The sequence below is a fragment of the Bacillus sp. T2.9-1 genome (assembly GCF_950097965.1).
Taxonomy (GTDB): domain Bacteria; phylum Bacillota; class Bacilli; order Bacillales; family Cytobacillaceae; genus Niallia; species Niallia hominis.
The window spans coordinates 1-57,671 of the sequence record NZ_CATNHG010000076.1 but is presented as its reverse complement, the minus strand read 5'-3'; the positions used below and the strand labels follow the sequence as shown (position 1 = coordinate 57,671).

57 protein-coding genes and 2 pseudogenes (1 of these 59 running past the window's edge) are annotated in these 57,671 nt (G+C 35.2%); 12 read left to right on the top strand and 47 right to left on the bottom strand.

Features of this window, described 5'->3' with window-relative positions:
* Positions 1-1,176 carry the 3' portion of a transketolase C-terminal domain-containing protein gene (locus QQZ16_RS07250; protein WP_031538375.1) on the top strand. 1,122 nt of this gene lie to the left of the window's left edge, so the window shows 1,176 of its 2,298 coding nt (coding positions 1,123-2,298); the start codon falls outside the window, past its left edge; the stop codon is at positions 1,174-1,176.
* 359 nt (positions 1,177-1,535) lie between these two features.
* Positions 1,536-1,862 carry a hypothetical protein gene (locus QQZ16_RS07245; RefSeq protein WP_031538376.1) on the top strand — a complete coding sequence of 109 codons (327 nt, stop codon included), beginning with the start codon at positions 1,536-1,538 and terminating at the stop codon, positions 1,860-1,862.
* Between the two features lie 49 nt (positions 1,863-1,911).
* Here QQZ16_RS07245 and QQZ16_RS07240 read toward each other — a convergent pair whose 3' ends face one another.
* Positions 1,912-2,160, bottom strand: a complete 249-nt coding sequence (locus QQZ16_RS07240; RefSeq protein ID WP_031538377.1) for a YqkE family protein — start codon at positions 2,158-2,160, stop codon at positions 1,912-1,914.
* 29 nt (positions 2,161-2,189) lie between these two features.
* Positions 2,190-2,636 carry an OsmC family protein gene (locus QQZ16_RS07235; RefSeq protein WP_251628771.1) on the bottom strand — a complete coding sequence of 149 codons (447 nt, stop codon included), beginning with the start codon at positions 2,634-2,636 and terminating at the stop codon, positions 2,190-2,192.
* 129 nt (positions 2,637-2,765) lie between these two features.
* On the opposite strand from QQZ16_RS07235, the gene QQZ16_RS07230 reads away from it, so the two are divergent.
* A complete protein-coding gene (locus QQZ16_RS07230; protein ID WP_269320386.1) occupies positions 2,766-2,897 on the top strand; it encodes a hypothetical protein in 132 nt (43 codons plus the stop codon).
* Between the two features lie 261 nt (positions 2,898-3,158).
* A complete protein-coding gene (locus QQZ16_RS07225; protein WP_251628773.1) occupies positions 3,159-4,070 on the top strand; it encodes an alpha/beta hydrolase in 912 nt (303 codons plus the stop codon).
* A gap of 44 nt (positions 4,071-4,114) precedes the next feature.
* Here QQZ16_RS07225 and QQZ16_RS23225 read toward each other — a convergent pair.
* The 3 genes and pseudogenes from QQZ16_RS23225 to msrA form a co-directional block, all read right to left on the bottom strand.
* A pseudogene (locus QQZ16_RS23225) lies at positions 4,115-4,753 on the bottom strand (methyl-accepting chemotaxis protein); the annotation flags it as partial.
* 309 nt (positions 4,754-5,062) lie between these two features.
* A pseudogene (locus tag QQZ16_RS23220) lies at positions 5,063-5,827 on the bottom strand (MCP four helix bundle domain-containing protein); the annotation flags it as partial.
* A gap of 206 nt (positions 5,828-6,033) precedes the next feature.
* A complete protein-coding gene (msrA, locus tag QQZ16_RS07215; RefSeq protein ID WP_031538385.1) occupies positions 6,034-6,546 on the bottom strand; it encodes a peptide-methionine (S)-S-oxide reductase MsrA in 513 nt (170 codons plus the stop codon).
* A gap of 142 nt (positions 6,547-6,688) precedes the next feature.
* On the opposite strand from msrA, the gene QQZ16_RS07210 reads away from it, so the two are divergent.
* Positions 6,689-6,889: a YqzH family protein gene (locus tag QQZ16_RS07210; protein ID WP_031538386.1), complete on the top strand. Its 201-nt coding sequence runs from the start codon at positions 6,689-6,691 to the stop codon at positions 6,887-6,889.
* Between the two features lie 5 nt (positions 6,890-6,894).
* Here the strand turns inward: QQZ16_RS07210 and QQZ16_RS07205 are convergent, their stop codons facing one another.
* Together QQZ16_RS07205 and QQZ16_RS07200 are read right to left on the bottom strand one after the other, a co-directional pair.
* The gene (locus QQZ16_RS07205; RefSeq protein ID WP_031538387.1) at positions 6,895-7,689 is read right to left on the bottom strand and encodes an SDR family NAD(P)-dependent oxidoreductase; all 795 of its coding nucleotides are present in this window, start codon (positions 7,687-7,689) and stop codon (positions 6,895-6,897) included.
* A 175-nt stretch (positions 7,690-7,864) separates the two neighbouring features.
* Positions 7,865-8,974, bottom strand: a complete 1,110-nt coding sequence (locus QQZ16_RS07200) for a DUF1835 domain-containing protein (RefSeq protein ID WP_031538388.1) — start codon at positions 8,972-8,974, stop codon at positions 7,865-7,867.
* Positions 8,975-9,385: 411 nt separating this feature from the next.
* Between QQZ16_RS07200 and proC the strand changes: the two genes are divergently transcribed.
* On the top strand, positions 9,386-10,222 hold the full coding sequence (proC, locus tag QQZ16_RS07195) for a pyrroline-5-carboxylate reductase (protein ID WP_031538390.1): 837 nt from the start codon (positions 9,386-9,388) through the stop codon (positions 10,220-10,222).
* Between the two features lie 160 nt (positions 10,223-10,382).
* On the opposite strand, the gene rnz is transcribed toward proC, so the two are convergent.
* A complete protein-coding gene (gene rnz, locus QQZ16_RS07190; RefSeq protein WP_031538391.1) occupies positions 10,383-11,297 on the bottom strand; it encodes a ribonuclease Z in 915 nt (304 codons plus the stop codon).
* A 418-nt stretch (positions 11,298-11,715) separates the two neighbouring features.
* Here rnz and zwf point away from each other — a divergent pair, with 418 nt between their 5' ends.
* Together zwf and QQZ16_RS07180 are read left to right on the top strand one after the other, a co-directional pair.
* Positions 11,716-13,188, top strand: coding sequence for a glucose-6-phosphate dehydrogenase (gene zwf / locus QQZ16_RS07185; protein ID WP_031538393.1), 1,473 nt, complete (start codon positions 11,716-11,718; stop codon positions 13,186-13,188).
* Between the two features lie 93 nt (positions 13,189-13,281).
* Positions 13,282-14,391 (top strand): metallophosphoesterase, encoded by a 1,110-nt coding sequence (locus QQZ16_RS07180; protein ID WP_031538395.1) that lies wholly within the window; start codon positions 13,282-13,284, stop codon positions 14,389-14,391.
* A gap of 351 nt (positions 14,392-14,742) precedes the next feature.
* Here QQZ16_RS07180 and gndA read toward each other — a convergent pair whose 3' ends face one another.
* The 4 genes from gndA to QQZ16_RS07160 all read right to left on the bottom strand — a co-directional run bounded on the left by gndA (position 14,743) and on the right by QQZ16_RS07160 (position 19,376).
* Complete coding sequence (gndA, locus tag QQZ16_RS07175) at positions 14,743-16,155, bottom strand: NADP-dependent phosphogluconate dehydrogenase (protein WP_048717795.1); 1,413 nt, start codon at positions 16,153-16,155, stop codon at positions 14,743-14,745.
* Between the two features lie 143 nt (positions 16,156-16,298).
* On the bottom strand, positions 16,299-17,564 hold the full coding sequence (locus QQZ16_RS07170) for a DNA polymerase IV (RefSeq protein ID WP_284561216.1): 1,266 nt from the start codon (positions 17,562-17,564) through the stop codon (positions 16,299-16,301).
* Between the two features lie 63 nt (positions 17,565-17,627).
* Complete coding sequence (locus tag QQZ16_RS07165) at positions 17,628-18,095, bottom strand: chemotaxis protein CheW (protein ID WP_048717790.1); 468 nt, start codon at positions 18,093-18,095, stop codon at positions 17,628-17,630.
* Positions 18,096-18,254: 159 nt separating this feature from the next.
* The gene (locus QQZ16_RS07160; RefSeq protein WP_048717788.1) at positions 18,255-19,376 is read right to left on the bottom strand and encodes a tripeptidase T; all 1,122 of its coding nucleotides are present in this window, start codon (positions 19,374-19,376) and stop codon (positions 18,255-18,257) included.
* Between the two features lie 943 nt (positions 19,377-20,319).
* Here QQZ16_RS07160 and prli42 point away from each other — a divergent pair.
* Positions 20,320-20,421 carry a stressosome-associated protein Prli42 gene (gene prli42 / locus QQZ16_RS07155; RefSeq protein ID WP_152910842.1) on the top strand — a complete coding sequence of 34 codons (102 nt, stop codon included), beginning with the start codon at positions 20,320-20,322 and terminating at the stop codon, positions 20,419-20,421.
* A gap of 236 nt (positions 20,422-20,657) precedes the next feature.
* On the opposite strand, the gene QQZ16_RS07150 is transcribed toward prli42, so the two are convergent.
* From QQZ16_RS07150 to spo0A, 14 genes are all read right to left on the bottom strand, one after another.
* The gene (locus tag QQZ16_RS07150) at positions 20,658-21,167 is read right to left on the bottom strand and encodes a L,D-transpeptidase (protein WP_031535202.1); all 510 of its coding nucleotides are present in this window, start codon (positions 21,165-21,167) and stop codon (positions 20,658-20,660) included.
* 150 nt (positions 21,168-21,317) lie between these two features.
* On the bottom strand, positions 21,318-22,040 hold the full coding sequence (locus QQZ16_RS07145; protein ID WP_031535204.1) for an amino acid ABC transporter ATP-binding protein: 723 nt from the start codon (positions 22,038-22,040) through the stop codon (positions 21,318-21,320).
* Positions 22,033-22,692 (bottom strand): amino acid ABC transporter permease, encoded by a 660-nt coding sequence (locus QQZ16_RS07140; RefSeq protein WP_235252237.1) that lies wholly within the window; start codon positions 22,690-22,692, stop codon positions 22,033-22,035. The genes QQZ16_RS07145 and QQZ16_RS07140 overlap by 8 nt, the downstream gene beginning before the upstream one ends.
* Positions 22,693-22,805: 113 nt before the next feature.
* A complete protein-coding gene (locus QQZ16_RS07135) occupies positions 22,806-23,591 on the bottom strand; it encodes a transporter substrate-binding domain-containing protein (protein WP_031535207.1) in 786 nt (261 codons plus the stop codon).
* A 365-nt stretch (positions 23,592-23,956) separates the two neighbouring features.
* Complete coding sequence (locus QQZ16_RS07130) at positions 23,957-24,397, bottom strand: BrxA/BrxB family bacilliredoxin (protein ID WP_031535210.1); 441 nt, start codon at positions 24,395-24,397, stop codon at positions 23,957-23,959.
* 123 nt (positions 24,398-24,520) lie between these two features.
* Complete coding sequence (locus QQZ16_RS07125; RefSeq protein WP_235252238.1) at positions 24,521-25,771, bottom strand: dihydrolipoamide acetyltransferase family protein; 1,251 nt, start codon at positions 25,769-25,771, stop codon at positions 24,521-24,523.
* A 25-nt stretch (positions 25,772-25,796) separates the two neighbouring features.
* On the bottom strand, positions 25,797-26,780 hold the full coding sequence (locus QQZ16_RS07120; protein ID WP_235252239.1) for an alpha-ketoacid dehydrogenase subunit beta: 984 nt from the start codon (positions 26,778-26,780) through the stop codon (positions 25,797-25,799).
* Positions 26,781-26,793: 13 nt separating this feature from the next.
* The gene (locus tag QQZ16_RS07115; protein ID WP_235252244.1) at positions 26,794-27,786 is read right to left on the bottom strand and encodes a thiamine pyrophosphate-dependent dehydrogenase E1 component subunit alpha; all 993 of its coding nucleotides are present in this window, start codon (positions 27,784-27,786) and stop codon (positions 26,794-26,796) included.
* Positions 27,787-27,864: 78 nt separating this feature from the next.
* Positions 27,865-29,289: a dihydrolipoyl dehydrogenase gene (lpdA, locus tag QQZ16_RS07110; RefSeq protein WP_235252240.1), complete on the bottom strand. Its 1,425-nt coding sequence runs from the start codon at positions 29,287-29,289 to the stop codon at positions 27,865-27,867.
* Between the two features lie 4 nt (positions 29,290-29,293).
* The gene (buk, locus tag QQZ16_RS07105) at positions 29,294-30,385 is read right to left on the bottom strand and encodes a butyrate kinase (protein ID WP_235252241.1); all 1,092 of its coding nucleotides are present in this window, start codon (positions 30,383-30,385) and stop codon (positions 29,294-29,296) included.
* A 22-nt stretch (positions 30,386-30,407) separates the two neighbouring features.
* Entirely contained in the window at positions 30,408-32,018 is a 1,611-nt protein-coding gene (locus QQZ16_RS07100) for a sigma 54-interacting transcriptional regulator (protein WP_235252242.1), read from the bottom strand.
* Positions 32,019-32,292: 274 nt separating this feature from the next.
* Positions 32,293-33,015, bottom strand: coding sequence for a glycerophosphodiester phosphodiesterase (locus QQZ16_RS07095; protein WP_235252243.1), 723 nt, complete (start codon positions 33,013-33,015; stop codon positions 32,293-32,295).
* Between the two features lie 100 nt (positions 33,016-33,115).
* Complete coding sequence (locus QQZ16_RS07090; protein ID WP_016203255.1) at positions 33,116-33,316, bottom strand: cold-shock protein; 201 nt, start codon at positions 33,314-33,316, stop codon at positions 33,116-33,118.
* A gap of 601 nt (positions 33,317-33,917) precedes the next feature.
* A complete protein-coding gene (spo0A, locus tag QQZ16_RS07085; RefSeq protein WP_031535228.1) occupies positions 33,918-34,703 on the bottom strand; it encodes a sporulation transcription factor Spo0A in 786 nt (261 codons plus the stop codon).
* 474 nt (positions 34,704-35,177) lie between these two features.
* On the opposite strand from spo0A, the gene QQZ16_RS07080 reads away from it, so the two are divergent.
* Entirely contained in the window at positions 35,178-36,095 is a 918-nt protein-coding gene (locus QQZ16_RS07080; RefSeq protein ID WP_031535230.1) for a 1,4-dihydroxy-2-naphthoate polyprenyltransferase, read from the top strand.
* Between the two features lie 77 nt (positions 36,096-36,172).
* On the opposite strand, the gene spoIVB is transcribed toward QQZ16_RS07080, so the two are convergent.
* From spoIVB to spoIIIAA, 21 genes are all read right to left on the bottom strand, one after another.
* Positions 36,173-37,465 carry a SpoIVB peptidase gene (spoIVB, locus tag QQZ16_RS07075; protein ID WP_031535232.1) on the bottom strand — a complete coding sequence of 431 codons (1,293 nt, stop codon included), beginning with the start codon at positions 37,463-37,465 and terminating at the stop codon, positions 36,173-36,175.
* 304 nt (positions 37,466-37,769) lie between these two features.
* Complete coding sequence (tnpA, locus tag QQZ16_RS07070) at positions 37,770-38,255, bottom strand: IS200/IS605 family transposase (RefSeq protein WP_235252072.1); 486 nt, start codon at positions 38,253-38,255, stop codon at positions 37,770-37,772.
* A gap of 173 nt (positions 38,256-38,428) precedes the next feature.
* Positions 38,429-40,117: a DNA repair protein RecN gene (gene recN / locus QQZ16_RS07065; RefSeq protein ID WP_031535234.1), complete on the bottom strand. Its 1,689-nt coding sequence runs from the start codon at positions 40,115-40,117 to the stop codon at positions 38,429-38,431.
* Positions 40,118-40,133: 16 nt separating this feature from the next.
* Complete coding sequence (gene ahrC, locus QQZ16_RS07060) at positions 40,134-40,583, bottom strand: transcriptional regulator AhrC/ArgR (protein ID WP_031535236.1); 450 nt, start codon at positions 40,581-40,583, stop codon at positions 40,134-40,136.
* Between the two features lie 284 nt (positions 40,584-40,867).
* Positions 40,868-41,698, bottom strand: coding sequence for a TlyA family RNA methyltransferase (locus QQZ16_RS07055; protein ID WP_031535238.1), 831 nt, complete (start codon positions 41,696-41,698; stop codon positions 40,868-40,870).
* Between the two features lie 7 nt (positions 41,699-41,705).
* Positions 41,706-43,598 carry a 1-deoxy-D-xylulose-5-phosphate synthase gene (dxs, locus tag QQZ16_RS07050; RefSeq protein ID WP_031535240.1) on the bottom strand — a complete coding sequence of 631 codons (1,893 nt, stop codon included), beginning with the start codon at positions 43,596-43,598 and terminating at the stop codon, positions 41,706-41,708.
* Positions 43,599-44,020: 422 nt separating this feature from the next.
* Positions 44,021-44,914: a polyprenyl synthetase family protein gene (locus tag QQZ16_RS07045; protein WP_031535242.1), complete on the bottom strand. Its 894-nt coding sequence runs from the start codon at positions 44,912-44,914 to the stop codon at positions 44,021-44,023.
* A 3-nt stretch (positions 44,915-44,917) separates the two neighbouring features.
* On the bottom strand, positions 44,918-45,157 hold the full coding sequence (gene xseB, locus QQZ16_RS07040; protein ID WP_031535244.1) for an exodeoxyribonuclease VII small subunit: 240 nt from the start codon (positions 45,155-45,157) through the stop codon (positions 44,918-44,920).
* Between the two features lie 3 nt (positions 45,158-45,160).
* Complete coding sequence (gene xseA / locus QQZ16_RS07035; RefSeq protein WP_031535246.1) at positions 45,161-46,507, bottom strand: exodeoxyribonuclease VII large subunit; 1,347 nt, start codon at positions 46,505-46,507, stop codon at positions 45,161-45,163.
* A gap of 187 nt (positions 46,508-46,694) precedes the next feature.
* Positions 46,695-47,090, bottom strand: a complete 396-nt coding sequence (nusB, locus tag QQZ16_RS07030; protein ID WP_031535248.1) for a transcription antitermination factor NusB — start codon at positions 47,088-47,090, stop codon at positions 46,695-46,697.
* A gap of 273 nt (positions 47,091-47,363) precedes the next feature.
* A complete protein-coding gene (locus QQZ16_RS07025; protein ID WP_031535250.1) occupies positions 47,364-47,771 on the bottom strand; it encodes an Asp23/Gls24 family envelope stress response protein in 408 nt (135 codons plus the stop codon).
* 15 nt (positions 47,772-47,786) lie between these two features.
* Positions 47,787-49,145 carry an acetyl-CoA carboxylase biotin carboxylase subunit gene (accC, locus tag QQZ16_RS07020; RefSeq protein WP_031535252.1) on the bottom strand — a complete coding sequence of 453 codons (1,359 nt, stop codon included), beginning with the start codon at positions 49,143-49,145 and terminating at the stop codon, positions 47,787-47,789.
* Positions 49,146-49,163: 18 nt separating this feature from the next.
* A complete protein-coding gene (accB, locus tag QQZ16_RS07015; RefSeq protein WP_235252678.1) occupies positions 49,164-49,634 on the bottom strand; it encodes an acetyl-CoA carboxylase biotin carboxyl carrier protein in 471 nt (156 codons plus the stop codon).
* Between the two features lie 484 nt (positions 49,635-50,118).
* On the bottom strand, positions 50,119-50,679 hold the full coding sequence (locus tag QQZ16_RS07010) for a SpoIIIAH-like family protein (RefSeq protein ID WP_235248086.1): 561 nt from the start codon (positions 50,677-50,679) through the stop codon (positions 50,119-50,121).
* Between the two features lie 13 nt (positions 50,680-50,692).
* A complete protein-coding gene (gene spoIIIAG, locus QQZ16_RS07005; RefSeq protein WP_031535258.1) occupies positions 50,693-51,346 on the bottom strand; it encodes a stage III sporulation protein AG in 654 nt (217 codons plus the stop codon).
* Positions 51,339-51,971, bottom strand: a complete 633-nt coding sequence (spoIIIAF, locus tag QQZ16_RS07000) for a stage III sporulation protein AF (protein ID WP_031535260.1) — start codon at positions 51,969-51,971, stop codon at positions 51,339-51,341. The genes spoIIIAG and spoIIIAF overlap by 8 nt, the downstream gene beginning before the upstream one ends.
* 15 nt (positions 51,972-51,986) lie before the next feature.
* Positions 51,987-53,219, bottom strand: a complete 1,233-nt coding sequence (spoIIIAE, locus tag QQZ16_RS06995) for a stage III sporulation protein AE (RefSeq protein ID WP_235248084.1) — start codon at positions 53,217-53,219, stop codon at positions 51,987-51,989.
* Between the two features lie 31 nt (positions 53,220-53,250).
* Positions 53,251-53,646 carry a stage III sporulation protein AD gene (gene spoIIIAD / locus QQZ16_RS06990; RefSeq protein WP_031535265.1) on the bottom strand — a complete coding sequence of 132 codons (396 nt, stop codon included), beginning with the start codon at positions 53,644-53,646 and terminating at the stop codon, positions 53,251-53,253.
* Positions 53,647-53,654: 8 nt separating this feature from the next.
* A complete protein-coding gene (gene spoIIIAC / locus QQZ16_RS06985) occupies positions 53,655-53,861 on the bottom strand; it encodes a stage III sporulation protein AC (RefSeq protein WP_016204918.1) in 207 nt (68 codons plus the stop codon).
* 19 nt (positions 53,862-53,880) lie between these two features.
* Complete coding sequence (gene spoIIIAB / locus QQZ16_RS06980) at positions 53,881-54,396, bottom strand: stage III sporulation protein SpoIIIAB (protein ID WP_031535267.1); 516 nt, start codon at positions 54,394-54,396, stop codon at positions 53,881-53,883.
* Positions 54,397-55,323 (bottom strand): stage III sporulation protein AA, encoded by a 927-nt coding sequence (spoIIIAA, locus tag QQZ16_RS06975; RefSeq protein WP_235248082.1) that lies wholly within the window; start codon positions 55,321-55,323, stop codon positions 54,397-54,399.
* Positions 55,324-55,646: 323 nt separating this feature from the next.
* Here spoIIIAA and QQZ16_RS06970 point away from each other — a divergent pair, with 323 nt between their 5' ends.
* Positions 55,647-57,038: an alkaline phosphatase gene (locus QQZ16_RS06970; protein ID WP_235248081.1), complete on the top strand. Its 1,392-nt coding sequence runs from the start codon at positions 55,647-55,649 to the stop codon at positions 57,036-57,038.
* Positions 57,039-57,099: 61 nt separating this feature from the next.
* On the top strand, positions 57,100-57,558 hold the full coding sequence (locus tag QQZ16_RS06965) for a M23 family metallopeptidase (protein ID WP_284561215.1): 459 nt from the start codon (positions 57,100-57,102) through the stop codon (positions 57,556-57,558).
* Positions 57,559-57,671 lie beyond the last annotated feature (113 nt).

The following is a 57,671-nucleotide window of genomic DNA, read 5'->3' as shown; positions in this document are numbered from 1 at the left end:
GGAAAAGATTTTTATGCAGATGATGCAGAAAATTTATTTTATTTCGCCATTGAAGTGATGAATCAATCGAAAACTGTTAAAACGTTTGATTATTATGGACATTATCCAGGGGAGGTAGATAAAAAATTACAACCATTGATGGAACCACAATTTGGAGAAGACGACTTTAATACTGGATTAATTGAAGTTAACCAAGATGAAGAAACACAAACTATAAAAGTTAAAGTTCCTCCCCTTCGTACCCTTACTGCAAAACCAAAACGTTTTGCTCCAGGTCATGGGGCTTGTCCTGGCTGTGGAATTTTATCTGGTCTTGAACTCTTTTTTAAAGGCATTGAAGGAGATATTGTTGTATTATTCCAAACTGGCTGTGCTTATGTAGTGACAACAGCTTACCCCCATACTTCTCATAAGCAAACAATGATGCATAACTTATTTCAAAACGGACCTGCTACATTATCCGGGACATTAGAAGCCTTTTTGGAATTACAAAAAAGAGGAGAAATAGAGATTGCTGATAATACAACTTTTGTGATGGTCACTGGTGATGGCGGAATGGATATTGGCATGGGGTCAGCCATTGGAACAGCTTTAAGAAATCATCATTTAATTATGTTAGAATACGACAATGAAGGGTATATGAATACTGGTTCACAAATGTCTTATTCTACTCCAATTGGTCATATGACTAGTACAAGTAATATAGGACGTACTCAAAAAGGTAAAGGATTTCATCATAAAGATACCGCGCAAATTATGGCTGCTACAAATATTCCATATGTATTTACAGGTGCTGAAGCCTTTCCATTGGATTTAATAAAAAAAGGAGCAAAAGCACAATGGTATGCGCAAAATGTTGGTACTGTCTATGGGAAGATTCTTGTTAATTGTCCATTAAATTGGAAAACAGATGACAAATTCGGATCTAAAATAGTGGAAGCAGCCGTCCAATCATGCTTCTTTCCACTATATGAAGTGGAAAATGGTATAACAACCATTACTTATAACCCAGAAGAAAAAAATAAAAAAATTCCTTTAACAGAGTGGTTGAAATATATGGGGAAAACCAAGCATTTACTAAAAGATGAAAATACAGAAATGCTAAAAGATTTTGACCAAGAAGTAGAAAAAAGATGGACAAAATTAAAAATGAAGCATGAACATCCGTTACTTTAAATAAATAAGACTTGTAAATAAATAAGAGAAACATTAATGAGGAGATTCAATCCCTTTAATGTTTCTTTTTTTTGTGATTAATTATCCACTATTCGATCATTATTTTTATAGTTTTAACAATGGAATTCTTTCCTAATCACTTTATGTTCCTCCCATTTATACTACTATTACTTTATTCGAGACCAAATATTTCTGACTCTGGCAGCTGCGTTTTTGTTAATTCCTCTATTACTTTTTTAAAAGCATTATCTTTTTTCTAGAAGTTCTACTGAAGAAGAGTGATTAAGCAATAATTATTATTTATATTCATGATAATATATATACAAGACAATCGATAACATTGGAAAAGGAGAGAGAGTATGTATGTAAAAGTATATGAATTCCATATACAAGAGGAGAAAATGGATGAATATTTTCGTATTCAAGAAAAAGCATGTAAAATTTATAAAAACTATCTGGACACAGAAACAACCTACTTACAAAGTCACGATGATCCAACAAAATGGATGGAGATGACAACCTATTCTAGTGAGGAAGACTATCATAAGAACATTGCTATTATCAATGATAATGTGGAGATTCAGGCATTATTTAGGGAATTTCAGGCATTACTTTTACCAGAAAATAAACTTATAAAAGAAACAGATTTCACCAAGGTCATGGGATATGAAAAAAATAGCTTTTAAGATATAAGGAAAGGATACCATTAGCTAAAGCAAGGTATCCTTTTAATTCCTATTTAAAATCTTTCCAGTTCATGGAGTTTTCATTTAACAATTCTTCAAAGCTTTTATTTTTCTCTCTTTGTCTTCGTTCTTCCCGTTTTCTTTCTTCTTCTGCTTTTAGCTTAGCCTCTTCTTGTTCTTTAAGCTCTTGTTTTTTATTTTTGAGTTGAGTTGCTAATTGATCATTCAGAAGATCACCTAATGTAACAGGCTTATCTTGTTGTTTTTCTTTTTGGATATTTTTCCGCTTTTTTGCCATACGTTTATCCTCCAACTATCTGTTCATTACTATGCAAGCTCAATGGTTTCATCTAGCTCGACTTCTACATTCCCTTTAATTGCTCTTGTAATCATGCAGCTTTCTTCCGCTTTATGGGCAAGTTTTGCTGCAAGCTTTATGTCTTTTTCAGTAGCCTCTTTTTTTAGTATTATCTTCGGGCGATGAATAATTTTTTGATATGTGAATACACCGTTTGTCACATCCACCACTGCCTCTGATTCTAATGTTAAGCTTTCCTTTTCAAGTCGACTTCTTTCCATCATTGCTGCAAGTGTAATAATAAAGCAAGTTGCTGCAGCACCAAGTAGCATTTCATCTGGATTTGTACCGACACCAGGACCATCCATTTCTTTAGGAATCGATATTTTTGTTTTTAAATTTCCACTTTCAATTGTACCGACATCATTACGATAGCCTGGCCAATCTGCATTTAAATAAAAATGATGTTCTGCCATAATTCAACCCTTCTTTTTTACTATGCTGTATGTATAATAACATATTTTTTTACTCAAGTTATATTAGAGAATTGGATACAGCACAAATAGTCTTGCTAGTATCACTATATTCATTTAGGAGGGATAGTAATGGGTCAAAAACGAGAAAAAGGGTATAGCCAAGCTGGGAAACCAAATGCAGATACTGTCAAACAAACAATCGCAGCAGAAGATTTGGAAAAAGCCATTCATCCGACAAATAGACAAAACTCCAAACAGTAGCTACTTATCTTACACCTTCTACTATTCCTAAAGAGGGTGTAGGATTTTCTTTATTTCTTACCTCCTATATATAAACTTCCGCCCTTTTAGTTCCATCATGTAACCATTTGATCATTTCTGCATAAGATTTTTTATCATAGGCGCCCCTATTCTTTGTCTATTTTTTTAAATTGAAGCGACTGTCTATTTTGTTTCTCTTGGAAGAAGTGATACACTCAAATTAGTTTCTGCTAAATTTCTGTACTAACTGGAGGAATCGGTTTGAGAAAGCTGTTTCGTTATCTATTTTCTGTCTTATTGTTTATTACATCCATTGGAGTATATTGTTCTAATCGATTAATGTATATGAAGAAAAAGGATGATGCTTTTATTTTAAAAAGAGAGAAAGAAGCTGGCAGATATGATCCAGTTACTTTTGAAAATTTAACTAAACAAGAAATTACAATTCCTTCTCCTTATGGCTATGAGTTAAAAGCTATTCTAGTGGAACCTTATGATACGAAGAAATATATCATCATCTCACATGGAGTAACGGAAAATAAAACGAGTTCGATTAAATACATGAACTTATTTTTAGAAAGAGGTTTTAATGGAATCATCTATGACCATCGTAGACACGGAGAATCTGGCGGAAAAAATACAAGCTTCGGTTATTATGAAAAATTTGATTTAAAACAAATTGTAGACTGGGTAAAAAGAGAAAAAGGAAAAGATATTATTTTAGGCATCCATGGGGAATCGATGGGTGCTGCAACGATGATTCTTTATGCTGGAGGAATTGAGGATGGCGCTGACTTTTATATAGCAGATTGTCCATTTTCGGATTTTACCGAACAGCTAAATTATCTAATTAAACAGGAGATAAAACTGCCTGGGAAAGTCTTCATCCCCATTGCTAATTTATTTCTGCGAGCAAGGGCTCGATATTCCATAAAGGATATCTCTCCTATTTCCGTTATTGATAAGATTAAAAGCCCAATGTTATTTATCCATAGTCAAAAAGATGATTTTATTCTGCCAGAAATGACTCAAAAACTTTTTGATAAAAAACAGGGTCCCAAAAAATTATTTTTCGCAGTAAATGGATTTCATGCTCAAAGCTATAATGAGAACAAAGAAGCCTATGAGAAAGCGATTGATGACTTTTTAACGGAATATGTAAAAAGTGATTAAAGAAAAGGAGATATGCTTTTCTTTAGCATGTCTCCTCTTTCTTATTATATCTTAAATTGTTTTATCTTATCCTGTAGATCGGTTGCGAGTTGTGCTAATGAAGTCGAAGATGCTGCTATTTCCTGCATCGATGCTACTTGTTCTTCAGTAGCTGAAGAAACGTTTTCTGTACTAGCTGCTGCTTCACTCGCCATACTATTAACTTCTAGAATAGAATAATTGATTGTATTTGTATGCTCTTTCAAATGGTCAAGTGATTCACTTACTTCTTCTACAAGTGTGACTAGTTCATTAATGGATTTCTCAATTTTCATGAAAGAATCTCCTGCATCTCGAACGATACCGATGCCTGCATCCACTTCATTTGCAGCAGTTGTCATCGATAAAGAAGTATTCTTAGAATCAGTTTGAATCTGACTAATAAGGCTGGTAATTTGCTCTGCAGAACCTGCAGTTTGTTCTGCTAATTTCCTTACTTCATCTGCAACAACTGCAAAACCTTTTCCTTGTTCGCCAGCTCTTGCTGCCTCGATTGCTGCATTTAATGCTAGTAAATTTGTTTGGGAAGAAATATCCGATATTACCATTGTAATATCGGATATTTGATTTATTCTAGATTCTAATGTAGCTATTGATTCGGCAAGCGTCACCATATTATTATTAATGGATTTCATTTGTGTCGTTACTTCTGAAATACGTTTCGCACCCTCAAGCGATACTTCTGCTGTTTGCTCTGCTGTTTCTGCCACTTTTTTTGCACGTACTGTTATAAGTCCAGTCGTTTCATTTACATTACGAATATCGGCTGAGCTTGATTCCATCAATCTCATTTGTGTTTCAGAACCTTCGGCAAGCTCCTGAATCGTTTCAGAAATATGTTCACTTGCTTTGCTACTTTCTTCTGAACTAGAACTCAATTGTTCAGAAGATGAAGCAAGATGATGGGATGTTTCCGATAACATTTCAATAAGGCCCTTCATTCCTTCAGCCATCCTATTATAACTATCAGATAGAGAACCTATTTCATCTTTCCCTTTATAACTCGACCTTTCTGAGAAATCTCCTTGTCCTCCTCTTTCCATTAAAGTTTTTAGACGTTTAATTGGGTTGACAATCATAGCAGAAATATAGAGACCAAATAATACAGCAAGTACTACAGCTATAATTATAACTCCCCAAGATATATAGATCATTGTCGTATAATACTTGTTATTTTCATTGGATATCTGTTCTGCTTTTTCCTCATTTGCTTTTTGAAGTTCATCCAATTGTTCATTGATAAAATTTGTTTTAGTTCGTAAATTTTTAGTATATAAACTATACGCTGAATCATTAAAATTATTGATTGATAAAGAAATAACCTGATCTTGTAGTTGATCAAAGCCAGCAGAAACATCTTTAAATATCTTATATGCCTTTGCCTCTTCCTCTGACAGTTTTATCGAATCAAGTTTTTTAATATACTTGTCGGACTCCTCCGTATTCTTTTTTATTGCTTCTAACAATTCCTGATTTTTCTTCTCATCTTCTGTAATCATTAACTCGATAATGTAGCTATCGCTTGTATATCGATATTTTTGTATTTTTGTAATATATGTATTAGGTAATAGTTTTTCTTCATACATCTTTTGAGTGTTTTTGGACATTTCCTTCATGCCATATATCCCAAATAGTCCGATTAAGATTAATGCTATTGCACTAAACATAATGATAATCATTATTTTTTTTGAAATATTAATATTTTGTAAAAATCTCATTGAAGCTACCTCATTTCACTAATTTAATCCCTTTATCATATCGACATACATCGACAATACTTTAGCCTAAAAAAACAAAAAAATTTCGAATAACGAAACTTTCAGGAAAAAATATAGTAAAAAAACTTAAATAGATACAAAAAAGCAAATTTTGCTACATTCTATCATTAAAGATAGCTTGCTTAGCAAAATTCGCTTTTATCTTTTTACCAATGCTCTTTAATAAACACATCTCTTCCAGACTTTTCTCTATCTTCTTTATAATGCGTCTTATTTTTCTTATGATAATCCTGATGATAGGCTTCAGCTGGATAGAATGTCGCAGCTGGTTCTATTAATGTAACAATTGGCTTCTTAAATTTTCCACTTTCGGCCATTGCTTGTTTCGATTTCTCAGCAAGTTCTTTTTGTTTATCATTATGATAAAAAATGGCTGTTCGATATTGAGGTCCACGATCATGAAATTGCCCATCTGGATCTGTCGGATCAATTTGTTGCCAATACAATTCTAATAACTGCTCATATGGAAACAAGTCTGGATCAAATGTAATTTCCACGACTTCAAAATGACCAGTTGTTCCTGTTTTAACTTGTTCATATGTTGGATTTTCCACATGTCCCCCACTATAGCCAGAAACAATTCCTCCAATCCCTGGCTGTTCTTCAAATGGAGATACCATACACCAGAAACATCCACCTGCAAACATTGCTTTTTCCATAATTCCCATCTCCCTAGCTGCTACAATTAATTTTTCAACATATTATTTTAAGAAAATTATCTATAACTCTCCTATTCGATTAAAATTAGTATATAATACTTTGGAGAAAGATACTATTTTATTGTATTAAGGAACATTATCAATGAATAAATTACTTCTTCAAAAAATGATTCAAAAAGCACTTAAGCAGTATCAAGTCGAAAGCAACATGCTTTCTTCCAATGATATAAATGAATTGTCTACCAAAATAATCAATCTAAAAAAACGACATCCTACATATAAGCTTTATGATATTGTTCAAGATGTTGTTTATGGTTATGTTACAGATTCACCTTATTTTTAGTGTGTTTATTTTTTATTCAAGATACCACCCACTAACTTATCAGCAATCCCTGGAAATAAATTATATAACACACTTCCCCAGTTCATCCAAACAGGAAGATTCAATTCACGTTTTGGGTGAATGATTAATTTTGTTACTTTATCTGCTACTTTTTCGGACGATAGCATATACTTTTGAACATTTTTGACATAGTTTCCAGATTTGTCTGCAGTAGTAAAAAAGGCCGTTTCGATTGGTCCTGGATTTACAGCAGAAATTTTGATATGGAATGGAGAAACTTCCATTCTTAAACTATTTGTAAAACCTAAAACAGCGTGCTTTGTCGCAGCATAGGCACTCGATTTAGGTGTGGCTAATTTACCTGCCTGTGATGCGACATTGATGATATGCCCACTGTTTTTTTCTAACATAGAAGGCAAAACTTCTTTTGTACAAGCTATAACCCCCATCACATTCACTTGAAACATATGATCAATATCCGTCATAGTGGCTTCATGCACCATATCAAATATGCCAAAACCTGCGTTATTCAGCAAGACATGGATAAAATCGACCTCTTGATATATTTTCGCAAATACTTCTTTTACTTGGTTCGTATTGCTAACATCTAAAGAAAAATAAATAGCTTTAACGGGAAATTGATTATTTATTTTCTCGCAAATAGAAGCAAGCTTATCTTCTGATCGAGCAAGAAGAATGGGACGAGCTCCCAAGCTAGCTACTTTTAAAGCAATTTTCGCTCCTATGCCAGATGAAGCACCTGTAATGACAATGTTCTTTCCATTTAATTCCTTCATCATTCACCTCAAAAAAGCGCAAACATATAGAAAAAATGCTGCGCACTATTTTTATTAATAGCAAATACTATGTTAAAATATTATAATCTATATTTAGTCTCTTGGTCTTCACGTTCTTGATAAGAGAAATTTTCATAACTATTTTTGCATAGAAGATAAAAAATAACAACCTAGCTCTTTACGCTTCTTTTTTCAAACAAACAAAATAGCGTCTCATATTCTTAGGGATACCTTTCATCTCAAACACGCCTGCATATACAAGGTGGCGAATCCGATATTCAAGAAAGTCAGGATCGATGTAAAGATTCTCTTCCTCTATCGTTTTCCAAATAAGCTGACTAGCCATTATGTATTCTATTCTTTCCTTCGCATTCATTCTTTTCCATACTTTCAAAATTGTTTGATCATAATAACCCAGATTTACCGGTATAATCTCTTGATTTTCCCATATTCGTAAAAGCTCATCAGCGTTTGTTATTGATAGCCACTCCATTCCAAATCTTTGTTTTTGATTTGTTGTAATAACATAACTGCTATCAATATGTTCAAATATAGATTGTAATATCCCGCTTTTTATTTCTGCAGTATTTGCCACTAACTTTTCAGTTGGTGCTATTTTTTCAAGGGCTTCCGATGTGTTGATAATGGAAATGGAATTAGGTTTTTTTTCCAACATAAAGATAAAAAATCTTAATGCTAACTGTTCTTCGATATTATTCCCACACCAGATATAGACGGGTCTTTCGTCATTGATTTCATCTAAACTATTTATTTTATTAGCTAGTGCAATCATGTATGGATTTTTGTCCTCAAATTCCCGATTTATGTTTTCGAAAATCCATTCAGACCGTTCTCTTTGGCCATAATGCTCATCAAGTTGACGAATTGGACCATACATAAAGGCTGCATCTAAGCCGATTACTTCGATATTCTCATTAAGGTCCATAGTTAATCTACTTGCAATATGTTGTGAGGCAACTAAATGAATCGCTTTCTTCTCTTTCACTGTCTCTCTCTTCTTTTGTTTTTTGATTACTTTATTAATAGGTGTAACTAATTCTTTTAAACTCTCTTCATCTAAAAATAATCCAGTACCTACAACTGCTTCGCTACTTTCATGTTCAAAATCTTGAAACGCTTGTTTATTTTTAATTTCATATAGAGCAGAATGGTTTGTGGTCTTTAAGTCATGTAAAGTAATATATGTATGTGACTCGATTTTGTAACTATAAATGAGATGATCATCTATCAAAAAATATACATAAGAACCGTTTGTTCTACTCTTCATTAGCAATCTCCTTATTTAAATTTACTTAGTTAAATTATACATTTTTGTAGCTAATTTTCCTACTACACAAATTTTCTATTGACAGACAAGCCCTCCATCTTGCATAATCAAATAAATTTATAAAATGAATGCGATGATTAAGAATAGTAGATGGTAATGGCTTGCAAGAGAGTGAAGTTCCTAAGGCTGAAAAACTACATCAATGTCCATTTCGTTACACCTACTTAGGAGTAGTTGGGCAAACCCAAACGTAATCCGTCGATACCGGTGAAGAGTTGTATAAACATGCCATTTGCTGTTTATATGGAAACTAAGGTGGTACCACGGAAAAAACCTTTCGTCCTTTCTTTTGGATGAGAGGTTTTTCTTGTTTCATAGTAACTGTAATTATTATAAAAAGGAGGAAAGAAAATGAACAATCTTGCTATCATTGGAGCTGGTTCCATGAGCGAAGCATTAATTTCCGGAATAGTTTCAAGCAAAATAATCGAACCAACCGCTATAACTGTCACAAATCGTGGGAATGTCAAAAGACTTACTGAATTACAGGAGCGTTATGGCATTCATTACTCCTTCAACTTAGAAAAAATCATTCCAGAAGCAGATGTCATCATTCTCGCAATGAAACCGAAAGATGTAAAGGAGGCAATTGCTCAATGGAAGGATTATCTCTCGGAAAAAACCCTTCTAATTTCTGTTCTCGCTGGTGTTAGTATGGACAGCCTACAACGATTAATCGGCACAGAAGTTCCAATTGCCCGAGCGATGCCAAACACATCGGCAACAGTTGGCAAATCTGCTACTGGAATTTCCTTCAACCCCTTTGTAGTAGACGAGCAAAAACAATTCGTCCATGAGATGTTTGAGACTGTTGGCTTCGTTACATTTGTGGAGGAAGAACAATTAGATGCAATAACTGGGCTCTCAGGAAGCGGTCCCGCATATATCTATTACTTAGTAGAAGCAATGGAGAAAGGTGGTCTTACAATCGGGCTAGATCGTGATGTAGCTAATGCATTAATTGTACAAACTTTACTTGGTGCTGCTGAAATGATCGCAAAATCATCTAAAACGCCTCTAGAGCTCCGTAAAAATGTGACAAGTCCTGGAGGAACAACGGAAGCAGGAATAAGAATACTAGAGGAATTTGATGTGCAAAAAGCTTTTATTACATGTATTCAAGAAGCAACTGTCCAATCGAAACGAATGGGAAAAGCACTTACGGACGATTTGAAGCTTCCTAAATAAAGGAAAGTAATCATTTCCCACCTATTTTTGTGCATTTCATATGCTTAAATCTTATTACTGGTGTTTAAGACACAGTGGGATAAATAGTGACTATCACTCTAATGTATTCATACAATACCAAAGGCTGTTGGCTTCAATGTGACAACAGCCTTTTTTCCTTCTAAATATCAAACTCTGAAAAATCTTCTGCAATATATGTATTAGGAAATATGCCTCTTGCTTCTCTCAATAGCTGTATAGTTAACGATTGGTCATATCTTGCACTAATATGGGTTAATAGCAGACAATCAACATTAGCCCTTTTCGCTGTTTCGGCAGCTTGTACAGTTGTGGAATGATAATATTCGGTGGCAATAGAAGCTTCTTTTTCAGAAAATGTTGCTTCATGAACCAATATTTTTGCTTCTTTAGCTAATACTTCTGCAGCATTACACGTTCTTGTATCCCCTAAAATAGTAATAATTCTTCCTTTAATATTCGGCCCAAGAAAAGTTTGACTGCTTATGACTGTACCATCATCAAGCTTGAGGTCTTCTCCATCTTTAATTTTTTTATAAATAGGTCCTGGTTTTATCCCATATTCCAATAATTTGACGGTATCTAACTTTCCTGGGCGATCCTTTTCGATTACACGATAGCCAAAGCTTGTTACACCATGCTCTAATATTTTTGCTTCTACCATAAAATCATCGTCTTCAAAGATTACGCCTTCTTCTATCTCCACGACTCGTAGCTCATATTTTAAGTATGTCTGACTAACAGCAAGACTTATTTGTATATAGTCCCTAATTCCTTTTGGTCCATATACTGTCAATGGTGTTTCTCCGCCTTGAAAAGATCTACTCGAAAGAAAGCCTGGCAATCCATAGATGTGATCTCCATGTAAATGGGTAATAAACACCTTCTCCACTCTTCTTGGTTTTATACTAGTATGTAAAATTTGATGCTGTGTTGCTTCTCCACAATCAAATAGCCAAATACTACCCTTTTCTTCTAAAAGCTTTAAAGCAATTGCTGAAACATTTCTCGATTTAGCCGGAATCCCTGCACCAGTTCCTAAAAATTGCAATTTCATGTTTACTCGATAATCCCCTTTCATTTTTCTTCGTTGTACCTAATCCTGCTGTATAAATAAAACCGTATCATTAAATACTAAATCAGAATAGTTGCCTTAAGTATACTTTACAGCTGATGGAATATCCAAATTCCTAAATCTTTTAACTAGTAACTTTTGCTAATCTATTGTAATATCATGTTGGATGAATGAAAAATTTCTGCTGAAAATACAAATAGTAAAAATATTTGCAAAAATTACAAACAAATGTGTTGCCTTATCCTTCAGAAAAAGATAAAATTTTATAACTGTATAGGTACATGTCTTATTTTAAGAAAAATGTACTTTTGTAAAGCAGCAATTTAAAAATTTTCATACATATATAAATGAAATGAGGTACAAGAAAGTGAATGAAAAACAAACATCAAATGCACTTATTATGATCTTCGGAGCTACAGGAGATTTAGCCAATAGAAAGCTTTTTCCATCTCTTTATCGATTGTATAAAAAAGGTAAATTAGCAAATTTCGCCGTGGTAGGTGTAGGAAGAAGAACGTTAACACAAGAACAGTTCAAACAAAATGTTGTTAACTCTGTGTCTGAAGCCATTGCGGGTTCTAAAAATGATGACTTAGAGACATTCGCTTCTTATTTCTGCTATCATTCTCATGATGTTACAGATTCAAGCTCTTATGCGGAGCTAAAAAACATCGCAGATGAATTAGATGTCAAATATAGCTTAAACGGCAATCGTGTATTTTATTTAGCAATGGCACCAGAATTCTTCGGACCAATTGCGATTCATTTAAATCAGGATGGATTAACGGATGTAAAAGGATATAAACGTTTAATCATTGAAAAACCATTTGGACATGACTTAGAATCCGCTAAAGAACTGAATGAGCAAATCCGTACTGCTTTTTCTGAAGATGAAGTATATCGAATTGACCATTACTTAGGAAAAGCAATGGTTCAAAATATTGAAACGATTCGTTTTTCTAATGCGATTTTTGAAAACCTGTGGAACAACCGTTATATCAGCAATATTCAAGTAACCTCAAGTGAAGTACTTGGAGTGGAAGAACGTGGTAGATATTATGAAACAAGTGGCGCACTTCGTGATATGGTTCAAAACCATATGCTACAGATGGTTGCCCTTCTTGCAATGGAACCGCCAATTAAACTTACTCCAGATGAAATTCGCTCAGAGAAAGTAAAAGTTTTCCGTGCAATGCGTCCAATTGAAGTAGAGGAAATGGACAAATACTTTGTAAGAGGACAATACGGCAAAGGATTAGTAGAAGATTTAGAAGTACCAAGCTACCGTGAAGAACAAATGGTTGATCCTAATTCCAATACTGAAACTTTTGTAGCTGGTAAAGTAATGATCGATAACTTCCGTTGGGCTGGCGTTCCATTCTATATCCGTACAGGAAAAAGATTAGAAAGCAAATCAACAAAGATTGTTGTTCAATTTAAAGATATCCCAATGAATCTATATAATCGACCTGATCAAGAGATCACACCAAACCTTCTTGTCATTCATATTCAACCAGAAGAAGGAATCACTTTGCATTTAAATGCTAAAAAAGCAGGACAAAACATGGAAGCAACACCTATTAAACTGAGCTATGCAAATACAGGAATTGCAGGAATAAATACACCAGAAGCCTATGAGAAACTAATTGATGACAGCCTTCACGGTGATGCTACAAACTTTACCCATTGGGATGAAGTTGCGTTATCTTGGAGCTACGTAGATAAAATTTCACAAGCGTGGGAACAAACTCCTTCTACTCAATTCCCAAATTATGCATCAGGGACAATGGGACCAAAAGAGGCAGATGAGTTATTAGAAAAAGATGGCTTCTTCTGGTGGCCGGTCAATCAATTTGAAGTAGATGTTTGCTAAGTAAAACTTTTTCTAGAAACTTTTAAAAAACGTGAATCCTCATTTGAATTCACGTTTTTTTGCTTATCAAAAATGGAATAATAGGAGCTCCTGATGAAAAAAATAAAATTTGCCTTTACTATTTTGCTAGTATTTCTCATATATAATTTACTTGTTTATTACATTGGCTGGAATGGTTATGTATGGCTTAAATCCTTTCAACTGACACCCTACCCAGCTTTCTATATTGGAGCTATTATCCTTTTTTCCTATGCGTATTTTATTAGTCACTTCCTTAAATCAATTACGATCTTTAAAATAATTGGTGCCTATTGGCTAGCTATTTTTGAATATGGACTAATCCTTTTTCCCCTAGCCAATATTAGCTGGTTTATCTTAAAGATGTTGATGGATCCGATGGATGCGACCATAATCATAGGTACTATCACTGCATCCTTACTCTTATTTTTACTTGTTTTTGGAACATATAATGCTTATTCGCCAATTATTAGAACATATAAACTTACTGTAGAAAAAAAACAAGCAAAAAGAGACACTCTACGCATCGCTATGGCTTCTGATATGCACTTTGGCACTTTATCTGGGAAAAGTCATTTAAATCGGCTAGTAACGCAAATAAACAGCCTACAGCCTGATTTAATATTATTACCTGGCGATATCATTGATGACGACCCAATTCCTTTTATGAAAAAGAAGATGGGAGAGCAATTGAAACAATTACATGCTCCATTAGGTATTTATGGTGTATTAGGCAATCACGAGTATTATGGAAAAATGATACCTACGTTTATTAAAGAAATGAACCGCATTGGCATTCACATCTTAATGGATGAAAAAATCACAATCGACGAAACTATTCGTCTAATTGGTAGAAAAGATAAAACAGATAAAGATAGGCTTTCCATTCCTGCACTATTAGAAAATGAGAGCAACCGCCTTCCAATCATCATGATGGATCACCAGCCAGATGAGCTTGAAGCTGCCATGAATGATGGAATTGACGTCATTTTATCAGGACATACACACAGAGGACAAATGGCACCAAATCATCTTATAACTAGAAGAGTATTTGAATTAGATTGGGGATACAAACAAAAGAAGCAACTTCATGCCATTGTTTCCTCCGGCTTTGGATTCTGGGGACCACCAATTAGAATTGGCAGTAGATCAGAGATCGTTTCTATTGAAATTAAATTTACTTAAAACGAGTTAACTATTATTATTTTGAAAAAATAAACACTCTTGTATATGCTGCTGAAAAAATATAGCAGCATATTTTTTATAGTATTTTTTAATTTAAGTAGGTAGAAGAAATGATTGGGTGCGGAAAATTTCTATTTGATGATACGCTTGATGAACACACTTTTCTCTTTCCAGCTCGTCTTTTGGTTTTCATTCCCTTGATAAATGCCACTATACCCTCAACTTCCGCTATACCCCTTTTATCATTCCCCTAATTTATGCACCTTCACCGTTGATATATCATTCAGTTTATTTAATCCCAACAAAAAAAACACACCACAATTAAAAGTGTGATGTGTTTTAACATATTTCTTATTTTTCCATCCAGTTTGTATGGAAAATTCCTTCTTTATCAAGACGCTCATATGTGTGTGCACCGAAGTAGTCACGTTGCGCTTGTAATAAGTTTGCTGGTAAAGTTGCTGTACGGTAGCTATCAAAGTATGATAATGCTGCTGCAAAGCTTGGTACAGGAATACCGTTTAAGACAGCACCAGAAATTACTTCACGTAATGCTGCTTGATAGTTTTCAGTGATTTCACTGAAGTATGGATCCAATAATAGGTTTTTCAATTCTGGATCACGGTCATATGCATCTTTAATTTTTTGTAAGAATTGAGCACGAATAATACAACCACCACGGAAAATCATAGCGATTTCTCCATAGTTTAAGTTCCAATCGTATTCGTCAGATGCTTCTCTCATTTGTGCAAAACCTTGTGCATATGAAACAATCTTACTTAAGTAAAGTGCTTTACGAACAGATTCGATATATGCTGCTTTATCGCCTGTAAATGGTTTGATTTCTGGACCTGTAAGTACTTTACTTGCTTTTACACGTTCGTCTTTCATTGCTGAAATAAAACGAGCAAATACAGATTCTGTAATCATTGGAAGTGGAACACCTAAATCTAGGGCACTTTGGCTTGTCCATTTACCAGTTCCTTTTTGACCAGCAGTATCTAAAATTAGATCTACTAAAGGCTTACCTGTTTCTTCATCTATTTTAGTGAAGATGTCTGCAGTAATTTCGATTAGGTAGCTATCAAGCTCTCCTTTATTCCATTCTGCAAATACTTCATGAAGTTCTTGCGCTTCTAATCCTAGAACATGCTTCATGATAAAGTATGCTTCACAGATTAATTGCATATCTCCATACTCTATACCGTTGTGGACCATTTTAACATAATGGCCAGCACCATCTGGACCGATATAAGTAGTACAAGGCTCATCATTAACTTTTGCAGAGATATCACGGAAAATAGGAGCAACCAATTCATATGCTTCTTTTTGACCACCAGGCATGATAGAAGGACCTTTTAAAGCGCCTTCTTCTCCACCAGAAACGCCTGTACCAATAAAGTGAATACCAAGTTCACTTAATTCTTTGTTACGTCTTTGTGTATCTTTAAAGAATGTGTTACCACCATCGATAACAATATCCCCTTTATCTAATAAAGGTTTTAATTGCTCGATTGTAGCGTCTGTAGCTGGACCTGCTTTTACCATTAGCATAATTTTACGTGGAACTTCTAAAGATTGTACAAATTCTTCTAACGTATATGTTCCAACAATATTCTTGCCTTCTGATTCTTTAAGCATTTCTTCTGTTTTTTCTTTTGAACGGTTGAAAACGGAAACAGTATATCCTCTGCTTTCGATGTTCATCGCAAGGTTTTTGCCCATGACCGCTAAACCGATTACACCAAATTGCTGTTTTGTCATTTTTTCCTAACGTCCCTTCTAAACTATGTATCCTTTATAGTAGAATTCACTTAACTTTAGCAAGATTTTTTAAGTTATGCAACTAAAATGCAACTACTTTTCCGGTTTATTTCAAAAAAATTTTTTTATTAAAAATAACCGAACTAAAATTTCTTTCCTTGTAGAAAATCTTTATTGAAGCTAGTCAGTGTACCGATATTTTCTTCCTTTTTTGAAATATTATTTTTTTCAGATGCTGGTTCGATTATGGATGAGCCATATTTTTCTTTTAGCTTATCAATAGCAGTCCAGAGAGGTTCTTTTTCTGCGTCCTTTTCAAAAGAAAAGAGATCCAGTTGTTTTACTACAATATTATTGTCTATTAAATCTCCTGCTGTTATTCCGAGTAAGCGGACTGGATTTCCATCCCATGCTGAAATAAAAATCTCTTTGCTTAATTGATGTATCTCTTCTTCTGTTTTAATTGGATTTGCTAATTTTTTGCTTTTGGAATAATTTTTACGGTTTCCGTAACGAATCGTGACAGTAACATGATTAGCATGCACATGTTTTCTTTTCATACGCGTAGCAACTTTATTTGCTAGTGTTTCCAAAACTTGAAATAATTCTTGTTGATTCTTTACATCACGAGGCAAAGTAGTAGAATTCCCAATGCTTTTAAATTCATTAGCTGCTTCCGGATCGACTGCCCGGTTATCTTCTCCATTGGCTCTTTCCTTTAAGCGAATACCATTAATGCCTATTGTTGCTTTTAGTGGAATGGATTGAGCCATCGCCAAATCTTGAATGGTTTGGATACCAATTGCCCTTAGTTTTTCCCCTGTTTTTTTTCCTATACCATGCATTTCTTCTACTTCCATTGGCCAAAGGATTTGTGGAATGTCCCGCTTTCTTAAAATGGTGATACCCATCGGTTTTTTTAGATCAGATGCCGTTTTGGCGAGAAATTTATTTGGAGCAATCCCAATACTGCATGGTAAATCTAAGCGTTCATAAATTCGTTTCTGGATTGTTTTTGCAATGTAAATCGGGGTTCCTAACTCATGACAATTCGTAATATCAACATAGCCTTCGTCGATGGAAACTGGCTCAACGATATCCGAGAATTCATGGAGAATTTGAAACATGGCAAGGGATGCCGTTCGATAACGATCAAAATTTGGAGGTAAAACGATTAAATCCGGGCATTTCTTTTTTGCTTCCCATAAAGGCATGGTTGTTTTTACTCCAAATTTTCTTGCTTCATAGCTACAAGTGACGATTATACCTCTGCGCTCTTTTTCATTCCCCGCAATTGCCAGTGGTTTCCCCTTTAACTGTGGATTATAGGCCATTTCTACAGATGCATAAAAACTGTTCATATCTACATGTAGTATAACTCGTACCTTTTTTGGATAAAATTCTTTCATCTTACCTTCACCATTCTTTTGATCATTATAGATTATTTAATACATTTATCCTTCTGGAAGAAATTAAGCAGGCTGATTTTTCATATAGTCTTTAATTTCTCTTACCCCATCTAATGTTTCAATCAAAATAGTAGGGTCCAACATTAAAACCAAACGTTTTTCTAAATTAAGAACTCCTGTTATATATTCTGTTTTCTGATATGCAGAGATTCCGACCTCTTTAATAACCTCTTCTTTAATATCAATGATTTCCTTCGCGTCATGGACAATCATGGCAAAAGAAATATCCTCTGTTCTCACCACAATTAATTTATTTGTTTCATTTTCTTCTGTCCTTTGATTATATAATACCATCTGTAAATCAATAACAGGAATGAGCTCGTCTCTTACTTTTCTTATCCCTTTCACAAAGGAAGGCAATTGAGGAACAGGTGTAATTTGTTCTTCTTTCTCAATCGATATCACATAAGAAACATCTATTGAATATTCGCCGCTAGCAACTTTAAAAATAACAACCTTCTTCTCTTCCATCTATATTCCCCCAAAATTAGTATGTACAGTAGTATTTTCCTATAAAAATATTTTCCTCTGTTTTCTAAATAAATGCAAGTAAAATAGAAACATTTGTTTCGATATATATACAAAAAAAGAGTGAATCCTAAATTAGGACACACCCTTACATAACCTTGATTATTTACCTGTTACTTCTTCAATAATAGCTAGTACCATCTCAGCCAATTTATTTAATTCTTCAATTGGCATCTTTTCATTTGTTGTATGAATATCTTCATATCCTACCGCAAGATTAACTGTAGGAATGCCAAAACCGCAGATTACGTTGGCATCACTACCTCCGCCGCTTTGTTGTAATTCACAGCTTCTGCCAATTTTTGCAGCGGCTTTTTTAGCCACTTCCACGACATGGTCACCTTCACCGAATTTAAAACCTGGATACATTATATCCACTTCTACAATAGCTTCTCCACCCATTTCTTTAGCAGCTGACTCAAATGCATCCTTCATTTTAGCAACTTGTGCAAGCATTTTATCTTCTACTAATGAGCGTGCTTCTGCAAGAATATCTACATGGTCGCAAACGATATTTGTTTGTTTTCCTCCAGCGAAACTGCCGATATTGGCTGTTGTTTCTTTGTCTATACGACCTAAAGGCATTTTTGCTACCGCTTTAGAAGCAATCGTAATAGCAGAAACTCCCTTTTCAGGTGCCACGCCTGCATGAGCTGTTTTCCCTAGAATCGTTGCTTTGACTTTTGCTTGTGTTGGTGCAGCTACAACGATATTTCCTACTTTACCATCACTATCTAATGCGTAGCCGTATTTTGCTTGAATTAATTTTGGATCAAGTGCTTTTGCTCCTAATAATCCAGATTCTTCTCCTACTGTGATGATAAATTGAATGGTTCCATGAGGAATATTATTTTCTTTAATTACAGTAAGTATTTCAAGCATAACAGATAAACCAGTTTTATCATCTGCCCCAAGTATTGTCGTGCCATCTGTTACTATGTATCCATCTTTAATGGACGGTTTTACTCCAACTCCAGGAACTACTGTATCCATATGAGAGGTGAAGTAAATCGGATCAACATTTTCCTTTGTTGCCGGCAGTGTACAGATTAAATTACCTGCACCGTGACCTGTAATCGCAGTAGTATCATCCTCGAATACTTCTAAACCTAGCTCTTCAAATTTCTTTTTTAATACAATACTAATTTCTTTTTCAAACTTTGTTTCCGAATCAATTTGTACTAGTTCTAAAAATTGATTTAATAAACGCTCTTGATTAATCATTTTTTGTTCCTCCAAAAATTAGTGACATTATTAGTATACGCTTATAAAAATAGAACATCAAATGAAAATCACAGGGATAATTATTTTGATTTTCATGTAGATATGAAAATTTCGGACGGAATATCTACCTTTATTTTTAAGAATAGATCTGTATTTTTAAAGAGGCTGGGACAAATCTAAATAACTAATCTTTAAAGACGAACAATCTCTAATTTAGCTCTTAAATAAAGCTACTTTTTCATATTAGTTATTTATGGTTTTAAATATATTCAAGTGTAAAAACTAAGTCGTTCCATTGCGCTACAGACGGTCGATGCGCCGGGGAGGAAACTGAGCCTCCCTCTAGAAATGTTGGAATATCAACCTTTAAAGCCGTTTTATGGCTCCTCGCTGCGAGGGCACTGAAAAACTGATAGCTATTGATGATTGGCCGTAACTGCCTTTTAAACTTAGATGTGTAAATTGTTTTCCGAGGTGCCCACATGACTCATTGGGGCGAGCGCCGAGCCGCTTCACAGCTCACGCTCCTGCAGGGTCTCGGACTTTCTCGCTGTTCCCATAGGAGTCAAGCGGTCACCTCTCCAAACCAACTTAATATTCGCTTTCAAATAAATAAATTCTTATTTAATTTGGAGATACTATACTTTTTCAGTGCCCTCCTCGCTGCGCTGCGGGGTCTCAGCCTTTCCTCTATTTCCCGCAGGAGTCGACCGTCATCCGCTCCATTTCACTTCATTTTTAAACCTTTTTCTAAAATATAAATACGAACGATCGTGTAAACTTACCGCATAATCATTCGTATTTATTGTTAGCTGAAATGTTTATGTCCCAGCCTCTTACCTTAAAAAAATTCCCTAATCAAAATTCCATATGTTTATAGTTGTACCATTCTTCTATTCTTAGTAAAATAGACAGTAAGAATGGTTAGACTATGGAGGATTCTATGAAGAAACGAAAAAATAGATTACAAAAGATTGTTGTATATTTAATGATCTTTATTATGCTAGCATCTACACTGTTAATCGGAATTGGAATGTTATTTTAACCGAAGACTATCTTACTAATGGAAGAACTAAGCAGTCTGAATACACGTAAACTCCTATGGGAGCTGCGAGAAAGGGAATACCCCTAAAGCCGAGAAGGCTAAAGCGCAGCCCCATGGTAAGCGAAATGTATTCAGACTGCGGGTAATACAACAAACTTTTTTTGAAAGCTTCTTGCCAAAAACAAAAACAGTTCGTGTTTATTACTACCTGAAACGATGTTGTCCCAGCTCCTTTTTTATTCATGAATAGCCCCATACTCTTTTGCTAATTCCTCAAAGCTTTTATCTGACCTTGTTATTAGAACTTTGGTTCCTAATGGTATTAAATCATAAATCGATTCTACTGCCTCATTTTGCATACGGACACAGCCATTGGACACATAATTTCCAATAGTGCCTGGATTATTAGTTCCATGAATACCATATATTCTTCCATCTGTATTCTTCGCATCAAAACCAATCCACCGTGTTCCCAAAGGATTATCTTCATGTCCGCCAGCGATATTTTTTTTGCGATAATACGGTTCTACTGCTTTAACTGTAATGGTAAATAAGCCATCTGGTGTTAAGTCTTCTGTTTTTCCTGTCGATACACTAATAATAGTTTGAACTCTATTTTCATCTATTATGGATAATTGATTGGTTTTTTTGTTTATAATAACAAAAGAATCTCCTGGTAAAGGGTTTTGCCCTAATGGCCATATAGGTGAGACAGTTAGGAAAATAGAAAGAATAAGTTTCAGCATACAATCACACTCGCTTTTTTTCTTAGTGTATGTGGATGCTTATTCTTTATACGATAAGGAATCGTAATCCTAATAGGATTCATTCAGCTTCACTGAGTACGAAAAAGATTCCTTCATCCTAGAGACGAAGAAATCTAATTGTATTCAATATTATAGCATTTTTTCCAAAAATTCTTTTGCGCGTTCTGTTTTTGGATTGGTGAAAAACTCTGCTGGCGGTGCATCCTCTACTACAACTCCACCATCAAGGAATAATACTCTGTTTGCCGCTTCTCTCGCAAAGCCCATTTCATGTGTCACAATTAGCATGGTAATGCCTGTATTTGCAAGTGATTTCATTACCTCAAGCACTTCTTTTACCATTTCAGGATCCAAAGCTGACGTTGGTTCATCAAATAAGATTACTTCTGGATTCATTGCAAGAGCACGTGCAATAGCGACCCTTTGCTTTTGTCCCCCAGATAAACGGCTAGGATAAACAGCTGCTTTATCAGCAAGGCCAACTTTAGCAAGAAGTTCTTTACCCATTTTTTCCGCTTCTCCCTTACTTAATCCCTTCACTTTAATCGGTGCATATGTTACGTTTTGCAAAACCGTTTTATGTGGGAAAAGATGAAAATGTTGAAATACCATCCCCACATTTTCTCTCATTTTTTTTATGTTTGTGTTTTTTGTCGTAATATCCGTCCCATCAATGATTACTTTTCCTTCTGTAGGCACTTCAAGCAAGTTTATACAGCGAAGAAAAGTAGATTTCCCTGAACCAGAAGGACCGATTATGGTCACTACTTCTCCTTTTTTGACCTGTGTATTAATCCCTTTTAAAACTTGAAGGGAGCCATAGGATTTATGCAAATTTTCAACATTAATCACTTCTTCTCATTCTCCTTTCAACGGCTTTTGCCAATGTAGTCAGTATCATTACTAATACATAGTAGATAAGACCTGCTAGAATCATTGGCTCCAAATATGCATATTTTTCTCCACCCATAATATAGGCCCTACGCATAATATCTGTTACACCAATTACCGTTACAACTGCTGACTCTTTTGTTAAAGAAACAGCTTCATTGATTAATGCCGGAAAAATATTTTTTAAAGCCTGTGGCAAGATTAAGTCAAACATTGCTTGTCTAGGTGCGACACCTAATGCCATGGCTGCCTCTTTCTGTCCACGATCAACTGCTAAAATTCCAGCTCGAATAATCTCAGAAATATAAGCAGCTGAATTTAAGCCAAAGGAAAGAATCGCAGCAACCGAGGGTTCTATTTGTATCCCAGTTAATTGCGGAACACCAAAATAGATAATCATTAATTGCAAAACAAGTGGCGTCCCTCTGAATACAGATGTATAAATAGCAGCTATCCAGCTTAATACTGGAATCTTACTTAGTTTAAATATCGAAAGTATAATCCCTAAAACAAATCCAATAATTCCAGCTACAATAACAATTTGCAATGTTACTGTTACTCCCTTCAGTAAATAAGGAAGCGATGGAATAAATTGTTGGAAATCCAAGCCCATTAATATCTCAATCCTTTCATAAAAAACAGGGTGTCTTCTATCTATTTAGCTTAAAAACAAGAAAACGTTTAGGGCAAACTTGCCCTAAACTGTCCCCGACTTTCACTTCTCAATTAGTTATCAAACCATTTAACAATTAACTCATCAATTTCTCCGCTATCTTGCATTTTCTTTAATTCATCATTGAACTTACTTGTTAATTCACTGCCCTTTGGAAATGCAATCGCAGAACCTGCATCCTGATTAGCTTCTTTTGCAGGGAAGGATGTTAATGTATCCTCTTTATTTAAATAGCCAGTAGCAACAACATCTTCGATAATTGCAGCATCAAATCTTCCAGCTTTAATCTCTTGAATTAGTTGCGGGATTCGGTCACGATTTTCGACAGTAATCTTTACTGTTTCAGCAATTTCATTTGCTGCATCCTCTTGAATGGAACCTAATTGTACCCCAACTTTTTTTCCTTCAAGGTCTTGCACTGTTTTAATATTGCTATCTTTTGTCGTTATAACTAAATCTTTTGATGTGTAATATACATCACTAAAATCAACGTTTTCAGCTCTTTCTGGTGTTGGAGACATACCCGATAGTACTAAATCTACTTTTCCAGATTGCAAAGCAGAAATTAATCCGCTAAAGTCCATATCTTTAACTTGGATTTCATACCCAAGTTTTTCGCCTAATGCATTAGCTAAATCAATATCAAAACCGATAATGTCATCACTTTTTGCTGTATCAATATATTCAAATGGCGCATAGTCAGCTGAAGTTCCCATGACAAGTACCTTTTTATCAGAAGATCCACTATCACTATTTGAACTGTTTTCATCAGTAGAGGTTCCACAAGCGCTTAAAACAACTACGATTGATAACAGCATTAATGTTAATAATTTTTTCATTATTTATTATCCCCCTATACTTTCTAATGCTTCTATTCTCTATTAATATTGCTTATTTGTTGCAAATTATAAGATAATCTTTCATTTATATTCATGCAACAATATGAATTTTAACACATACTTATAAATATTCAATACAATTTATACAAATTCAATAAATGAAATACTATTCTGAAAAAATTTAATTTTTAAATAAATATAGTTATATTTTTTGAAAATTCTTTTTTCTCACAAAACGAAACCATGGACATAATCGCTCTTTATGTTGATTAGCTACTTAATATGTAGTTTTTTCTCTTACATGCCCGAATTTTTGCATCAAAAAAAGCTCAGATACCTGAGCTTTTTGAGCAAATATACAATTCTTATTTAACTTCTTCACAGTATTCTTCAAATGCAGTTTGTAGTTTTTCTACTACTTGCATAGGATCATGACCTTCGATTTCATGGCGCTCCACCATCTTCACAAGTTCGCCGTCTTTCATTAATGCAAAAGAAGGAGAGGATGGAGGAAAACCAGTAAAATAGGAACGAGCTTGTTCTGTTGCTTCTTTATCCTGTCCTGCAAATACAGTTACTAATTGATCTGGTCTTTTTTTATAATGTAACGAGTAGCTTGCAGCTGGTCTAGCAATTCCACCAGCACATCCACATACAGAGTTCACCATCACAAGAGTCGTACCTTTTTGGGATAATGCTTCATCTACTGCTTCTTTTGTCGTTAATTCTTGATACCCAGCTTCTACTATTTCTTGTCGTGCTTGACGGACAACATCATTCATGAATAAGTTAAAGTCAATATTCATCGTTTCGCTCCCTTTTATGAAATATTTTTCTTTCTACATTATTATAAAAAAAGTACTTATTTTCAATATATATGTTTGTATTAGCTGTATTCACCATTTTACGGAACTGATTTTTCCCATTTCTTAATAGATGGGTGTTGTTTCCTCTGATGTTGTTTCTAGTATTTCTTTAATTCTTTGTAAAAACCTTCCACAAACAAGTCCATCTAATACTCGATGGTCTAATGACATGCATAAATTCACCATATCTGAGATAGCGATCATATTCTCTTTAATTACAGGTCTTTTCACAATGGATTCCACTTGAAGGATTGCGGCTTGTGGATGATTGATAATTCCCATTGACTGAATAGATCCAAATGACCCCGTGTTATTGACAGTAAATGTGCCATCTTGCATTTCATCAATAGTAAGCTTACCCGTTCTCGCTTTGTTGGCAAGTTCTGTAATCTCTCTTGCAATTCCTTTAATTGATTTTTCGTCAGCGTTTTTTATAACAGGAACAAATAACGCACCTTCTGTTGCTACAGCTATGGAGATATTAATATCTTTTTTCTGAATGATTTTGTCTCCAGCCCAAGTAGAATTAATTTCTGGGAATTCTTTTAATGCACGGGCAACTGCTTTCACAAAAAAGGCAAAGAATGTTAAGTTATAGCCTTCTTCTTTCTTAAAGGAATCTTTTACTTTATTTCTATATTGGACAAGCTTTGTTACATCGACTTCTATCATTGTCCAAGCATGAGGAATTTCATGCTTACTTTTTACCATATTACTTGCAATTGCTTTCCTAACTCCAGTAATCGGCAACTCCTTGTCTCCCGCTTTTGTTTGAATACTACTATGTACAACCGTTTCTTTAGGGGGAGTTACTGCAACATTTACAGGTGCTTTTTCTTCTTCTTTTACCTGTGGAACGCCGTCGCTTATCGCTTTTTGAACATCTTTTCTTGTAATTCTTCCACCTGTGCCTGTTCCCTTTAATAGCGCTAAATCAATTCCAGCTTCCTGAGATAAACGTAATACAGCTGGTGAATATCTAGTTTTTTGACTCGTGTCAGCTTGAATAGATATATCCGCTTCTTTTTTTACTGTCTTCTCTTCCTGAGACTGTTCTTCCTGTGATTTATCCCCTTCTACTTCAATGGTACATATTACTTCGCCTACATCAAGGGTTTGCCCTTCTTCAGCAATTAATTCTTTAATCTTTCCAGAAAAAGAAGAAGGAATTTCTGCATTTACTTTATCTGTCATAACTTCAGCAAGAGGATCATATTTGTTAACGACATCCCCCACAGCTATAAGCCAATTGCTTATCGTACCTTCTGTAACACTTTCTCCTAGTTTAGGCATGGTAATTTTCTCGATTGGCATCTGTTTTCACTCCTTCTTATGCGACTTAAAATTCTGCTAGCTTTCTCATTTCTGTTTCTACTTTTTCTGGCGTAATTAAAAAGAATTTTTCCATCGTTGGGGCATATGGCATCGCTGGAACATCTTCTCCCGCTAATCGCATAATTGGTGCATCTAAATCAAACAAACAGTTTTCGGCAATAATAGCTGCAACTTCACTAATCACACTGCCCTCTTTGTTGTCTTCTGTTATTAAAAGGACTTTTCCTGTTTTCGAGGCAGCTTCCATAATTGCTTCCTTATCTAGTGGATAAACGGTTCGTAAATCTAAAACATGGGCAGAAATCCCGTCCTCTGCCAATTTTTCAGCAGCCTGTAGGGCAAAATGAACACATAAGCCATACGTGATTACAGTTATATCTTCCCCTTCTCGTTTTATATCTGCCTTACCAATAGGCAGCACATAATCTTCATCGGGAACAAACCCTTTTATTAGTCTGTAAGCACGTTTGTGTTCAAAGAATAAAACAGGATCTGGATCTTGTATGGCCGCCTTTAATAAACCTTTAACATCATATGGAGTAGATGGCATGACGATTTTCAAACCAGGAGTATTAGCAAACATCGCTTCTACCGATTGAGAATGATAAAGTGCTCCATGAATGCCACCTCCATAAGGAGCACGAATGACAATAGGACAAGTCCAGTCATTATTGGAACGATATCTAACTTTTGCTGCTTCTGAGACAATTTGGTTGACAGCAGGCATAATAAAATCAGCGAATTGCATTTCTGCGATAGGCTTTAAGCCGTACATTGCTGCTCCAATCCCTACCCCTGCGATAGCTGATTCAGCTAAAGGAGCATCAATTACTCTTTCTGCGCCAAATTGTTCGTAAAGACCTGTTGTAGCTTTAAAAACTCCCCCTTTTACCCCTACATCTTCGCCAAGGATAAATACTTTGTCATCTTTCTCCATTTCTTCTCGAATGGCTTGAGTTACTGCATCTATATAGGATATTACTGGCATCTACATTTCCCCCTTATTCACCATACACAAATTTAAGTGTATCTTCTGGTTGTGCATATGGCGCCTTTTCAGCATAATCCGTTGCTTCATTTATTTCTTCCGCGATCTTTTTATTTAAGCTTTGATCTAATTCTTCTGTTAATATTCCAGTCGACATTAAATAAGCTCTAAATGTAAATAGTGGATCTTTTCCTTTTGCTTCTGTTACTTCTTCTTTTGCACGATAGCTACTATCATCATCATCAGAAGAATGTGGGGTTAAACGGTACGAGACAGTTTCAATAAGAGTTGGCCCTTCTCCTCTTCTTGCGCGATCCACCGCCTCTTTTGTGACACGATATACTTCAATAGGATCATTTCCATCCACTGTGTATCCTGGCATTCCATAGCCAATTGCTCGATCGGAAACATTTGCACACCCCAATTGCTTTTCGATTGGGACAGAAATAGCATATTTATTATTTTCGCATAGAAAAATAACAGGTAGTTTATGCACACCAGCAAAGTTTGCTCCTTCATGGAAGTCTCCTTGATTCGAAGATCCTTCCCCAAAGCTGACAAAGGTAACAATATCTTTCTTCTCTATTTTACCCGCTAATGCAATGCCAACTGCATGTGGTACTTGCGTAGTGACCGGGGAAGAACCTGTGACAATACGATTTTTCTTTTGACCGAAGTGTCCTGGCATTTGTCTTCCTCCTGAGTTTGGATCTTCTGCTTTTGCAAAGCCTGATAGCATAATATCCTTCGTTGTCATCCCAAAAGTTAGCACAACCCCTAAATCACGATAATATGGCAGCATATAATCTTTATCACGGTCAAAAGCAAAAGCTGCTCCTACTTGTGCCGCTTCTTGGCCTTGACAAGAAATAACAAATGGAATTTTTCCTGCTCGATTTAATAACCACATTCTTTCATCAATTCTTCTAGCTAAAAGCATCTGCTCATACATAGCCAATACTTGGTCGTCTGTTAAACCAGCTTCTAAATGGCGATTATGGACCATAGTCATATTATTACCTCCTAATGGAATCAATTTTTGCCTTTATTATTTTCTTTCCCTTTACTTGTTTAGCTTTTTTATTTAGCCATGAATTGCTTTGCCTTCTACTGCAAGCGCTGCCTCTCCAATTGCTTCTGACAGTGTCGGATGTGGATGAATCGTATTTCCAATTTCCCAAGCTGTTGCATCGAGCACTTTTGCAAGAGCTCCTTCTGCGATCAAGTCAGTAGCATGTGTACCGATAATGTGAACTCCTAATAAATCTTCTGAATTTTTATCTGAGATTATTTTTACAAATCCATCTTGCTCCCCGTAGATAAGTGCTTTTCCAATTGCTTTAAAGGAGAATTTGCCTTTTTTAATCGAATATCCAAGCGCAATTGCCTCTTCTTCTGTATAACCTACACTAGCTATTTCTGGACTAGTATAGATGCATTTAGAAACTGTTTTATAGTCTAGAGGATGTGGCTTTTGCCCGGCAATATGTTCAACGGCAATTATTCCTTCATGTGAGGCTACATGTGCCAGTTGCAATCCTCCAATACAATCGCCAATTGCGTAAATATGCGATTCCTTTGTTTGATAGTATTTATTTGTTTCAATTACGTTATTAGAAACTGCAATTTCTGTATTTTCCAGACCAATTCCTTCTACATTTCCAATACGTCCAACAGATACAAGCAGTTTTTCTCCTTCAAACGTCTGTATATCGCCATTTTTTTCTGCTTGGATAGTTACATTAGATGGATTCTTCTGGACGGTGTCTGCTAAAACCTTGGCACCTGTAACTATCTTGATCCCTTTTTTCTTTAGGATTCTCTGTAATTCTTTACTTATTTCCTTATCTTCTGTTGGCACCAATCGATCACTATATTCTAAAATAGTTACTTTCACATCAAAATCTGAAAGCATAGAAGCCCATTCAACTCCTATTACTCCTCCGCCCACAATAATAATGGATTTAGGAAGATCTTCCATTTGTAATGCTTCCTCCGAACTAATGACAGTCGAACCATCAATCTCTAATCCCGGTAAGGTTTTCGGTCTAGATCCTGTTGCAATGATTACATTTTTCGGAAGCAACATTTCATTTTCTTCTCCATTATTCATTTCAACTGAGATCGTTCCCGGCATCGGTGAAAAAATAGATGGTCCCATTATTCTGCCGTTTCCTTCATAAACATCAATTTTCCCTTTTTTCATTAAATATTGCACACCACTATGCAACTGGCTTATGATGGTTGATTTTCTTTCTTGCACTCGATTAAAGTCCAATCGGATATCTGATGTAATAATCCCAAATTCATCACTTTTTTTCGTTGTCGCATAAACTTCCGCACTTCTTAATAGTGCTTTACTTGGAATGCAACCATTATGTAAACATGTTCCACCTAATTTACCTTTTTCTACCACTGCTGTTTTTAAACCTAATTGGGAGGCACGAATTGCTGCTACATAGCCGCCTGTTCCACCACCTAGAATGACAAGATCATACTCTTTTGCCATTTTTTCACACCCCTTTACTTTCATACTCTTTTACTAATTCTTCCTTGCGTAATACTCGGAGTACTCCCTGTGCCAATGACTGTCGCTCATTTTCGCCTGGATATACCATTATATCTGCAATCCAATTAACACGTTCCATAATTAATTTTACAAATAAATTACTGTATGCAAGCTCACCTGTTAAGATAATGGCGTCTACTTCCCCTAATAGCACTGTACTTACACTGCCGATTTCCTTAGCGACTTGGTATGCTAGCGCTTCAATAATGTGATAACTTGGATTATCACCCTTTTTTAGTTCTTCTTCTATATCTAGTGATCCTCTACTTGGTTTATCGATATAAGCCATTATCCCTGAATGGTATAGTAATTCTTGCTTCATTTCTTCGTAGCTGAATTTTCCTGAATAACATAAATCAACTAAATCACCATGTGGTAGTGTTCCAGAACGTTCGATACTAAAAGGCCCTTCCCCATTCAATCCATTATTAACATCGATTACTCTTCCGTTCGAATGTGCTCCAATTGTAATCCCATCGCCAAGATGTGCAATGATTAATTGAACATCCTCATACTTTTTGCCAAGCTCCATCGCCGCACGTCTTCCTGTTGCTTTATGATTAAGGGCATGGAATATACTTTTTCTTGTAATTTTCGGGTAACCAGAAATCTTAGCGATATCGGCCATTTCATCCACAACAACTGGATCTACTATATAGGAGGGAATCTCGAAATGCTCGCCAATTTCATAAGCGATAAGTGCTCCCAGATTAGAAGGATGTTCTCCTCTTGTTTGTTCAAGCAATTCTTTACGCATAGCAGCATTTACCAAATAGGTTCCGCCATCGATGGGCTTAAGTAAACCGCCTCTTCCACAAACAGCAGCTAATTTCGAAAGATTGATTCCTTTAATTACTAGATAAGACAAAATTTCATCTGCTCTAAATTTATATTGAGAAGCAACAGAAGGAAATTCCGCTAACTTATCAGAATCATGAGATAAATCGTCTATTATTAGCGGAACCTCGTTTTCATAGAGGGCAATTTCTGTTACTAATGACCTCGGGTTTATTACCAATATGCGAAATTTACTCATTTTAAAAACCTCTTATTAAAAATTAATTTAAATGATACTTATCCAACTTATAATACAAATTGCGGACAGATAACCCTAATGTTTTTGCCGTCAACGTTTTATTCCCGTCTAATTTCTTCAAGGTTTTTTCTATAATAACCGTCTCGTATTTTTCGACTAGCTCAGATAGTGTTTGATTATCTTCATCGATTTCCTCATGGCTATCTATTTTTGATTCTGCACTCGTTTGCGAAAGAATAAGATGCTCCGCTTTAAGCACAGTATCTTCTTCTTTTGCTCTTATTACAGCTAGTTGTAAGATTGCCTTTAATTCGTGGACATTAGTAGAGTAAGAATAAGCTTCTAATGCTTTTTGGGCATCTAATTCAATCTCTTTTATCCACCTTCCGCTTTCTTTATTTAGTTCTAAAAGAAAATGCTTTGCTAATGGATAAATATCCTCCTTACGCTCGCTTAAAGGAGGTAAGTATATATGCGATTTCATTAGCTCGTCATAGAGTTCTTCTAAAAACATTCCTGCCATTAATGCTTTTTCTAGTTTGATAGGAGATGAAACAATAAGGCGAAGGGACGATTGTTTCTCTTCCTTCCCATCCTTTTTCATCATTTCTAGAAGCGAAGTTTGCTCCTCCATCGACAAACAAGTAACATTTTCTAAGTAAACCGTCCCTTTAGCGTTCCCGTTATTTTTACTTAAAAGTTCTATTAATTGTTCTCTGTTTCTCTTTGGATGTATACATTTAAACAAATGAAACTTATTTTCACTCCAATTGTGAATAGTATTAGCAAGCATAAACTTTCCAGTGCCTTCTTCCCCTCTAATAAATAGCACACGTTTGCTTGCTCCTATTAGCTTGGCCTGCTCAAGTGCAAATTTCATAGAAGATGATTGATAAATAAAGTCCTCAAATTGGTAACTTTGCTCTAGCCTGCGTATAATCGTTTTAGTTTGTTGAAGTTCCCTTTTTAACTGAACTATTTCCGTATAACTGTTGATGCTTTGCAGACAGCCTTTTAAGATTCCATCTACGATAATTGGTGTACTTTTTATGATAAGACTGTAAGAGTCCGTATTTATCGAAATTTCCGCATCCCGTCTTGTTCGGAAGACTTCTTCTCTATTCTTGATAATTAAGTTGTGTGCTTTTTTCTGATTAAGTACTGAAAGTAACTCTTCATATGACGAATTTTGCATGATGATATGACCAAGATCATCGACTACTGCAAATGCTTCTGCATTTTTTTGCAAAATCAATGTAAGCAATACTCGGATGCTGTTATCATCAAACCATTCTCTTTTTTGATTGGCTTCTTGTAATACCGCCAATGCACCTATAACTTGATTTCCCTCGTTTTTTAGCGGATAACGAGAAATTAAAAGATTATCCTTATCAGATATAGCAAATATTTTCTGTTCTTCTTTTCTTTTAGTATGTAATACTCTCATCATCCCACTAGTAGGAATAATCGATAAAATATGTTGATCTATTTGAAGATGATAGTGTCCCTTTATCATTCTTTCTGCACTTTTGTTGAAATAACAGATGACTCCGCGATTATCCACTAGAATAATCCCTTCCTTCATTTCATCAAATAGGGCATAAGAGGTTGTCTGTATAGTTCGATCAATCATTAGTACACTTCCTATCTGTTCATCCGTGCAATTTATTTCATATCTATACTATACCTATCTCTCTGTTATTATGCAATTTTTTTCCCATTTTCTTTTATTTCTGAAAAAAAGATTTTTTGAATATACTATTGGTTGCAAATTTGTGGAGAAATGAGTTGGTGAAGGAGATAACCTAATAGTCGTTATTTAGGGATTATTTAGGCTATTATCTAAAAAAAAAGGCTCTCCTCCCTCTCTCTAACAAATTGAAGATAGGTTGGAAAACCATCATTCTTTAAGGCAACGTTAATAATTCACGTGCAAGAATCGGCTCATCTGTTATTATTGCTGAGATTCCTTCATTTATTAGTGCTCTCATCGCTTTAGGACTATTCACTGTATATGCTCTAACTTTGATATTTTTTTCTATTGAGGATTGTATTATCTCTTGGTTAATGCGTTTGTAATTAGGATGAAACCCTTTGGCACCTATAGCATTTGCATATATCCAAGGCTGATATATTCCATCTGACAACAAAGGGGCTGTTTCAATTTCAGGTGCAATTCGATAACTATGTACGAGGCTATAATGATTAAACGAGGAAAAGATAATCCGTTTTTCAAAACCATATTTGCGAATAAGCTCAATTGTTTTTTCTTCCATCCCTTTATATGGAATCTTATTATTTTTCATTTCAATATTACAAGTTATCGTATTGTCTTGCATCCAATCGAATAACTCAATTAATGTGGGAATAGCTTCTTTCCCAATATTCTTGAATCGATGTCCTGCATTTAATGATCGTAAACCTTTATAACTTAATTCTTGCACATATCCTAATCCATTTGTTGTTCGATCAACTTTTTCGTCATGAATAATAACAACTTCCCCATCTTTTGTCATTTGAATATCAATTTCGATTCCATCAGCCTTTGCTTTTTCAGCTTCTTCAAAAGCTTTCATGGTATTCTCTGGATATTGGGAAGAATAGCCTCGGTGTGCAAATATTTTCGTCATGAAATCACTTCCTTATATAGAACTCTTTCGCTACTGCTTTATAAATGATGAAAAAAACAGGCTCTAACATAAGTCAGAGCCTGTATCGGTTTTTGTTAAATTAGTTTTTTACTACGTTAGCAGCTTGAGGTCCGCGTTGACCTTCTTCTATGTCAAAAGAAACTTCTTGACCTTCATCTAATGTTTTGAAACCTTCTGTTTGAATAGCGCTGAAATGTACGAATACATCTTGTCCTTCAGCTGTTTCGATGAAACCAAATCCTTTTTCTGCGTTAAACCATTTTACTTTACCTGTAGCCATTTCTTGTTTCCTCCTATGTGCTTTATGCACAAATGTATTACTATCCTTGCTCGTAGTAAAAAATAAAGAAATATGTAAATCTCAACTATTTTCTAGAGAACAAAAATAAGTCTTCTTTATAGTAACAGGTTAATCAACAGAAAGCAAATCTTCCGATGATAATTTTTCAATTTTTTAAAACAAATTCCTTTTTATGGTTTTTAATTCCTAACAATTTTATCAATTTCACCTTTATAATTTATTCAGTTAGCAATTAGATGAGCAGACAGTTAATATTAATGAGAGGTTTTGTGTGCAGTCTTTTTGAGATTGTCAATATCTCCTGTTCCACTTTTAAATAGGACTAAGATTAGCTTTTGACTCTGCTTATAAGATGCTACAGTCTTGCTTTGACAGGAAAAAATAAATCATCTGCATGAAATTGTAGTTCTGTTAACTTCACTCTGTACATCTTCATCTCCAACAAAAACAAAACCCAACAAATCAAAATGATTTATTGGGTGAGAAGGTAAAAATTTATTGGCTTAAATCCGCAAAAAAAGTTGTTTTTCAAAGAATTGGTTGGATTAGCAATAACCAAAAACCCTTTATTCTAACCCTCTCAAGAAGCCTTATGTTCCAGCCTTAACTTATCTGCCACAATCGCGATAAATTCTGAGTTCGTTGGTTTTGCTTTAGACATGCTGACAGTGTAGCCGAATAAGGATGAGATGGAATCGATATTGCCTCTGCTCCAAGCGACTTCAATCGCATGACGAATTGCACGCTCCACACGGCTTGCAGTTGTATTAAATTTTTTAGCGATATCTGGATAGAGTACTTTTGTAATCGATCCTAATAGTTCTATGTCATTATAGACCATCGAAATGGCTTCCCTTAAATAAAGATAGCCTTTAATATGGGCTGGGACACCAATCTCGTGAATAATACTTGTAATGCTAGCATCTAAATTCTTTGTTTTTGGTTCCTGTTGCGTTTTAAAGGAAGAAGAAGATTTTCGCACAAACCCAGTTGTTTTACCGCTAACTTGGCGAATATGACCTGCCAAATAATCCATATCAAACGGTTTTAAAATAAAGTAAGATGCTCCTAATTCAACAGCCTTTTTCGTGACATCCTCTTGTCCAAAAGCTGTTAGCATAATGACATTAGGCATTTTTTTATTCATTTGGCGCATTCTTTCTAATACAGCTAAGCCATCGAGATGAGGCATAATGATATCGAGAACCATCACATCTGGTTCTAGTTGTTCGATCAATTCCAGACACTCTTGACCATTATGCGCAACACCGATTACTTCCATGTCATCTTGAGTATCTATATACTCTTCCAATAAACCTACTAGTTCACGATTATCATCAACAATACAAACTTTTATTTTTTTCAACAGTTGTTTCCTCCCTTAGGTCCAAATGTCTCTAATTTTATCTATATTTTTTATTCTAAAGGACATTTTCGACAAAGCAACCCATAATCCTTTGATTTTATAAAAAAAACTTAAAAAATAGGGAAAAACTCATTATTTCTCTCATTTTCTCATGTTTTCGACCGAATTCGATACATTTCATCATTTTGTCGAAAAATCTTTATATCAATATTATACCCCACTTCTTTGCATAGAAAAAGAATACATCTAAATTAACTTCTTTTTACCTAAACACTTCTTTTTCTGGAAGAAAAAATTATGACTTTTTTATGAATATATTCTTGTTGAGTTGTTACTTTAACGGTATTATTAAAGTTGGACAAAAAGCATTAATTTTTTTGGGCCAACTTATCTGTTATTTTCAGATAAAAGCTTAGCACAATGGTAAAAGTACTTGTGCTTTTTAATTTGCTCAATGATAGAAAGGATTTTTATATGGAGAATGCAACGAATGAAGTAAAACCTACTTTTAAAATACTATGGAAGCTAACAAGACCGCATACGTTAACTGCTTCCTTTGTACCTGTTTCCATTGGTACGGTTTTATCTTTCCCACACGCCTCAACAAAATGGGGTTTATTTTTTGCCATGATGTTCGCTTGTTTGATTATTCAAATAGCAACCAATTTATTCAATGAGTACTATGATTATGTAAGAGGCATTGATACTGCTGAGTCAGTAGGAATTGGTGGAGCCATTGTACATCATGGAATGAAACCAAAATTAGTTTTAAATATGGCAATTAGCCTATATGTTATTGCATTACTTTTGGGTATTTATATTTGTTCCCAAACTAGTTGGTGGATTGCTTTAGTCGGCTTACTTGGCATGGCAATTGGTTATTTGTACACTGGAGGGCCACTCCCAATTGCTTATACCCCATTTGGCGAGGTCTTTTCTGGTATTTGTATGGGATGTATCTTTATCCTTATTTCATTTTATATCCAGGCTGGTGAAATCAATCAAGAAAGTATAATGATTTCTGTACCAATCGCAATTCTCATTGGTGCAATTAATTTATCAAATAATATTAGAGATATCGAAGAGGATACTTTAGGTGGAAGAAAAACAATTGCTATCCTAATCGGTTTTAATAAGGCAGTCAATCTGCTTGCGGCATTATTTATTCTATCCTATTTATGGGTTGTTATCTTTGTTGCTTTCGGCATTTTTAGTCCTTGGCTATTAATAGTATTACTAAGCTTTAAGAAGCCGCTTGAAGCAATTAAAGGCTTTAGAGGTGATAAAAGCCAAACACCGATTGCTATGAAAAACACAGGATTGACGAATACAATGTTTGGATTGTTTATTACTGTTGGTTATTTATTTGATTTCATTATGCAAAATATGTAAATTCAAAAAGTATCATGGAAAGGATGAATAAAACTCCTTTTCATGATACTTTTTGTCTTTGTTGTTGCCCGTTTTTTCTATGACGCTTTTTGACCTTTTTCGTATATATCAATTCCTGCTTCATTTAACATCCATTCAATGTGAACTCCATAGCCACTAGTTGGATCATTTACAAAGACGTGGGTAACTGCTCCAATTACTTTTCCATCTTGGATAATTGGACTACCACTCATACCTTGGACAATCCCACCTGTTTTACTTAATAATTCTTTATCTGTTACTTTAATAACTAATCCTTTTGTAGCAGGATATTTTTGTGGTACAGAGCTTACTACTTCGATATCAAAAAGCTTCACCTGATCATTATCTACGACCGTTAGTATTTGTGCTGGTCCTTCTTTTACTTGGTCTGATAATGTAATCGGCATTGGCTCGTCCATGATTCCATTTTTAATGTTTTTATTTAGTTCCCCAAATATTCCAAAAGGACTATTTGTTTTAATGTCCCCGATAACTTCTTTATCTTCTGAAAATCTTGCTAATTTTTCACCTGGATTGCCATTACTGCCTTTTTCAATACTTGTTACAGTAGAACGCAGTACTTCTCCATCATCCACAACTATTGGTTTTTTTGTATCCATATCTGATATCACATGACCTAAAGCCCCATATTTCATGGAATCAGGGTGATAAAAAGTCATTGTTCCTATCCCTGCTGCTGAATCTCTTATATAAAGCCCTAATTTAAATGTGTTGTCCCCTTTTTCTTTAAGCGGCATTAACTTGGTTTTAAATTCTTTCTTCTCTCTTTTAACTGTTAAATCTAATGGTTTATTTTCTTCGCCTGCTTTTTGAACAAATGGTGCAACATCTGCCATTTTTTCGATTTTCTGTCCATTTATTTCAACAATCATATCGCCAACTTTGATCCCAGCTTTTTCGCCAGGCGATTGTTTTGCTTCTTCTGTATTAACTTGGTGATGCCCAACCACCAGTACGCCAACTGTATTTAATTTTACCCCGATGGATTGACCACCAGGAATGACTTTAAAGTCTTTTAGAACATTCACATCCACTTTTTTTATCGGAAAACCCGCTAGCTCAAGCATCATCTCTTCTTTCCCACTTACTTTTCCTTGCAAAGAAAGTTTGCCTTTTTCCTGGCTTAATGCAACAACCGAATCTTCGTCTGCTACATTTGCTGTCACAGGAATCGCCTCACTATTGTTGATTTCCATCGATTGCCCCTCAAACAATGTAATGCTTTTGGGAATATGAAGATATTCTTGAAATGATTGATTACATACTAAAGATATTAATGAAACAAGGAGAATCCCACCAATTATTTTTCTAAGGATATCACTTTTCAATTCTCTTCACTCTCCTCGCTTCTTTTCACCACGACTTCTCCCGGCTACATTTATAACTTTGCCTGTATGAGCCTCATTTATAACTGTTAAAAATTTTAAATACCTACCCATATTGGATAGCTTTGTCAATTTTTTCAACATTAACTGTATTTCACAATTTCTTAAAAAGAATAAGGACCACCCGTGAGAACGGGTGGTTTTCTCTGCGGCTGAAAGCCTTTGTTACTGACCAAACCCTAAAGGGCTACTGAAAGGTTCGCCATTTGTACTACTTCTACTGGCCAGACCTCAAAGGCCTTCTCTCCTAATTATTTCGTTTCTTTTTCTTCACTTCTTCCCCTGTAAATGGATCAATATATTCCATTATCGTTAATTGTTCTGCGACTATATCATCTTGTATTTGATTACGTATATATTCTTCTATTACCTTTTTGTTTCTTCCTACCGTATCTACATAATATCCTGTACACCAAAATTTTCGATTTCCATATTTATATTTCAGTTGTGCATGTCGATCAAATATCATCAAGCTACTTTTTCCTTTTAGATATCCTACAAATGCTGATACACTTAATTTTGGCGGAATACTCACTAACATATGTACGTGATCCTTACACGCTGTTGCTTCTATTATCTCCACGCCTTTCCTCTCACACAAGGTACGTAAGATTTGTCCAATATCTTTCTTTATTTTCCCGTAAATTATTTGTCTTCTATATTTTGGTGCAAATACTATGTGATACTTACAATTCCAAGTTGTGTGTGCTAAACTATTATTGTCTTTTGACATAAGGACTTCCTCCTGGCTATTTATTTTCGGTTGGCGAACCAAAAATATTTTAGCACCTTGAGGAAGTTTTTTTAATACCACGCTGTAAGCTTTTTGGAACCCTAGGCATAGCCCAGGGTTTTCTTTTCTATAATAAAATAAAACCTCTGCACATATACAGAGGTTTTACGTGTCTATACTTTATTCTTAGCTTTTTGCGCTAATTTTAACAGTTCTTTTGCATGTTTTTTTGTTAATTCGGTAATTTCTGCTCCAGAAATCATTCGTCCTATCTCTTTTATCTTATCTTGCTGAACCAATGGGGTAACAGATGTAGAGGTTCTACCGTCTTCTATTTTTTTCGCAATAAATAAATGAGTATCTGCCATTGCAGCTACTTGAGGCAAGTGGGAAATGCATAATACTTGCGAATCGACTGAAACATGATGAATTTTTTCGGCAATCGCTTGAGCTACTCTTCCACTTACACCAGTATCTACTTCATCAAATATTATAGAAGTGACGCCTTGATGCTTAGAGAAAATGCTCTTTAGTGCAAGCATCATTCTCGATAGCTCTCCACCAGAAACGATTTTCGATAATGGCTTAAGAGGTTCACCAGGATTTGTGGAAATATAAAATTCTACCTCATCTATTCCTTTTTTCGTGACATTATTTTCATTAGCATTTATTCTTACTTCAAAAACTGTTTTTTCCATGTATAGCTCTTTTAGTTCTTGATGAATACTATTTGTTAGACGCTCTGCCGCTTTTCTTCTTAAAACATGCAGTTCCTTTGCTTCTACTAATAAATCTTTTTTTAGGGAAGCTAATTCGCGCTCTAATAAATCAATATGTGTCTCTTTATTTTGTATGGTTTCTAGTTCTTCTTCAATTTTAGCAGCATATTCTAAAATCTCCGATACCGTTTTGCCATATTTCCGCTTTAATGTATTAATTTCATTTAACCTTGCTTCAATTTCATTTAATCTTTCTGGGTCATATTCTAAATAATCTAAAGCACCCCGCATCTGTCTTGCAATATCTTCTAAAATATAATAACTATTGGAAACAGATTCAGCCATATCTTTATATTCAGTATCTAAGCTTGCAGCTTCCTCCATATTTCCCATTACTTCCCCAAGCCAATCCAAGCCCTTTTGTTCCCCTCTAAGAGCTGTATAGCCTGTTTGAATGCTATCATATATTTTTTCAAAATTACTTAACTTCTTTTTTTCTTCCAACAATTCTTCATCTTCATTTAATTTCAAATGAGCACTTTCAATTTCATTAAACTGAAATTGCAGTAAATCAAGCCTTTGTGCCATTTGCTGCTCATTTTCTGTTAAGTTCATTAATTTTTTTTGCGTTTGTGTATAAGAACGATAAATTTCTTCATATTCTTCCAAAACAGGAGCCAATTCTCCCATTGCAAAAGTATCCAATAATTGTAAATGTTTCGTTTCGTCCATTAATTCCTGATGTTCATGCTGTCCATGTATATCAATCAGTGTGGACCCTATTTCTCGTAAAACAGAAATCGTAATTAGTTTTCCATTTATTCGACAAACACTTTTACCAGATAGCGCAATATCTCTTCTTAATACAATTGTACCTTCATCTATATCTATTCCAAATTCATTCATTTTTCGAAAACATGGATGACCATCTTCTATATAAAATAATCCTTCAATTTCTGCCTTCTCTTCTCCATGTCGAACAAATTCGGCAGAACCACGGCCACCAACTAACAAATTAATTGCATCAATGATAATGGATTTCCCTGCACCTGTCTCACCAGTTAGTACAGTAAGTCCTTTATTATAGGAAATGGATAGACTATCTATGATTGCAAAATTTTTAATCGATAATTCACTTAGCAATTAATGTCCCCCCAAATTAAAGCATATCAAGAAAACGATCGCTAATTCTCTTGCCTTCTTCAGCAGAGCGGCAAATGATTAGACATGTATCATCTCCACATATTGTACCTAGTATTTCATCCCAATCTAAATTATCAATTAATGCACCAATGGCCTGTGCATTCCCAGGCAAAGATTTTAGAACGAGCAAATTTTCTGCTGAATCGATTTTAACAAAGGAGTCCATCAGCATTCTTTTTAATTTCTGCAATGGATTAAATCGTTGGTCAGCAGGAAGGCTATATTTATATCTACCATCTTGAAGGGGCACTTTAACTAAATGTAATTCTTTAATATCCCTTGAAACAGTAGCTTGTGTTACATTATAGCCGGCACTTTTCAATTCATCTACTAATTCATCTTGCGTTTCTATATCATTATTTGTAATAATTTCTCTTATTTTTATATGCCTTTGACCCTTATTCATATTTTCCATCCTTTATAGTGGTTATCATTTCATTATGTATAATGTTTATTGCTCTTTATATAAAAGTATTTGTTTCCTTTTATTCGTTCATTCGATTTTTTTAGACATTTTCCTTCTATCTTATTTTACCGTGTTTGTTCGCCTTTTTACAAGAACAAAGAATAAAACAACATTACTTTTGTATCTTCTATTGTACAGCAAAAAGGGTTAGCCAACATAAGAGATCTTCTACTAGCATTATTGTACTAGTTCTCTTCATGTAGTCAAACCCTTCTACCATTTGCTTATTTATCGGTTTCTTTATTTGCCTTCAATTCAGCGTGTGCCGCTTCCACAGTCTCTTTTATTTGATAAAAATGCTCATGTTTCTCCTCGCGTTCATCCCAATGAAGATGAAGCAAAAATTCAATGTTGCCATCACCGCCAGTTATAGGAGAAAAGGACAGATTTTTTATGATATATCCTTCTTTTTTCGAAAAATCGATTATTTTTTCTAAAACAGACTCATGGACTTTTCGATCTCTGACAATTCCTTTTTTCCCAACTTGTTCTCTTCCCGCTTCAAATTGCGGCTTCACTAAAGCAATGACATCACTGCCTGAAACTAATAATGTTTTTAACACAGGCAATATTAGCTTTAAAGAAATAAATGAAACATCAATAGAAGCAATATTCGGCATTTCTCCTACTAAATCAGCAGGAGTTACGTAACGGAAATTCGTTCTTTCCATAACAATTACACGCTCATCCTGTCTTAGCTTCCACGCTAATTGGTTATAGCCTACATCTAAGGCATACGATTGCTTTGCTCCGTTTTGCAAAGCACAATCAGTAAATCCTCCGGTAGAAGAGCCGATATCAAGCAATACTTTATCTTTCATGTTGACATCAAATACTTTGAGTGCCTTTTCCAACTTTAAGCCGCCTCTTGAAACATACTGCAGCGTCTTTCCTTTTACTGTCAGCTTAGCATCGGCATTTATTTTTTCACCTGGTTTATCCAGTCTATTTTCCTCACAATAAACAATCCCTGCCATCACAGCACGTTTTGCCTTTTCCCTTGTTTCAAATAAACCTTGTTCCACTAATAATACATCTATTCTTTCTTTCTTCATGAATGCTCTAAGCCCTCTTTTGTTTATTTCTTGCAATCGCTAAAAGTCTATTTACTACTTCTTCTTTTGTTAAATTAATTTCTTCTAATAAAGAATGGACATCACCATGTTCAATAAATTGGTCAGGAATTCCCATACGATCGATTACATTTGCGCCATAGCCATGATCGTGTGCATATTCTAAACAATAACTTCCAAATCCACCTTGCAGAATTGCTTCTTCTAATGTCAATATTGGAATTTGTTTTTTTAATAAATCCGTTAACATTGCTTCATCTAATGGTTTGATAAATCGCGCATTGACGACTTTCACGTGTATGCCTTGGGCTTCCAGCTGATTTGCTGCCTCCATTGCCATTTCAATGGTTGTTCCAAAAGTAAGGATTGCGGCGTCAGATCCCTCTCTTAACACTTCCCATGTACCGATTGGAATCGTTTTTAATGCAGAATCTAGCTCTACCCCAATTCCATTTCCGCGAGGGAAACGCATTGCAATTGGTCCATCATTATACTTGATTGCCGTATTTACCATATGCTGCCCTTCATTTTCGTCTTTCGGCATCATTAAAACTAAGTTTGGCATATGACGTAAAAATGCAATATCATAAATCCCTTGATGCGTTTCTCCGTCTGCACCGACTAAGCCTGCACGGTCAATTCCGATAAACACATTTAAATTTTGACGGCACACATCATGAAGCATTTGATCGTATGCACGTTGTAAAAATGTAGAATAAATCGCTAAAAATGGCTTCATTTTTTGTGTTGCCAGTCCAGCTGCTAATGTAACAGCATGCTGTTCTGCTATTCCAACATCAAGCATTCGATTTGGGAATTCTTTTGCAAATGATTCTAATTTTGAACCAACTGGCATCGCAGGTGTAACAGCAACGATTCGTTCATCTGTTCGCGCCAATTTCAAAACAGTATCACTTACTAGTTTACTCCAGGCAGGTGCCGTAATAGTCGGCTTTACAAAATCTCCTGTCTCAATCTTATATGGACCTGTTCCGTGCCATGTGCCAATTTTATCTTTTTCAGCAGGAGAGAATCCTTTCCCTTTTTTCGTAATTACATGTAATAATACTGGTCCAGAAGTTTTCTTTGCATAATTTAATTGTTCAAATAAGTCTTCGAAATCATGTCCATCAACTGGCCCTAAATAAGTAAAGCCTAACTCTTCAAAAAACACACCAGACACTAATAAATACTTTAAACTATCTTTAATTCTTTCAGCAGTGGCTGCCATCTTACCACCGACTGCAGGAATTTTCTTTAAAAGCATTTCTAATTCATCTTTAACCCATTGATACTTGCCAGCAGTTCTTAATCTTCCCAATACTTGATGAAGGGCACCGACATTTGGGGCAATCGACATTTCGTTATCATTAAGAATCACAATCATATTTTTCTTTTCATCACCGATATGATTAAGTGCTTCAAGGGCCATTCCACCTGTTAAGGCTCCATCCCCAATAATCGGAATAATATAAGAGTCTTCCTTTTTCAAATCGCGAGCTACTGCCATTCCCATTGCTGCCGATAAAGATGTGGAGCTATGGCCTGTTTCCCATACATCATGCTCACTTTCATTCATTTTTGGAAAACCGCTCATCCCCTTGTATTGTCTAAGGGTATCAAAATCTTTTGCTCGACCAGTTAAAATTTTGTGTACATAGGATTGATGCCCTACATCCCATAGCATTTTATCCTTTGGACTATCAAAGCATTTATGAAGTGCAAGTGTTAATTCGACTACTCCTAAATTTGGACCAATATGGCCACCAGTTAGAGAAAGTTGATTAATTAAAAAGTGACGGATATCTTCGCTAAGGCTCTTGAGCTCCTCATTGGATAATCCTTTTAAAAATGCTGGATTTTCAATTGACATTAAATCCATTAGGTAACAACTCACTTTCGTTCAGTTATAACCAATAGTCAATATTTCTTAAATGACTATATTGGTATATCTTCCTTCCATTTAACCATTTTCATTTCTTTTTCGCCAAAGATTGTATTTTATATTAGAATACCTTATTTTATAAAAAAAACCTAATTTATTCTTATTATTAAGTATGTATTATACCATTCATTCCCCCATAATAGTAGTAATTCTACATAGTTAAATGAATGAAATGAAGCGCTAAAAAGAAGGATGCCTCCAAATGGAACACTCCTCTTGCACAAATATAGAGGTTTATACTTCTATAAAATGCATAAGTGTTGTCAAATATGCTGGAGACACCCTGGTCATCTGATTCTCTATTCTTATTTTCCTATATAGTTCCGAGAAAGCCTTTAAATGTTTTAAGGAAGATATAATTAATTATTTCTATAGGCAATTAAATCTGTAATCTTTTCTAAGATTGCACTATCTATAGGCAAGCTTTCAAGAAGACCTTTTGCTTGTCTGATATGCAAATCTAATTCACTTTTCGCTCCATCCATTGTGAGTATTTTTGGATAGGTACTCTTGTGATTACCCATATCACTTCCAATTGGCTTTCCAATAAGCTCTTCATCACCCTCTAAATCTAATATATCGTCTCGAATTTGGAAGGCTAAACCTAAATGATAAGCAAATTGCTTTAGCTGCTTTATTTCAGTGTTATTAGCACCTGCTAATTTTGCACCAATTATAATGCTAACCTCTAGTAGCTTTCCTGTTTTATGTAGGTGGATTTGCTCAAGCTCTTGTTGATTTAAGGTTTTATTTTCCCCTTCAATATCCGCAACTTGTCCACCCACCATGCCTTCTGCACCAGCTGCTTCTGCTAAAAGACCGATTGTCGCGAGTATCGTTTCTGCAGGAATATTTTGTTGCTTCATATTCGCCATTATTTGAAAGCTGTAGGTAAGTAGGGCATCTCCTGCCAAAATTGCAATTGCCTCCCCGTATACTTTATGATTTGTTGGTAGACCTCTTCGTAAATCGTCATCATCCATACTTGGCAAATCATCGTGAATCAAGGAGTAGGTATGTATCATCTCAATTGCTATTGCTGGTAATAACCCGATAAGTGGATCTTTTCCATACGCCTGTATAGTTGCAAACAAAAGTAATGGTCGAATTCTTTTTCCACCCGCGTTTAAGGAATAGAGCATCGAATCTTTTAAGTTAGCTGGTGCTGCTAGCTTTTCTACATTTTTCTTTAATTCCTTTTCCAATATATCCTTATAGTTGCTTGTAAATGCTGACAAAGAGATATTATTCAAGCTTTATTCCTCCTCAGCAATCGAAAACGGTTGTTTTTTTCCATTCTCTAAAACGACTTCCGCTAATTGTTCTTCCACATTTTTCAATTTTTCATGACAATATTTAGAAAGCTCCATTCCTTTTTTATACGTGTTAATTGCCTCTTCTAACGGAACGTCTCCCTCTTCTAGTTTTTCAACGATTCTCTCTAATTCTTCCATCGCTTCTTCAAAAGATGGATTTTTTTCTGAATTGGTTGCCAAAATCTATCTCTCCTTTACCGCAATAATTTCTGCTTCTACCATTCCATCAGCCAGGTTTAACTCAATCTGATCCTTAGGCTTGACTTGTTTAATACTTGCTATTAACTTCCCGTGATGATCGTATGCTACATTATAGCCTCTTTCCATTATTTTCAGCGGACTTAATGCATCCATCTTCCCTATTTTCGAAAGAAAAGCTTGTCTTTTTGCTTGCAGAATAAGCTCCGTATTACGAACTAGATTTTTTTGTAAGCTAGCTAAATCTTGATTGGCCTTCTTGATATAATGATTAGGGTGATTTCTAACAAGCTGCTTTTGTATTAATTCCTGTTGCATATGTTTCTGTTCAAGAACTCTTTGCACATTACGCGTTAATAATTCTGTCTGTTTATCTAGCTGCTCCATTTTTTGGTCATACAATACCTTTGGATAACGAAATGCATAGGAACGCTGAATTCTATTTAGACGAAGCTTCTGTAACTCAACTTTCTCTTTTATCCCTCTAATCAACCGACTTTGCCTTGTCAAAATACGCTCTACAAGTTCATCTATATGGGGTACAGCAAGCTCAGCTGCTCCAGTTGGAGTCGGCGCACGCATATCAGCAACAAAATCACAAATAGTAAAGTCTGTTTCATGACCGACAGCGGAAATTACTGGAATATTCGAAGTGTAAATGGCTCTGGCAACGATTTCTTCATTAAAAGCCCATAATTCCTCTATGGAACCGCCACCTCTACCTACTATGAGGACATCAATCAATGGAGAATCCTGTTCATTAGCTTGTTGAACAGCCTTTACAATAGAAGGAGCCGCTGTTTCTCCTTGCACTAGTGCTGGATAGATCATTATTTTTGCAATGGGATATCGTCTTTTAATTGTCGTAATAATATCTCTTATTGCAGCACCAGTTGGAGAGGTAATTACACCAATTGTTCTGGGATATTTAGGAATGGCTTTCTTATGATCTTGGCGAAACATGCCTTCTTGTTCCAATTTTGCTCTTAACTGTTCATAAGCCAAATAAAGTTGACCTATTCCGTCTGGCTGCATTTCTGAAACATACATTTGATATTGCCCGCTTGATTCATAAACTGTGATACTTGCTTTAATAAGTACTTTCATCCCATTTTCCGGCTTAAATTTCATTTGCTGATTATTTCGAGCAAACATAACTGCCAAAATCCTCGCCTTTTCATCTTTTAAGGTAAAATACATATGACCACTTGAATGCTGCTTAAAATTTGAGATTTCTCCTTTTACCATAATCTCATGCAAATGAGGATCTGCATCAAATTTCCTTTTTATGTATTTAGTCAATGCATGTACCGTTAAATAACGTGATTCCATTTATAAAAAACTCCTTTTACAGGATGGAAAAAGGGGTGTAGTATCCATACACCACATCCCTTTTCGTTCATGTTTATAGGTTATAGAAGGAAACAATTCAGGATGATATCAAATTTTTTGTTCTAGAAGGAAACAAAATTTGAATTGTCACATATTCATACTATTAATCAAACCATCGTTTCTCTTACTACTCTTGATTAGCTTTAATCTTAGATAATACACCGTTGACAAATCTACCAGATTGATCATCACCATAAAGTTTAGCAATCTCTACAGCCTCATCAATTGCTACATTTACAGGTACATCATCTGCTTGACTATACATAATTTCATACGTAGCAAGACGAAGAACATTACGGTCTACATTTGCGATTCTTTCTAGAGACCAATTTTCTAGGTATTGCTTTATCGTTTCATCAATAGATACTTGATGGCTTAATACACCATCCACTAATTTGGTAAGGTATAAATCTGATTTTTCTCCTTCTAAAACATGTTCTATTGCTGTTTCCTTATCTATATCACTAATATCAATTTGAAATAGTGCCTGTAAGGCCTTTTCTCTGGCAGTTCTTCTTTTCATTATTTATGGCTCCTTTAAAATCCTTCCATAGGTTTTTCAACCTATTTATCTATGCTACATGAATAATAGCATAAATAAAAACAAAACTCTATCTTACATGAAAAAAACCTAGCATTCTGTTCTTATTAACAGGTAATTTTCACAAAAACAAAGGCTGTCCAGGTTATCAGTAATAACTATCAAAGAGGAAGTCCCTTATTAATAGATATTTTGCTCTTACCTGTTCAGCCTTTGCTATTTAAACGCTATGCTATCGTTCCTTTGCCTGTGTCTTTACATCTCTTGCTGTAATTCAGCTTCTTGTTTTGCTGTTTCAAACTGAACTCCAACAATGTGAATATTAACCTCTTCTGTAACAAGTCCAGTCATATTAATTAATGTCTGACGAATATTATCTTGAATTTGCTGAGCTACTTGTGGAATAGATATACCAAAATTCATCACGCAATATACTTCCACTTTTATTCCTTCTTCACTGAGGTCAACCTTTATACCTTTGTTGTGTAATTTTTTACCAAACTTTTCCACTACTCCAGTTGCAAAATTGCTTCTCATTTGTGCTACACCTTCCACTTCAGAAGCAGCAATACTTGCAATAACCTCAATTACTTCAGGAGCAATTTCTACTTTACCTAACCCATTATACTCTTGGTTCATTTCTAAACTTGTTGTTTCGCTCATTACCTTTTCCTCCTTTTAATCTTCTGATTTCATTAAATCATACATTTCTAAAAACTTTGTGTTGAAGTTGCCTTCCACAAACTTTTCATGATTAAGGAGATTCAAGTGAAAGGGAATCGTGGTATCTACACCTTCGATCACAAACTCACTCAGCGCCCGTTTCATGCGGGAAATAGCTTCCTTTCTAGTTGACCCATATGCAATTACCTTAGCAATCATACTATCATAGTATGGTGGGATCGTATAACCAGGATAAGCAGCTGAATCAACACGTACTCCTAATCCGCCTGGTGGTAAATACATGTTAATCTTCCCTGGTGAAGGCATGAAATTCTTCGCAGGATTTTCTGCATTAATCCGACATTCTATTGCCCAACCAGTAAATGTAACATCCTTTTGTTTGTATTCTAGTGGTTTGCCTGATGCAACTAGTATTTGTTCTTTGATTAAATCAATACCTGTTACCATCTCTGTTACTGGATGCTCTACTTGGATACGCGTATTCATTTCCATGAAATAGAATGCTTGATTTTGATAGTCAAAGATAAATTCTACTGTTCCTGCACCTGTGTAGTTAACTGCTGCTGCAGCTTTAACTGCAGCATCTCCCATTTTCTCTCTCATTTCTTCTGTTAAAACTGGAGACGGTGTTTCTTCAAGAAGTTTTTGCAATCGACGCTGAATAGAACAATCTCTTTCTCCTAAATGAATAACATTTCCGTAATTATCTGCAAGTACTTGCAATTCTACATGGCGGAAATCCTCAATGTATTTTTCTAAATACACGCCTGCATTACCAAAGGCTGTTAAAGCTTCTTGTTGGGTAATATTTATTCCTTTAACTAGTTCTTCTTCTGTTTTAGCAACACGGATACCCTTACCACCGCCACCTGCCGTAGCTTTAATAATTACTGGATAACCTATTTCTTTCGCTAAAGTAATTCCTTCTTCTAAATCTTTAATAATACCTTGGGATCCAGGTACGATTGGAACACCAGCCTGACGCATTGTTTCTCTAGCAATATCTTTTGTCCCCATTTTATTAATAGCCTCTGGACTAGGGCCAACAAACGTGATTTTGCAATCTCTGCAAAGTTCAGCGAAATCAGCATTTTCTGCTAAAAATCCGTATCCTGGATGAATAGCATCACATCCAGTCAATGTTGCTACGCTGATTATATTTGTAAAATTCAAATAGCTATCCTTGGAAGCTTTTGGACCAACACAGTATGCTTCATCTGCGATTTGTACATGCAAAGCCTCACTATCTGCTTCTGAATAAATGGCTACAGTTTGAATATCTAATTCTCGACATGCTCTTATTATGCGGACAGCTATTTCGCCTCTATTTGCGATTAACAGTTTTTTTATCATTGACTAAACCCCTCTTTGTTACGCCTTTACTAGGAATAATGGTTCTCCGTACTCTACAAGTTCTCCATCTTTAACGAGGATTTCTACAATCTCCCCATCTACTTCTGCTGTAATCTCATTAAATAGCTTCATCGCTTCTACGATACATACAACAGAGTCTTTCGTCACTTTGTCTCCTACTTTTACAAACGCATCTGCGTCTGGAGAAGCTGATTGATAAAAAGTTCCTACCATTGGAGAAGTAATTTTATGTAAGTTTTCATCGATTGATTTTGCAGGTGTTTCTGCAACTACACTTTCAACTGCAACTTCTTTCGTTGTTGCTTCTTGTTGTTGAGTTGATTTTGTAATAACTGGCGCTGAAACTACTGTTTCGCCAACACTCTTCTTGATTTCGACTTTCACACCATCTTGTTCATATAAAAAATTACTAATAGTAGAATCATCTATTAATTTAATTAATTCTTTTACTTCTGAAATATTTAACATATAATTGCACCCCTTAAATCATTCTTTTAGGACTAGATACTAATATCATACGATAAGACCTTATGATAATTCAACAACCATCTTTAAAATATGACTTTTTTGCTACTATTACTTTCATTTTTTTCCTTTTATTATGTGAGTCGAAAGGGGATCTCCTCTCTTTCTACATACTTATCATACCACTATCTTTTTAAAATAACTAATCCAAGGTGTACAATTAAAAGAAAACGCTTACTATTATTATAGAGGTAAAAAGAGCAAAAATTAATTACTGTTAGAAGCTCTATTTTCTTCCTAATTTATTCTATTTCATTCTCTTTTTGAACACCTCTACTTAATTTGCTGACCAGTTACACACCTTATATTCCATTGTCTATTTTCCTGATTGTTTGGACAATCGCCTTACAAAAAAACTGTAGACACTTCCCAAAAAGTATCTACAGTTTCGCTAACTATTCATTATCTCTCATTTTCACAAATATTATTATTGTGGATCAATTTTTACTGCAACATTAGCGTTTGGTGCATCCATATTTTTGCGAACAAGCTGAACAATTTCATTCGCTGCTTCTGCGGATAATTCTTCTGCTTTTACGGTTACCTTCACTGTACCATCATCTGAGGTCTGTACAAGCACATCTTCATAATTTTCTGCTTTAATTAGGCTTTCCATAATCTTTTCATTATCTGTAATTTCCTGAAGCTCTTTAATCTTTTCTGTAGCTTCATTTTTTTCTTCTGCTGTTTTATCCTTTGAACCTTGAATGGTTACTAATTCTTCCTTCATCTTGTCACGCTGTTCCATTAAATCAAGTCTCATCTGTTCAAATACTGCTTCAGAGTCAGTTGTTGTAACAGTGCTTTCCCCGTTACTATCAGTAGCTGCTTCCTCTGCATCCTTCGTTGTTGCATTTTCTGTATTCTCATCTTCGCTAGTTGCAAGTTCATTTAATCGAGATTCTGGGGATGTGATATAGTAGACTGACAATACCACAACCAAACTTAACATCGTTAATAACCATACTGTTTGCTTTTTTAATAACATCTATTATTCCCCCTTAGTTTTGTTTAGGCTGTACAGAAACTCTATGGCTTGAAACATCTAACGCCCGAGTAACTGCCTCCACAATCATTGTTTTAACTTTTATATTTTCAGCTCCTTTTGCAACAACGAGTACACCAGCAATTTTAGGCTTCATCGTTTCCACTACAATTGGAACTTGTTTATCCCCATTGGGCACCAATACCACTGTTTCCTCATTCGATGTTTCTTCTACGCTTCTATTTCCTCCTTGTGTATCTTCTTCTTCTGTTTTTTGAATCGTTTGTGAATTATTTTTTTCATATATTTTTTTTTCAGATCCTTCTAAATTCACATAAACAATCGCATCTTTGACACCTGCTATTGCATTTATCGCTTCCTTAATTTGTTCCTTGTATTGTTCTTCATAATCAGCAATAGTTAAATTGCTGCTATCGGCTTTTTGTCCAAATGTTTCTTGAGCATTTTCAGAGGAAGCATCATTACTTAATGCGGAAACTTCTTGGGCGTTATTATTGTCCTTAAAAAACATGTTGCTTAAAAGCATAATGGCTACGCCAAACAATACAACGATGACAAGATAGGTGGCTTTTCCTTTTTTCTTTTCATCCCCGTCATTTGACAGTACATTTTTTAACCAGCTTAATGGCCCTTTGTCCTTGTTATCCATTTTTCTCCTCCTCCCCTCCTTCGTACATAATTACAATTGCATCATCTCGTACTTCCCATTTTTCGGAAAGAAAAGAAACAATACTTTCTGTATCCATTTGTTTCGATTCATTTTTGTCAAGAAGAGGTTGCTGTGTGTCAATTCGAACAGGGCTTACAGCTTCCACAACGTTTTGTGGATCCTTGCTTTCTTTCATATGAATAACCATTTCTGCTAAGTTTTCAGGAAACCCAACATCCTTCTCTTTGTCGATTGATAATTGAATCGAATTGATCTCCATTCCGTAATTTGCTATCAACTCCTCATTTGCATCCTCTTTTAATTGGACAGCCATTTTATTTAATGTATATTCATCAAGTGAGGCTTGTATTTCTCTTTTTTTCAATTCGATCGAATTATTCATATTTTTTTGTTCTGGCTCGCCGATCGCACTGGCAGTGAACACAGCTTCAAAGTCACTCGAAATCAGCTTAAATACAGGTGTCAATATAACAGTTATTAGTAATAATCCAGCGACCATCTTGGCATATTTCTGAAAGGTAGAGTTTGGCAATAGCATGTCCACAACAGTTGCTAGCAAAATAAACAGAATTATATTTGTAACCCACTCTGTAATAAAATTCATCCTTGCCCCTCCTTTCTACCTCACCATCATTGTTATATTACTTGCAACAATGATTACTGTTATACTTAGGAAAAACATAAGGGAAACGATTGCTAATGCTGCAAAGACATAGATAACACTCTTACTTATAACATCTAAGCATTTAATAACAGGTCCTCCGCCAATTGGCTGTAAAAGTGCTGCGGCAAATTTATAAATAAAAGAAATCATTAAAATCTTAATCGCAGGAAAGGCAACAAGTAGAAGGAGAATTACCACTCCTGCTATTCCAACCGTGTTTTTTAACAATAAGGAAGCATTTATAACTGTATCTGTTGCATCTGTAAACATTCGGCCTATAACCGGAATGAAATTTCCCGTTACAAATTTAGCTGTCTTAATCGTAATTCCATCCGTTATTGCTGACGATGCACCTTGGACGGAAATAACACCTAAAAATATAGTCAAGAAAGTTCCTAAGATCCCTATACTGATATTACGTAATAAATTAGCTAATTGTGTAACTTTGTATTGTTCTGATAGACTGCTTACGACGTGAAGTAAAGTTGATAAAAACAATAGAGGAAGCACAGTATATTCAATTAACATCCCACTTGTATTCATTAAAAAAAGAATAACGGGATGAAAGAAAGCTGCAGATATGGCTCCGCCTGAAGCTGCCATAAGCCCTAGCAATAAAGGAACTAGTGCTAATATAAAATTTGTCATATTCGATATTGCGTCACTAGCATAAGTAATTGCTACATGAAAGCTATTCAATGCGAGAATAATGATAACCATAAACACGATCGCATAGGCGACAGTACTAATAGAGCTTTTCTCAAACGAATTTTGGAGCATTTGCAGTAAAACACTAAATATAGTAAGCAAGATTAACGATCCTAATAATTTTCCATTTACTATAATTTCATGAAATGCAAATTGTAGCATGCCGTGAAAAAAGCCTTGTAAGTCAAAAGTTTTATTTCCTATCATAAAATCATATAGGCTTCCCTTTTGGCTTTCTGGCAAAAATCCACCATATTCTGTTTTAACCGAATCCCAAAATTCCGTTAATTCATTTAGATCTAATGACTCCAATTGTGATTCAACAAGTCTTGTTGGATCAACTCCTTCGTCATTTGTTTCTTCTAATGCTTCTGACTGTGGTACTTCTTGTGACTCATGAGGTGAGGCTTGTACAATCGGTTGATAGAGAAAAAAGATAGCTGCCATTATTAGTAGTACGACTTTCAACTTTGTTTTCAATTTTTCCACCTCGAAATAAACGGTTTCCTACTTAACTTGGAATCATATTTAAAATTGTTTCTACTAATACAGTCAATATTGGTACCGCCATTGCTAAAATCAAGATTTTTCCTGCTAGTTCAATCTTTGATGCGATAGAACCTTGTCCTGCATCTTTAGTAATTTGCACTGCAAATTCTGCTATATAGGCGATGCCAATAATTTTCAGAATTGTTTCTACGTAAACAGTGTTTACCCTTGCATTTAAAGCAATTCTTTCTACCATTTGGATAATTGCCGCTATTTGGTCAACAAGAAAAAGGAAAATTGCACAGCCAACAAACACAACTAATAAAAAGGCAATATTGGGCTTTTGTTCTTTTACCACCAATGCTAAAAAAGTAGAAATTAATGCAATTCCAACTATTTGAAGAATTTCAATGATGATATCCTCCTTTACCCTTGGAATAAAAATACGGCTTTTATCTTTTGAAACAAATCATTTACAATATTCGCTACCATAAATAGAATGTAAATAAATCCAAATAAGGTAACCCATTGTGCATACTCCTTCTTGCCAACTTGGTCGAGGATTGTGTGTAAAAAAGCTACGACGATTCCTACTCCTGCGATTTTGAATATAATATCGACCTCTAAGCCCATAAAAGTCTCCTCCTAAAAACTACATCAATAAAATGACAATCAGCAGACCGGACAGAAATCCTAAGCTTCTTACCATTTTTTCATATTTCCCTTGTATTTCTCTTGCCTCTTCTTCTTCTCTTTCTAAATGAGTCAGCGTAAGCATTATTTGCTTTTGTTGTGAAAAACGGTCGTGCCTGCCTAATGTTTCACCGAATTGCTTCATGATTTCTAATTCAGTATCTTTCATCGCCGTTTTTTTCCAAATATCATGTAAAGATAAACTCCACGCTTCTTTGACAGTTGTATCTTCTTTGATTAAGCGCTCCGCAAAACTTCCAAAAAAAGAACTTAGTGGATCACTTAATTGTTCTGCTAATCTTCTGGAAGCTTCATGTAAGGGGGTATGTCCATACATAATCTCCGCCTCTAATGATTGAAGTGCTGATTTTAGTGCCCTTATTTGCTTTGGTCTTTGGCTTAATAGTTTTGAAAATTCCATTCCACCCCAACTTGTTGAAGCAAGAATCAAGATAGCGCCAATTATTTTCACCATTTATTTCACCTTCATTTCATCCATTAATAAATGGCCTTGTCCATTTCTTATTGCTGTTACTGTGCCAGGACCCTTCTTTCTATTTAATTCAATATAGCGTTCAAATATGCCCATTTTTATCATCCTAGAAAGCATCGGTCGTTTTTTTACTTCTTCCAAGCTTGATCCATGTGTTGTCATTACTAATTGAATACCAGCATTAACAGCTTCTAGGATTGCTTCTTCATCTTCTTTTCGACCTACCTCATCTACAATCAGAACATCTGGGCTCATGGAACGAATCATCATCATCATTCCTTCCGCTTTTGGACAAGCATCCAGAACATCTATGCGTTGGCCAAACGTCATTTGAGGTATTCCATCCATACACCCTGCAATTTCGGATCGTTCATCCACAATCCCTACTTTCGCTGGCTTACGTAATGAATGCTCCTCTTCAGATGAAATTAATCTAGCTATATCTCTTAATAAGGTCGTTTTCCCGGTCTGCGGGGGTCCAATAATCATCGTATGCCGCCATTTTCCTTTATCATATAAATAGGGAATGTATGGATTAGCTATTCCGATCTTCTCCTTTGCAATACGAATATTGAAAGAAGCTACATCCCGTATTGCCTTTACTTTGCTATCTTGCAAAATAACTCTGCCCGCAAGTCCAACACGATGCCCACCTTGAACAGTGATATAACCTCTTTTCAATTCTTCTTCCATTGTATAAACCGAGTATCGACTTATTTTATTTAGTAATTGGTTCCCATCCTCTTTCGAAACAATAAATGGAAAAAAGATAGAATGTCCATTTATAAATACTTCTAAAGGTCTGCCTATCCGAACTCGAATCTCTTCCATATCTAATCTTTCAGATGGAGGGATTGTGAGTATTTGATTTTCAATAGATTTAGGCAAAAAAGAATAGATAGTATTCACAAAAAATTCCTCCTTTGCTATAAGATTTCTGCTTTTTTTCAGCTTTTCATTGATTTTATTGGTTGTAAATTTGCAAAGTTAATTCTGGCTGCTATTCATTATTCATATACAGAAGAAAACTTCCCTCCACATAACATACATAGGATGACTTATTAAAATGTATGCTCGTCTACCTTTTTTATGTCATTTCCTGTTTGATTCCTTTATTTTTATACATGTAATTTATTTAAGAACCTCGCAAAGATAGGTAAATAGGGATTAAAAAATGCTTTTTTTCAAAAGCTATACAAGATTAAACGTCAAACGCCTAGGAGGATAAAGATTTGAAAAAGCTACTTTTCGTTTTCCTTTCCATTAGTTTAGGGTTCTTCCTTTCTGTTCAACCAGTTGTAGATAAGCCCGCTTTAAGCAAAGAACAAAAGGATACACCTAAAAATGTTATATTGCTCATAGGAGATGGTATGGGTATCGGGCAAATGGAGATTGCTCGCTTATTGGAGCATGGAGTAAAAGGAAAACTTTTTATGGAAACACTCCCCTACACAGCGATTGTCCATACATCCTCCAGCAATAATCGGGTTACTGACTCTGCAGCCGGGGGAACTGCTCTTGCGATTGGACAGAAAACGAATAATGGGATGATTGGCATTACACCAAATGGAAAAAACGAAGACAGCATTTTAGATATATTTAAAAAGGAGGGAAAAAGAACAGCAATAATTACTACTAATTCGGTAACAGATGCAACACCAGCAAGCTTTACTGCAAGTGTCAATAATAGATGGGCAGACCAAGAGGAAATTGCCAAGCAACAATTAAGCAATAAAGTAGATATCATTATGGGAGGAGGTAAAAAATACTTTACTCGAAAAGATAAAAGAGGGATTGACCTGATTGATGCATACAAAAACTCAGGGTATCGTTATATTTCAACTGCAGATCAATTAAAAAAAACAAATTCGAATAAAATTCTTGGGCTTTTTGGAGATGCTCACTTAAATTTTCAATTAGATCGTGAACTACTCAAAACAACAGAACCAACCTTACAGGAAATGACTAAAAAAACACTCGATATTCTATCAAAAGACGAGAAAGGTTTTTTTGCCATGATTGAAGGAGGTCGTATTGACCACGCCTCCCATGCATCCGATATTACAGGAATATGGAAAGAAACAATTGCCTTCGATGAAGTGGTTAAATACTGTGTGGAATGGGCTAATAAACAACAAGATACATTAGTTGTTGTTGCCGCTGACCACGAAACGATGGGGGTTTCTGCCACTGAAGCAATGGATATAAATGCACTTAAAAACATTACTGCATCTCCTCATTACATGGCTCAGCAACTAACGAAGAAAAAAACAAGTAATCACTATACGGAAAAAAGTATACGAAAGGTCTTTAAAGACTATGCAGCAATGGATATAACTAATGAAGAGCTTGCCAAATTTCAAACAAACAAATTACCGAAGAAAGAACAAGTCTATCGCGAGCAACAAATCGACTGGCAAATTGGAAGTATTATTGCGAACCATTACCACGGCGGTATCCTCCAACCAGAAGTACAACAGCTTAGCACTACAGGGGGGCATACAAGTAATATGATTGTTGTTTTCGCATTTGGAATGGGGGCAGAAGAATTTCATGGGGTGTTAGATAATACCGATATTCCCAAGAAAATTGCCTCCATTATGGGCTATCCTTTTGCTAATTAATATGGTAAACATCCAAACGTAAATAATCACTTCAACATATTCTATCATGAGGTGATTATTTATGTTTTTAAGACCAACTTCTGTAACATATATATCAAATGGATTCCATTCGACAGGTAAGGACAAGCATTTTGGAATTGACTTTGCACAAAATGGAATTAATGCGATTAGAGCATGTGCTGACGGCAAGGTGACCAAATCCTATTTTTCAACAAGTTACGGAGAATGTATCATGATTCTTCATAACATTTCTGGCCAAGAATATGAAACGGTATACGCCCACTTAAAAAGTGGTTCTCGGAAAGTAAAGGTCGGAGAATATGTAAAAAAAGGACAAGTTATTGGCATTATGGGTAATACAGGAGATTCAACCGGTCAGCATTTACATTTTGAATTACACATTGGCCGTTGGAATAATAATAAAACGAATGCAGTTAACCCACTTCCTTATTTTGAATCAGATACTGAAGCCATTCCTTCTAGTAACAATGAATATATTGTTAAAAAAGTCCTGCGGTAATATGTCAAGTACCAAAATCTAAGGAATTGGAAATTGTAAGCCAACCAATACCTAAAAAAGACAATACTTAAGAAACCCAGTAAGATATTAAACCATTTACTGGAAAATATTGA

Coding starts and splice junctions, on each gene's coding strand:
- QQZ16_RS07135 (WP_031535207.1), bottom strand. CDS start 23,591: ATGAAAAAATTATTAACATTAATGCTGTTATCAATCGTAGTTGTTTTA.
- QQZ16_RS07080 (WP_031535230.1), top strand. CDS start 35,178: ATGGAGAATGCAACGAATGAAGTAAAACCTACTTTTAAAATACTATGG.
- QQZ16_RS07090 (WP_016203255.1), bottom strand. CDS start 33,316: ATGGCTACAGGTAAAGTAAAATGGTTTAACGCAGAAAAAGGATTTGGT.
- QQZ16_RS07245 (WP_031538376.1), top strand. CDS start 1,536: ATGTATGTAAAAGTATATGAATTCCATATACAAGAGGAGAAAATGGAT.
- QQZ16_RS07125 (WP_235252238.1), bottom strand. CDS start 25,771: ATGCCAATCGAGAAAATTACCATGCCTAAACTAGGAGAAAGTGTTACA.
- prli42 (WP_152910842.1), top strand. CDS start 20,320: ATGAAGAAACGAAAAAATAGATTACAAAAGATTGTTGTATATTTAATG.
- QQZ16_RS07165 (WP_048717790.1), bottom strand. CDS start 18,095: ATGGAAGAGAAGAAGGTTGTTATTTTTAAAGTTGCTAGCGGCGAATAT.
- QQZ16_RS07150 (WP_031535202.1), bottom strand. CDS start 21,167: ATGCTGAAACTTATTCTTTCTATTTTCCTAACTGTCTCACCTATATGG.
- proC (WP_031538390.1), top strand. CDS start 9,386: ATGAACAATCTTGCTATCATTGGAGCTGGTTCCATGAGCGAAGCATTA.
- rnz (WP_031538391.1), bottom strand. CDS start 11,297: ATGAAATTGCAATTTTTAGGAACTGGTGCAGGGATTCCGGCTAAATCG.
- spoIIIAC (WP_016204918.1), bottom strand. CDS start 53,861: ATGGGCTTAGAGGTCGATATTATATTCAAAATCGCAGGAGTAGGAATC.
- QQZ16_RS07240 (WP_031538377.1), bottom strand. CDS start 2,160: ATGGCAAAAAAGCGGAAAAATATCCAAAAAGAAAAACAACAAGATAAG.
- dxs (WP_031535240.1), bottom strand. CDS start 43,598: ATGGATTTAATGTCAATTGAAAATCCAGCATTTTTAAAAGGATTATCC.
- spoIIIAF (WP_031535260.1), bottom strand. CDS start 51,971: ATGAATTTTATTACAGAGTGGGTTACAAATATAATTCTGTTTATTTTG.
- QQZ16_RS07200 (WP_031538388.1), bottom strand. CDS start 8,974: ATGAAGAGTAGAACAAACGGTTCTTATGTATATTTTTTGATAGATGAT.
- QQZ16_RS07180 (WP_031538395.1), top strand. CDS start 13,282: ATGAAAAAAATAAAATTTGCCTTTACTATTTTGCTAGTATTTCTCATA.
- QQZ16_RS07160 (WP_048717788.1), bottom strand. CDS start 19,376: ATGATTAATCAAGAGCGTTTATTAAATCAATTTTTAGAACTAGTACAA.
- ahrC (WP_031535236.1), bottom strand. CDS start 40,583: ATGAATAAGGGTCAAAGGCATATAAAAATAAGAGAAATTATTACAAAT.
- QQZ16_RS07055 (WP_031535238.1), bottom strand. CDS start 41,698: ATGAAGAAAGAAAGAATAGATGTATTATTAGTGGAACAAGGTTTATTT.
- QQZ16_RS07100 (WP_235252242.1), bottom strand. CDS start 32,018: ATGATTGATCGAACTATACAGACAACCTCTTATGCCCTATTTGATGAA.
- buk (WP_235252241.1), bottom strand. CDS start 30,385: ATGAGTAAATTTCGCATATTGGTAATAAACCCGAGGTCATTAGTAACA.
- xseA (WP_031535246.1), bottom strand. CDS start 46,507: ATGGAATCACGTTATTTAACGGTACATGCATTGACTAAATACATAAAA.
- QQZ16_RS07205 (WP_031538387.1), bottom strand. CDS start 7,689: ATGATGAAGGAATTAAATGGAAAGAACATTGTCATTACAGGTGCTTCA.
- accB (WP_235252678.1), bottom strand. CDS start 49,634: ATGTTAAATATTTCAGAAGTAAAAGAATTAATTAAATTAATAGATGAT.
- QQZ16_RS07095 (WP_235252243.1), bottom strand. CDS start 33,015: ATGACGAAAATATTTGCACACCGAGGCTATTCTTCCCAATATCCAGAG.
- QQZ16_RS07130 (WP_031535210.1), bottom strand. CDS start 24,397: ATGAATATTGACTTTAACTTATTCATGAATGATGTTGTCCGTCAAGCA.
- spoIIIAB (WP_031535267.1), bottom strand. CDS start 54,396: ATGGTGAAAATAATTGGCGCTATCTTGATTCTTGCTTCAACAAGTTGG.
- QQZ16_RS07210 (WP_031538386.1), top strand. CDS start 6,689: ATGAATAAATTACTTCTTCAAAAAATGATTCAAAAAGCACTTAAGCAG.
- lpdA (WP_235252240.1), bottom strand. CDS start 29,289: ATGGCAAAAGAGTATGATCTTGTCATTCTAGGTGGTGGAACAGGCGGC.
- spoIIIAG (WP_031535258.1), bottom strand. CDS start 51,346: ATGGATAACAAGGACAAAGGGCCATTAAGCTGGTTAAAAAATGTACTG.
- tnpA (WP_235252072.1), bottom strand. CDS start 38,255: ATGTCAAAAGACAATAATAGTTTAGCACACACAACTTGGAATTGTAAG.
- nusB (WP_031535248.1), bottom strand. CDS start 47,090: ATGAAAAGAAGAACTGCCAGAGAAAAGGCCTTACAGGCACTATTTCAA.
- QQZ16_RS07115 (WP_235252244.1), bottom strand. CDS start 27,786: ATGGTCCATAATCGCCATTTAGAAGCTGGTTTAACAGACGACCAAGTA.
- gndA (WP_048717795.1), bottom strand. CDS start 16,155: ATGACAAAACAGCAATTTGGTGTAATCGGTTTAGCGGTCATGGGCAAA.
- QQZ16_RS07235 (WP_251628771.1), bottom strand. CDS start 2,636: ATGGCAGAACATCATTTTTATTTAAATGCAGATTGGCCAGGCTATCGT.
- zwf (WP_031538393.1), top strand. CDS start 11,716: ATGATCTTCGGAGCTACAGGAGATTTAGCCAATAGAAAGCTTTTTCCA.
- accC (WP_031535252.1), bottom strand. CDS start 49,145: ATGATAAAAAAACTGTTAATCGCAAATAGAGGCGAAATAGCTGTCCGC.
- QQZ16_RS07230 (WP_269320386.1), top strand. CDS start 2,766: ATGGGTCAAAAACGAGAAAAAGGGTATAGCCAAGCTGGGAAACCAAAT.
- QQZ16_RS07010 (WP_235248086.1), bottom strand. CDS start 50,679: ATGTTATTAAAAAAGCAAACAGTATGGTTATTAACGATGTTAAGTTTG.
- msrA (WP_031538385.1), bottom strand. CDS start 6,546: ATGGAAAAAGCAATGTTTGCAGGTGGATGTTTCTGGTGTATGGTATCT.
- QQZ16_RS07025 (WP_031535250.1), bottom strand. CDS start 47,771: ATGAGCGAAACAACAAGTTTAGAAATGAACCAAGAGTATAATGGGTTA.
- QQZ16_RS07140 (WP_235252237.1), bottom strand. CDS start 22,692: ATGGGCTTGGATTTCCAACAATTTATTCCATCGCTTCCTTATTTACTG.
- QQZ16_RS06965 (WP_284561215.1), top strand. CDS start 57,100: ATGTTTTTAAGACCAACTTCTGTAACATATATATCAAATGGATTCCAT.
- QQZ16_RS07120 (WP_235252239.1), bottom strand. CDS start 26,780: ATGCCAGTAATATCCTATATAGATGCAGTAACTCAAGCCATTCGAGAA.
- QQZ16_RS07170 (WP_284561216.1), bottom strand. CDS start 17,564: ATGAAAGAATTTTATCCAAAAAAGGTACGAGTTATACTACATGTAGAT.